63 protein-coding genes and 1 riboswitch (2 of these 64 running past the window's edge) are annotated in these 54,392 nt (G+C 70.7%); of the genes, 23 read left to right on the forward strand and 40 right to left on the reverse strand.

The genetic code is table 11. The features are described from left to right. The 5 genes from ABT340_RS04390 to cobF all read right to left on the reverse strand — a co-directional run. On the reverse strand, nucleotides 1–201 hold the 5' portion of the coding sequence (locus ABT340_RS04390; protein WP_352009211.1) for a hypothetical protein. 30 nt of this gene lie to the left of the window's left edge; the window shows 201 of its 231 coding nt (coding positions 1–201); it begins with the start codon at nucleotides 199–201; the stop codon falls past the left edge of the window. Nucleotides 202–426: 225 nt separating this feature from the next. Next, complete coding sequence (crcB, locus tag ABT340_RS04395) at nucleotides 427–801, reverse strand: fluoride efflux transporter CrcB (protein WP_352009212.1); 375 nt, start codon at nucleotides 799–801, stop codon at nucleotides 427–429. A 73-nt stretch (nucleotides 802–874) separates the two neighbouring features. Further along, nucleotides 875–1,219: a DUF190 domain-containing protein gene (locus ABT340_RS04400; protein WP_352009213.1), complete on the reverse strand. Its 345-nt coding sequence runs from the start codon at nucleotides 1,217–1,219 to the stop codon at nucleotides 875–877. After that, nucleotides 1,216–1,725 (reverse strand): fluoride efflux transporter CrcB, encoded by a 510-nt coding sequence (gene crcB, locus ABT340_RS04405; protein WP_352009214.1) that lies wholly within the window; start codon nucleotides 1,723–1,725, stop codon nucleotides 1,216–1,218. Before crcB (ABT340_RS04405) ends, ABT340_RS04400 begins: the two co-directional genes overlap by 4 nt. A 638-nt stretch (nucleotides 1,726–2,363) precedes the next feature. After that, nucleotides 2,364–3,128, reverse strand: coding sequence for a precorrin-6A synthase (deacetylating) (cobF, locus tag ABT340_RS04410; RefSeq protein ID WP_352009215.1), 765 nt, complete (start codon nucleotides 3,126–3,128; stop codon nucleotides 2,364–2,366). A gap of 127 nt (nucleotides 3,129–3,255) precedes the next feature. Beyond that, a riboswitch (cobalamin riboswitch) is annotated at nucleotides 3,256–3,353 on the forward strand. A 64-nt stretch (nucleotides 3,354–3,417) separates the two neighbouring features. Here cobF and ABT340_RS04415 point away from each other — a divergent pair. Then, on the forward strand, nucleotides 3,418–4,203 hold the full coding sequence (locus tag ABT340_RS04415; protein ID WP_352009216.1) for a (2Fe-2S)-binding protein: 786 nt from the start codon (nucleotides 3,418–3,420) through the stop codon (nucleotides 4,201–4,203). A gap of 7 nt (nucleotides 4,204–4,210) precedes the next feature. Here ABT340_RS04415 and ABT340_RS04420 read toward each other — a convergent pair whose 3' ends face one another. After that, nucleotides 4,211–5,269 carry an enoyl-CoA hydratase/isomerase family protein gene (locus tag ABT340_RS04420; RefSeq protein WP_352009217.1) on the reverse strand — a complete coding sequence of 353 codons (1,059 nt, stop codon included), beginning with the start codon at nucleotides 5,267–5,269 and terminating at the stop codon, nucleotides 4,211–4,213. A gap of 163 nt (nucleotides 5,270–5,432) precedes the next feature. Between ABT340_RS04420 and tsaD the strand changes: the two genes are divergently transcribed. Next, nucleotides 5,433–6,452, forward strand: coding sequence for a tRNA (adenosine(37)-N6)-threonylcarbamoyltransferase complex transferase subunit TsaD (tsaD, locus tag ABT340_RS04425; RefSeq protein WP_352009218.1), 1,020 nt, complete (start codon nucleotides 5,433–5,435; stop codon nucleotides 6,450–6,452). A 68-nt stretch (nucleotides 6,453–6,520) separates the two neighbouring features. On the opposite strand, the gene ABT340_RS04430 is transcribed toward tsaD, so the two are convergent. Then, nucleotides 6,521–6,970 carry an NUDIX hydrolase gene (locus ABT340_RS04430; protein WP_352009219.1) on the reverse strand — a complete coding sequence of 150 codons (450 nt, stop codon included), beginning with the start codon at nucleotides 6,968–6,970 and terminating at the stop codon, nucleotides 6,521–6,523. A gap of 31 nt (nucleotides 6,971–7,001) precedes the next feature. Further along, entirely contained in the window at nucleotides 7,002–7,424 is a 423-nt protein-coding gene (arfB, locus tag ABT340_RS42435) for an alternative ribosome rescue aminoacyl-tRNA hydrolase ArfB (protein WP_502992412.1), read from the reverse strand. A gap of 204 nt (nucleotides 7,425–7,628) precedes the next feature. On the opposite strand from arfB, the gene ABT340_RS04440 reads away from it, so the two are divergent. From ABT340_RS04440 to ABT340_RS04455, 4 genes are all read left to right on the forward strand, one after another. Then, nucleotides 7,629–8,465 (forward strand): hypothetical protein, encoded by an 837-nt coding sequence (locus ABT340_RS04440; protein WP_352009221.1) that lies wholly within the window; start codon nucleotides 7,629–7,631, stop codon nucleotides 8,463–8,465. A gap of 142 nt (nucleotides 8,466–8,607) precedes the next feature. Next, the gene (locus ABT340_RS04445) at nucleotides 8,608–10,176 is read left to right on the forward strand and encodes an alkaline phosphatase D family protein (protein ID WP_352009222.1); all 1,569 of its coding nucleotides are present in this window, start codon (nucleotides 8,608–8,610) and stop codon (nucleotides 10,174–10,176) included. Between the two features lie 41 nt (nucleotides 10,177–10,217). After that, the gene (locus ABT340_RS04450) at nucleotides 10,218–10,727 is read left to right on the forward strand and encodes a hypothetical protein (protein WP_352009223.1); all 510 of its coding nucleotides are present in this window, start codon (nucleotides 10,218–10,220) and stop codon (nucleotides 10,725–10,727) included. A gap of 93 nt (nucleotides 10,728–10,820) precedes the next feature. Then, a complete protein-coding gene (locus tag ABT340_RS04455; RefSeq protein ID WP_352009224.1) occupies nucleotides 10,821–12,050 on the forward strand; it encodes a cytochrome P450 in 1,230 nt (409 codons plus the stop codon). 19 nt (nucleotides 12,051–12,069) lie between these two features. Here the strand turns inward: ABT340_RS04455 and ABT340_RS04460 are convergent, their stop codons facing one another. After that, a complete protein-coding gene (locus tag ABT340_RS04460) occupies nucleotides 12,070–13,500 on the reverse strand; it encodes an MFS transporter (RefSeq protein WP_352009225.1) in 1,431 nt (476 codons plus the stop codon). Nucleotides 13,501–13,616: 116 nt separating this feature from the next. Between ABT340_RS04460 and ABT340_RS04465 the strand changes: the two genes are divergently transcribed. From ABT340_RS04465 to ABT340_RS04490, 6 genes are all read left to right on the forward strand, one after another. Then, entirely contained in the window at nucleotides 13,617–14,573 is a 957-nt protein-coding gene (locus tag ABT340_RS04465) for an STM4015 family protein (RefSeq protein ID WP_352009226.1), read from the forward strand. Nucleotides 14,574–14,656: 83 nt separating this feature from the next. After that, nucleotides 14,657–15,604 (forward strand): STM4015 family protein, encoded by a 948-nt coding sequence (locus tag ABT340_RS04470; RefSeq protein ID WP_352009227.1) that lies wholly within the window; start codon nucleotides 14,657–14,659, stop codon nucleotides 15,602–15,604. Continuing rightward, nucleotides 15,601–16,704 carry an STM4014 family protein gene (locus tag ABT340_RS04475; RefSeq protein WP_352009228.1) on the forward strand — a complete coding sequence of 368 codons (1,104 nt, stop codon included), beginning with the start codon at nucleotides 15,601–15,603 and terminating at the stop codon, nucleotides 16,702–16,704. Before ABT340_RS04470 ends, ABT340_RS04475 begins: the two co-directional genes overlap by 4 nt. 1 nt (nucleotide 16,705) lies before the next feature. Continuing rightward, on the forward strand, nucleotides 16,706–17,509 hold the full coding sequence (locus tag ABT340_RS04480) for an STM4013/SEN3800 family hydrolase (RefSeq protein WP_352009229.1): 804 nt from the start codon (nucleotides 16,706–16,708) through the stop codon (nucleotides 17,507–17,509). Then, entirely contained in the window at nucleotides 17,506–18,825 is a 1,320-nt protein-coding gene (locus ABT340_RS04485) for an STM4012 family radical SAM protein (protein ID WP_352009230.1), read from the forward strand. The genes ABT340_RS04480 and ABT340_RS04485 overlap by 4 nt, the downstream gene beginning before the upstream one ends. 140 nt (nucleotides 18,826–18,965) lie before the next feature. Continuing rightward, nucleotides 18,966–19,862, forward strand: a complete 897-nt coding sequence (locus ABT340_RS04490; RefSeq protein ID WP_352009231.1) for an STM4011 family radical SAM protein — start codon at nucleotides 18,966–18,968, stop codon at nucleotides 19,860–19,862. Here ABT340_RS04490 and ABT340_RS04495 read toward each other — a convergent pair. Both ABT340_RS04495 and ABT340_RS04500 read right to left on the reverse strand, forming a co-directional pair. Next, nucleotides 19,838–20,938: a DUF6745 domain-containing protein gene (locus ABT340_RS04495; RefSeq protein ID WP_352009232.1), complete on the reverse strand. Its 1,101-nt coding sequence runs from the start codon at nucleotides 20,936–20,938 to the stop codon at nucleotides 19,838–19,840. The two genes, ABT340_RS04490 and ABT340_RS04495, sit on opposite strands and share 25 nt — an antisense overlap. Nucleotides 20,939–20,971: 33 nt before the next feature. Further along, nucleotides 20,972–21,298 (reverse strand): DUF8820 family protein, encoded by a 327-nt coding sequence (locus tag ABT340_RS04500; RefSeq protein WP_352009233.1) that lies wholly within the window; start codon nucleotides 21,296–21,298, stop codon nucleotides 20,972–20,974. A gap of 167 nt (nucleotides 21,299–21,465) precedes the next feature. Here ABT340_RS04500 and ABT340_RS04505 point away from each other — a divergent pair, with 167 nt between their 5' ends. Together ABT340_RS04505 and ABT340_RS04510 are read left to right on the forward strand one after the other, a co-directional pair. Then, nucleotides 21,466–21,975 carry an RNA polymerase sigma factor gene (locus ABT340_RS04505; RefSeq protein WP_352009234.1) on the forward strand — a complete coding sequence of 170 codons (510 nt, stop codon included), beginning with the start codon at nucleotides 21,466–21,468 and terminating at the stop codon, nucleotides 21,973–21,975. Continuing rightward, nucleotides 21,972–23,009, forward strand: a complete 1,038-nt coding sequence (locus tag ABT340_RS04510; RefSeq protein ID WP_352009235.1) for a hypothetical protein — start codon at nucleotides 21,972–21,974, stop codon at nucleotides 23,007–23,009. The genes ABT340_RS04505 and ABT340_RS04510 overlap by 4 nt, the downstream gene beginning before the upstream one ends. A gap of 76 nt (nucleotides 23,010–23,085) precedes the next feature. Here the strand turns inward: ABT340_RS04510 and ABT340_RS04515 are convergent, their stop codons facing one another. From ABT340_RS04515 to ABT340_RS04540, 6 genes are all read right to left on the reverse strand, one after another. Continuing rightward, a complete protein-coding gene (locus tag ABT340_RS04515; protein ID WP_352009236.1) occupies nucleotides 23,086–23,688 on the reverse strand; it encodes a TetR/AcrR family transcriptional regulator in 603 nt (200 codons plus the stop codon). 31 nt (nucleotides 23,689–23,719) lie between these two features. Beyond that, nucleotides 23,720–24,373, reverse strand: a complete 654-nt coding sequence (locus tag ABT340_RS04520; RefSeq protein WP_352009237.1) for a biliverdin-producing heme oxygenase — start codon at nucleotides 24,371–24,373, stop codon at nucleotides 23,720–23,722. A gap of 92 nt (nucleotides 24,374–24,465) precedes the next feature. Beyond that, nucleotides 24,466–24,678 (reverse strand): hypothetical protein, encoded by a 213-nt coding sequence (locus ABT340_RS04525; RefSeq protein WP_352009238.1) that lies wholly within the window; start codon nucleotides 24,676–24,678, stop codon nucleotides 24,466–24,468. Next, on the reverse strand, nucleotides 24,675–24,824 hold the full coding sequence (locus ABT340_RS04530) for a hypothetical protein (RefSeq protein ID WP_352009239.1): 150 nt from the start codon (nucleotides 24,822–24,824) through the stop codon (nucleotides 24,675–24,677). The genes ABT340_RS04525 and ABT340_RS04530 overlap by 4 nt, the downstream gene beginning before the upstream one ends. Before the next feature lie 89 nt (nucleotides 24,825–24,913). After that, nucleotides 24,914–25,567, reverse strand: coding sequence for a response regulator (locus ABT340_RS04535; protein ID WP_352009240.1), 654 nt, complete (start codon nucleotides 25,565–25,567; stop codon nucleotides 24,914–24,916). Further along, a complete protein-coding gene (locus tag ABT340_RS04540; protein WP_352009241.1) occupies nucleotides 25,564–26,880 on the reverse strand; it encodes a sensor histidine kinase in 1,317 nt (438 codons plus the stop codon). The genes ABT340_RS04535 and ABT340_RS04540 overlap by 4 nt, the downstream gene beginning before the upstream one ends. Nucleotides 26,881–27,159: 279 nt before the next feature. Between ABT340_RS04540 and lon the strand changes: the two genes are divergently transcribed. From lon to ABT340_RS04585, 9 genes are all read left to right on the forward strand, one after another. Then, nucleotides 27,160–29,529, forward strand: coding sequence for an endopeptidase La (gene lon, locus ABT340_RS04545; protein WP_352009242.1), 2,370 nt, complete (start codon nucleotides 27,160–27,162; stop codon nucleotides 29,527–29,529). A 435-nt stretch (nucleotides 29,530–29,964) separates the two neighbouring features. Next, nucleotides 29,965–30,960, forward strand: a complete 996-nt coding sequence (locus ABT340_RS04550) for a methionine ABC transporter ATP-binding protein (RefSeq protein ID WP_352009243.1) — start codon at nucleotides 29,965–29,967, stop codon at nucleotides 30,958–30,960. Continuing rightward, nucleotides 30,957–31,613, forward strand: a complete 657-nt coding sequence (locus tag ABT340_RS04555) for a methionine ABC transporter permease (RefSeq protein WP_352009244.1) — start codon at nucleotides 30,957–30,959, stop codon at nucleotides 31,611–31,613. The genes ABT340_RS04550 and ABT340_RS04555 overlap by 4 nt, the downstream gene beginning before the upstream one ends. A 71-nt stretch (nucleotides 31,614–31,684) precedes the next feature. After that, nucleotides 31,685–32,536: a MetQ/NlpA family ABC transporter substrate-binding protein gene (locus ABT340_RS04560; protein WP_352009245.1), complete on the forward strand. Its 852-nt coding sequence runs from the start codon at nucleotides 31,685–31,687 to the stop codon at nucleotides 32,534–32,536. Between the two features lie 78 nt (nucleotides 32,537–32,614). Next, nucleotides 32,615–32,833: a hypothetical protein gene (locus ABT340_RS04565; RefSeq protein WP_352009246.1), complete on the forward strand. Its 219-nt coding sequence runs from the start codon at nucleotides 32,615–32,617 to the stop codon at nucleotides 32,831–32,833. Between the two features lie 158 nt (nucleotides 32,834–32,991). Beyond that, nucleotides 32,992–33,159: a hypothetical protein gene (locus ABT340_RS04570; RefSeq protein ID WP_352009247.1), complete on the forward strand. Its 168-nt coding sequence runs from the start codon at nucleotides 32,992–32,994 to the stop codon at nucleotides 33,157–33,159. 93 nt (nucleotides 33,160–33,252) lie between these two features. After that, nucleotides 33,253–34,029, forward strand: a complete 777-nt coding sequence (locus ABT340_RS04575) for a DUF732 domain-containing protein (RefSeq protein WP_352009248.1) — start codon at nucleotides 33,253–33,255, stop codon at nucleotides 34,027–34,029. Nucleotides 34,030–34,374: 345 nt separating this feature from the next. Beyond that, entirely contained in the window at nucleotides 34,375–34,707 is a 333-nt protein-coding gene (locus ABT340_RS04580; protein ID WP_352009249.1) for a hypothetical protein, read from the forward strand. 515 nt (nucleotides 34,708–35,222) lie between these two features. After that, nucleotides 35,223–35,990 (forward strand): DUF6585 family protein, encoded by a 768-nt coding sequence (locus tag ABT340_RS04585; protein WP_352009250.1) that lies wholly within the window; start codon nucleotides 35,223–35,225, stop codon nucleotides 35,988–35,990. A 1,063-nt stretch (nucleotides 35,991–37,053) separates the two neighbouring features. On the opposite strand, the gene ABT340_RS04590 is transcribed toward ABT340_RS04585, so the two are convergent. From ABT340_RS04590 to ABT340_RS04700, 23 genes are all read right to left on the reverse strand, one after another. Further along, on the reverse strand, nucleotides 37,054–37,893 hold the full coding sequence (locus tag ABT340_RS04590) for a helix-turn-helix domain-containing protein (RefSeq protein WP_352009251.1): 840 nt from the start codon (nucleotides 37,891–37,893) through the stop codon (nucleotides 37,054–37,056). Nucleotides 37,894–37,898: 5 nt separating this feature from the next. Further along, nucleotides 37,899–38,441 (reverse strand): DUF6879 family protein, encoded by a 543-nt coding sequence (locus tag ABT340_RS04595; protein ID WP_352009252.1) that lies wholly within the window; start codon nucleotides 38,439–38,441, stop codon nucleotides 37,899–37,901. Then, a complete protein-coding gene (locus tag ABT340_RS04600; RefSeq protein ID WP_352009253.1) occupies nucleotides 38,425–38,793 on the reverse strand; it encodes a hypothetical protein in 369 nt (122 codons plus the stop codon). The genes ABT340_RS04595 and ABT340_RS04600 overlap by 17 nt, the downstream gene beginning before the upstream one ends. Nucleotides 38,794–39,167: 374 nt before the next feature. Next, nucleotides 39,168–39,449, reverse strand: coding sequence for a hypothetical protein (locus ABT340_RS04605; protein ID WP_352009254.1), 282 nt, complete (start codon nucleotides 39,447–39,449; stop codon nucleotides 39,168–39,170). Nucleotides 39,450–39,499: 50 nt separating this feature from the next. Beyond that, nucleotides 39,500–40,243, reverse strand: a complete 744-nt coding sequence (locus tag ABT340_RS04610) for a peptidoglycan recognition protein family protein (protein WP_352009255.1) — start codon at nucleotides 40,241–40,243, stop codon at nucleotides 39,500–39,502. A gap of 2 nt (nucleotides 40,244–40,245) precedes the next feature. Next, the gene (locus ABT340_RS04615; RefSeq protein WP_352009256.1) at nucleotides 40,246–40,566 is read right to left on the reverse strand and encodes a hypothetical protein; all 321 of its coding nucleotides are present in this window, start codon (nucleotides 40,564–40,566) and stop codon (nucleotides 40,246–40,248) included. A 321-nt stretch (nucleotides 40,567–40,887) separates the two neighbouring features. Continuing rightward, a complete protein-coding gene (locus tag ABT340_RS04620) occupies nucleotides 40,888–41,313 on the reverse strand; it encodes a hypothetical protein (protein ID WP_352009257.1) in 426 nt (141 codons plus the stop codon). Beyond that, complete coding sequence (locus ABT340_RS04625) at nucleotides 41,310–43,130, reverse strand: hypothetical protein (protein ID WP_352009258.1); 1,821 nt, start codon at nucleotides 43,128–43,130, stop codon at nucleotides 41,310–41,312. The genes ABT340_RS04620 and ABT340_RS04625 overlap by 4 nt, the downstream gene beginning before the upstream one ends. 15 nt (nucleotides 43,131–43,145) lie before the next feature. After that, nucleotides 43,146–44,930: a hypothetical protein gene (locus ABT340_RS04630; protein WP_352009259.1), complete on the reverse strand. Its 1,785-nt coding sequence runs from the start codon at nucleotides 44,928–44,930 to the stop codon at nucleotides 43,146–43,148. Between the two features lie 12 nt (nucleotides 44,931–44,942). After that, nucleotides 44,943–45,461, reverse strand: coding sequence for a hypothetical protein (locus ABT340_RS04635; protein ID WP_352009260.1), 519 nt, complete (start codon nucleotides 45,459–45,461; stop codon nucleotides 44,943–44,945). Between the two features lie 9 nt (nucleotides 45,462–45,470). Continuing rightward, the gene (locus ABT340_RS04640; protein WP_352009261.1) at nucleotides 45,471–45,914 is read right to left on the reverse strand and encodes a hypothetical protein; all 444 of its coding nucleotides are present in this window, start codon (nucleotides 45,912–45,914) and stop codon (nucleotides 45,471–45,473) included. Continuing rightward, nucleotides 45,914–46,330, reverse strand: a complete 417-nt coding sequence (locus ABT340_RS04645) for a hypothetical protein (protein ID WP_352009262.1) — start codon at nucleotides 46,328–46,330, stop codon at nucleotides 45,914–45,916. Before ABT340_RS04645 ends, ABT340_RS04640 begins: the two co-directional genes overlap by 1 nt. Then, nucleotides 46,327–46,584 carry a hypothetical protein gene (locus ABT340_RS04650; RefSeq protein ID WP_352009263.1) on the reverse strand — a complete coding sequence of 86 codons (258 nt, stop codon included), beginning with the start codon at nucleotides 46,582–46,584 and terminating at the stop codon, nucleotides 46,327–46,329. Before ABT340_RS04650 ends, ABT340_RS04645 begins: the two co-directional genes overlap by 4 nt. 30 nt (nucleotides 46,585–46,614) lie before the next feature. Beyond that, nucleotides 46,615–50,025, reverse strand: a complete 3,411-nt coding sequence (locus ABT340_RS04655; protein WP_352009264.1) for a phage tail tape measure protein — start codon at nucleotides 50,023–50,025, stop codon at nucleotides 46,615–46,617. Between the two features lie 20 nt (nucleotides 50,026–50,045). Then, nucleotides 50,046–50,216, reverse strand: a complete 171-nt coding sequence (locus tag ABT340_RS04660) for a hypothetical protein (RefSeq protein WP_352009265.1) — start codon at nucleotides 50,214–50,216, stop codon at nucleotides 50,046–50,048. Between the two features lie 29 nt (nucleotides 50,217–50,245). Beyond that, nucleotides 50,246–50,761, reverse strand: coding sequence for a DUF7426 family protein (locus ABT340_RS04665; protein WP_352009266.1), 516 nt, complete (start codon nucleotides 50,759–50,761; stop codon nucleotides 50,246–50,248). Nucleotides 50,762–50,777: 16 nt separating this feature from the next. Continuing rightward, nucleotides 50,778–51,248 (reverse strand): phage tail tube protein, encoded by a 471-nt coding sequence (locus tag ABT340_RS04670; RefSeq protein WP_352009267.1) that lies wholly within the window; start codon nucleotides 51,246–51,248, stop codon nucleotides 50,778–50,780. Between the two features lie 14 nt (nucleotides 51,249–51,262). Next, nucleotides 51,263–51,700, reverse strand: a complete 438-nt coding sequence (locus tag ABT340_RS04675; RefSeq protein WP_352009268.1) for a minor capsid protein — start codon at nucleotides 51,698–51,700, stop codon at nucleotides 51,263–51,265. After that, entirely contained in the window at nucleotides 51,697–52,050 is a 354-nt protein-coding gene (locus tag ABT340_RS04680; protein ID WP_352009269.1) for a hypothetical protein, read from the reverse strand. The genes ABT340_RS04675 and ABT340_RS04680 overlap by 4 nt, the downstream gene beginning before the upstream one ends. Before the next feature lie 11 nt (nucleotides 52,051–52,061). Further along, nucleotides 52,062–52,376: a hypothetical protein gene (locus tag ABT340_RS04685; protein WP_352009270.1), complete on the reverse strand. Its 315-nt coding sequence runs from the start codon at nucleotides 52,374–52,376 to the stop codon at nucleotides 52,062–52,064. Beyond that, nucleotides 52,376–52,762, reverse strand: coding sequence for a hypothetical protein (locus ABT340_RS04690; RefSeq protein WP_352009271.1), 387 nt, complete (start codon nucleotides 52,760–52,762; stop codon nucleotides 52,376–52,378). The genes ABT340_RS04685 and ABT340_RS04690 overlap by 1 nt, the downstream gene beginning before the upstream one ends. Further along, nucleotides 52,759–54,249 carry a hypothetical protein gene (locus ABT340_RS04695; RefSeq protein WP_352009272.1) on the reverse strand — a complete coding sequence of 497 codons (1,491 nt, stop codon included), beginning with the start codon at nucleotides 54,247–54,249 and terminating at the stop codon, nucleotides 52,759–52,761. Before ABT340_RS04695 ends, ABT340_RS04690 begins: the two co-directional genes overlap by 4 nt. Nucleotides 54,250–54,269: 20 nt before the next feature. Next, on the reverse strand, nucleotides 54,270–54,392 hold the 3' portion of the coding sequence (locus tag ABT340_RS04700; protein WP_352009273.1) for a hypothetical protein. The gene runs 147 nt beyond the window's last position; 123 of the gene's 270 nt are visible here — the last part of the coding sequence; its start codon lies off the right edge, out of view; it ends in the stop codon at nucleotides 54,270–54,272.

The following is a 54,392-nucleotide window of genomic DNA, read 5'->3' on the forward strand; positions in this document are numbered from 1 at the left end:
CCTTGAGCGCCGGTGGCCGCGTTGCAGGAGGGAGGCGAGACCGAGTGGGGAGAGGACACGGTTCACATGCCGGTGAGGTCCTGTGGAGACGGGCCGCTGCGGACGCCTGGCCCGGCTGCCCCTGGTCGCCGACAGGACGACCACGACCAGCAGGACCGAGATGAAGGCTCCCGCGAGTACCGCGACGAGCACCGCGAACATATGAACTACCCCAAAAGTCGGAACCTTGCGTATACGCCGCGTCATATCCGCAGCTCACAGAGGTAACGGTGAGAAAAAGGGTCGTTCTTCCTCAATCAAGGAAGAAGGCCTCTTTCTTTACCCGCGGCCGGACCGCGCGGGGCGGACGCGTGGCACGGCAGAGGCGTCTCCGCCGGGGGATCCGTCCGTGGAGGCCGGTTTGAGGGGCGATGAGAGGCCCCGGCGTCAGGCGAAGAGGACCCGGGCTAGGGTCATGCCGACGAAAACGGCGCCGAGACCCGCGACCACCGAGGCGACGACGTTGACCACCGCGTAGAAACGCGCGCCGTTCTCGGCCAGCTGCAACGTCTCGTAGGAGAACGTCGAGTAGGTGGTCAGCGCCCCGCAGAACCCGGTCCCCACCAGCAACTGGATCTCCGTGCCCACCGCGCCGGACAGCGCGGCCCCGGCCAGCAGGCCGAGGACGAGGGAGCCGGACACGTTGACGGTGAAGGTCCCCCACGGGAAGACCGTGTCGTGCCGGGCCTGGACCGTCCGGTCGGTCAGATAACGCAGCGGCGCGCCGACGGCGGCGCCGGCCAGCACCAGCAGCCAGTTCACCGTGCCCCCCTCCGCACCGTGTCTCCCACCGTGTCTCCCACCGTGTCTCCCACCGTGTCTCCCACCGTGCCTCTCACCGTTCTGCTCGCCCGCCGCGATGGTGGACGATCTCGACCTGGTCGAGCACGGCCACGCCCTCGATGAGCAGGTCGTCGAGCTGGGGCAGGAAGGCGCGGACGGCCTCCTCGGTGTCGATGATCACCACGGCGACCGGCAGGTCGTCGGCCATCGACAGCAGCCGGGTGGTGTGCACGACCTGTGTGGCGCCGAAGCCCTCAAGGCCGTGGAAGACCGACGCCCCGGCCAGCCCGGCGGCGTGGGCGCGGTGCACGATCTCGGTGTACATCGGACGGTGGTGCCAGGTGTCGGTGTCGTCGAGGAAGACGGTCAGTCTCAGCCCTCGCCCAGACATGATCATCGTGTTCTCCCTGCCTTCCGTCTCACCGCCGCCAGGATCAGGCGGGTGATCCACGCTCCGGCCGTGACCGAGGCCATGGCGGCCACGACCGTGACGGCCATGTAGGTCAGCGCCGGGCCGGGCCGTCCGGCTGCGACCAGGCGTTCGATGTCCACGCAGTAGGTGGAGAAGGTGGTGAACCCGCCGAGCACGCCGGTCGCGAAGAACGGCCGCACCCAGACGGGGGCGGTCCAGGCCTCGGTCAGCGTCACGAGGAAGACGCCGATCACCAGGCAGCCGAGGGCGTTGACGCCCAGCGTGGTCCACGGGAAGGCCGCAGGCGGGGTCGGCCACAGCAGAGACGCCCCGTAACGGGCCGCCGCGCCGATCGAGCCTCCGGCGGCGACCGCGGCGAGCACGCGCAGCTGCGAGCGGCGTGCCTGGCGGCGGCGCCGTACGTCGGCGAGATCGACGTCTGGGTCGACGGGCTCGGTCACCGTTGCGGGCCCCACCTCATCCGGGCGCATGATCCTCCCCACACGTGGCGTGCGCCCCGGGTTCCAGGGCGCGAGCTGTCACGAGCAGGGACCGTTGGCGGCGCGCGTGCCGCGGTTCGGGTACGGCGGGCCCCACCGCCGCGAGACGCCCCGGGCGGGCTCGGCGAGCCTGCGCGAGGGTTCCCCCACAGCCTAGCCCGCCCCGGATCTCCCCTTGGCCGCCCCCCGCCCCGAACCGGGGTGTCTCCGGTCGGCGGCGGTCGGCCCGCCGTACCCGGGCCCGGTCCTGCCTCTCGTCCGGGCGGCGAACGCTCCTCGGGGCCGGTATGCCAGGGCCCCGGCCGCATCGTGGTCTCCCGTAGCGTCGAGACCACGATGCGGCGGACGCCGCGCCCGGGGCCCACGTCCGGGCGGCGGCGAGCTTCAGGTAACTTAGGTAAGCCTAAGCTCAGTTTTTGGATTTCGGCGCGCCCTGTCAAGGTGGCGGCCTGTGACCTGGTTCATACCACTGGCCCGTTTGCCTGGCCGCCCAGGGCCTGCTCGCCCCGACCCGGCTGCCCGTGGGTGTGCTGACCGGCGTCATGGGCGGCTGCTCCCTCATCTGGCTGCCGGCCCACGAGTGGCGCGCGGGCCGTACGGGCACGGGGCGGGCGGCAGGGAGCTGAGCCTCACGCCGGGGGCAGGCGCCTGAGCAGGTAGGTGTCCATGATCCAGCCCTTGCGATCCCGGGCCTGCGCGCGCAGGTCGCGGATGCGCCCCGCCACCTCGGTCACCGGCCCGGAGACCAGGATCTCGTCCGGGGTGCCCAGGTAGGCGCCCCAGTAGATGTGGAACTCCTCCGCCCGGTCCCCCAGGTCGGCGAAGGCGCAGTGCGCGTCGAGCATGACGAGGACGTCGTCGGCCGTCGGCCCCTCCTGTGCCAGGCGGCGGCCGGTGGTGATGTGCACCGGGCGGCCGACCCGGTTCAGGTTGGTACGGTGCCGGGCGGTCAGCGCGGAGACGCTGGTGATGCCCGGGACGACCTTGTGGTCGAAGACGACCGTCCCCCGCCCGGCGACCTCCTCGATCCCGGCGAGCGTGCTGTCGTAGAGGCCGGGGTCGCCCCAGACGAGGATCGCCCCGGTCTCGTCCTCGCCGAGTTCGTCGCGGACGAACGCCTCGTACAGGTCGGCGCGCCGCGAACGCCACGTCTCGACGGCCGAGGCGTAGGCGGGGGTGGTCCTGTCCCGCTCCGGGTCCTGGGCCTGCACCACCCGGTACGGCCGCCGCCCGTGCGCCTCGATCATGTCCCGGCGCAGATCGGCCAGGTCGTGTTTGACCTCTCCCTTGTCCACCAGCAGGAAGGCGTCGGCCCGGCCGATGGCCTTGACCGCCTGGAGGGTGAGATGGTCGGGGTCGCCCGCGCCGATGCCGATGATGAGGATTCGCTTCACGGGGAAGAGTCTGCCCTCCCCGCCGTGGGCGGGTCCCGCCGGGCCGGTCCGCCGGAGGTCGGCACCCGGAGCACAGAGAAGTCTCCGTCCCCTGTGAGATGATGCCGCCGCGGGCGACGGCGGTCAGAGGAAGCCGGTGCGAGTCCGGCGCGGTCCCGCCACCGTGACCGGCGAGCCGGTCGTGGGCGGATGGCTCACGACGAGTCTCGCCGGGAGCCGGAGACTCACGCGGTCGCCTCCTCAGGCCAGGCCGGGGCGGACCTCCCCGGGAGAGGATCGGTGATTCGTCATGTCCCCCGTCCGGCGCGCCCCCGTGATCGCGCCCGCCGCCCCGGAGGCCGTCTCTGCGGCGATGGCCGAGGTGTCCTCGGTCGGCGGCTACTTCGAGCTCGACGAGGGCGAGGCGGAGCCGGGCTGGCGGCCGCTCACCGACCTGCTCACCGACCGAGCCCTGCTGGAACGGCGCGTCGCCGAGGTCGCCGTGCGCCTGGGCACCGACCAGCCGCGGGTGGCGGCCTCCATCCAGTTCCAGGGGCTCGCGGCCCGCCTGTGGTCGCCGGTCGTCGGGGCCGTGGCCGCCCACGACCTCCTCCTCGACCTGGCCCCCGCCCGGCTGCACTGGTACCCGGCCCCCGCCGGGCCGCTGCCGCTGCGCGCCGTACGGCCCGCGGGGCGGCGTGTGCCCGGCCCCGTCGAGGCGGCCGGGCCGATGTACCGCGGCGTGGTGACCGGGCTGCTCGAACCGCTGGCGCTGGCCGTACGGGAGGTCGTCGGGATCGCGCCGGGCCTGCTGTGGGGCAACGCCGCCTCGGCCCTGGCGGGAGCCGTGTGCGTCCTCGCGGGCCGGCGCCCCGACCTGGCCACGAGGGCCGTCGCGCTCGGCCGGGAGCTGCTGGGGACGGGGCTGCTGCGCGACACCGGTGAGCTGGATGAACCCGTCCCCGGGCGGCCGGTCTTCACCCGGCGCAGCTGCTGCCTGTACTACCGGCTGCCCGGCGGCGGCAAGTGCGGCGACTGTGTCCTGCTCGCCGGTCGCGCGAGAAGCCGTACGGGAGGCCGGGAGGGACGCGCCTGAACGGCCGTCACCCCGGCCCCGCGGACAGCCCGAGCTCGTGTTCGCCCAGGGGTGCGAAGAAGCGGTCCACGTCCCGCTCGCTCACCTCTTCGAGACGGGCGGGGGACCAGCGGGGGGAGCGGTCCTTGTCGATCACCTGGGCGCGGATGCCCTCGACCAGGTCGGGCGCGGACGGCATCGCGCAGGCGACGCGGTACTCCTGGTCGAGCGCCTCCTCAAGGGACCCGAGCCCCCGGGCCAGGCGCAGGGCGCGCAGGGTGACCTTCAGCGCGGTCGGCGACCTGGCCGAGACCAGTTCCGCCGCCCGCTTCGCCTCCTCGGCGCCGTCGCCGAGCAGCCGCTCCACGATCTCCTCGACCGTTTCGGCGGAGTAGCAGGCGTCGATCCATCCGCGTTCGCCGGTCAGCTTTCCGGGCGGCACCGGGCGGGCGAAGGCGGCGACGACCCCCGCCACGTCCCCCGAGGCCAGTTCGGCGGTGAGGGCGCCGAGATCCGCCGAGGGGACGAAGTGGTCGGCGAGCCCGCAGGCGACGGCGTCGCCCGCCCCGATCGCCGCCGAGGTCAGCGCCATGTGGGTGCCGAGCTCGCCGGGCGCCCGCGACAGCAGGTAGGTGCCTCCCACGTCGGTCAGGAAGCCGATCGTGGTCTCCGGCATGGCCAGGGTGGTGCGTTCGGTGACGATCCGCACACCGCCGTGCGCGGAGACGCCCACCCCGCCGCCCATGACGATGCCGTCCATCAGGGCCACGTACGGCTTGCCGTACCGGGCGATGAGGGCGTTGAGGCGGTACTCGTCCCGCCAGAACGCCGGTGAGGCCCCGCCCCCGGTCCTGACGTCCTCGTGGATGGCGCGGATGTCGCCCCCGGCGCACAGGCCGCGCTCGCCCGTCCCCCTGATGAGCACGGCGGAGACGGAGTCGTCGCAGGCCCAGGCCCGCAGGGCGGTGTCGATCCGGCGGATCATGCCGTGGTTCAGGGCGTTCAGGGCGCGGGGCCGGTTGAGGATGATCTGCCCGAGGCGTCCGGTGACCAGGGTCACGACCTCGGCGTCCGGCTGGAGGTTCATCAGGCGGCCCCCACGAGCCCGCGGGTGACGACGACGCGCATGATCTCGTTCGCTCCTCAATGTAGTCGGACGTCCTACTAAATCCAGAGCGTACGGCGTTCGCCCGAAAGAGTCTTGATGCATATCATTCGTAGTTGCGAATTACTTGCAACAAGGGGGTGGCATGGCGGTCGTCCTGGGGATCGAGACCTCGTGCGACGAGACCGGCGTCGGCATCGTCTCCGGCGGTCGGCTTCTCGGCGCCGCGCTGTCCTCCTCGATGGAGGAACACGCGCGCTTCGGCGGGGTGGTGCCGGAGATCGCCGCCCGCGCCCACCTGGAGTCGCTCGTCCCCTGCGTGCGGGCCGCCTTCGAGCGGGCCGGGGTCGGCCCGTCCGAGATCGACGCGGTCGCGGTCACCTCGGGACCCGGCCTGGCCACCGCGCTGCAGACCGGGATCGCCGCCGCCAAGGCCTACGCGCTGGCCTGGGACCTCCCCCTGTACGGCGTGCACCATCTGGCCGGGCACGTGGCCGCCGACACCCTGGAGCACGGCCCGCTGCCGCCGCGCTCGGTCGCGCTGATCGTCTCCGGAGGGCACACCTCGCTGCTCCTGCTCGGGGACCTGGCCCGTGACCCGGTCGTCCACCTCGGCGACACCCGTGACGACGCCGCGGGCGAGGCGTTCGACAAGGTCGCCAGGCTCCTCGGGCTCGCCTACCCCGGCGGTCCCGCCGTCGCCGAGGCCGCCCGCGACGGCGACCCCGGGGCGGTCGCCTTCCCCCGGGCGATGCTCGGCGACGGCCACGACTTCTCCTTCTCCGGGCTCAAGAGCGCCGTCGCCAGGCATGTGGCGCGGGCGGGCGACTCCCTCGCCGTGCCCGACGTCGCGGCCTCCTTCCAGGAGGCGGTGGCCGACGTGCTGACCCGCAAGGCCGTCGAGGCCTGCCTGGGCGCCGGAGTGGACACCCTCGTGATCGTCGGCGGGGTCGCCGCGAACCGGAGACTGCGCGAACTCGCCGCCGAGCGCTGCCGCGCGGCGGGCCTCACGCTGCGGATCCCGCCCCCGGGGCTGTGCACCGACAACGGCGCGATGATCGCCGCAGTCGGGGACCTGCTGGTCGCCGCGGGAGCACCGCCCTCCTCACGGCACCTGGCGGCCGATCCCTCGGCCCCGCTGAGCCGGGCCCGCACACGAGACTGACGTGTCGGAGGCCGCTCCGGCGCGGGAGGAGCGGGCGGGAGAAGGCCGGCGGAGCGATCGCCGCGCCCTCAGCGGGCTTTGATCTGAGTGGAGAGGCAGGCGATCTCGGCGGCGAGGTAGGCGCCGAGCTCCGGCGGGACGATGTTGACGGCCGTGATCTCCGCGGGGTCGAGCGGCAGCCGTACGACCTCGTAGACGCCCCTGGCGGGGTCGGAGAACTCGGGGCCGCAGCGCAGGGCGGGGTCCATCGAGACCAGGCGGCAGCCGTACACGTGCTGGATCTTGACGCCGTCGTCGCGCACGCACTCAAGGGTGGTCAGCGGGGTGACGTCGGAGACGACCGCGCCCAGCTCCTCAAGCACCTCGCGGTGGAGGGTGTGCTCAAGGGAGGCGTCCTGCGGCTCGACGTGGCCGCCGGGGATCGACCAGTAGAGGTCCTGTCCGGGGACCGTGCGCCGGAACAGCACGAGCCGGTCGTCGTCGAGGATCACCGCGCGGACGCTGGGGACGAGGGGCATCGGCCCATTCTGCCATCGGCCGTTCAGGCGCTCAGAAGTCGCCCCGGCGTAGCCGCTTGAGGTCGGAGCGGTGCTTCTTGGCGGTGATCCGCCGCTCGACGGAGCGCCTGCTCGGCTTGGTCGGACGGCGCCGCTTCGGTGGCGGGGCCACGGCCTCCCGCAGCAGCCGGGCCAGCCGGTCGCGCGCCGCCTCGCGGTTGCGCAGCTGGGAACGGAACTCCGAGGCGACGACGGTGATGACGCCGCCGACCAGCCGGGGACCGAGACGTTCGAGCGCGCGTTCCCTGAGCGGCGGCGGCAGAGCCTCGGTCGCGGCCAGGTCGAAGCTCAGCTCGACCCGGCTGTCGGTGGTGTTGACCCCCTGCCCGCCCGGCCCCGAGGAGCGGGAGAATCGCCAGCGGAGCTCGGCCTCGGGGACGCAGAGCGAGCCGCTGATCTCAAGCGGATCGGACATGGGAGGACTGCTCCTTCGGAATCTCATGGGCTGTGATCCCAGGATATCCACGGCACGAACTCCCTGATCAAGCGATTTATCCCCCTGTCTGGACGGGAAGGGCCGGGTGATCCGGTCTTGTGGGGTGGTGCGCCTTCCGCCACAGTGACTCCGGGGAAACCCAGGGGGCCGCACCGTGAAGATCCGTACGAGAGGCGGGGGCGCGTGGACAAGATCGTCGGCGTGCATGGGATAGGCAAGTACCACTACTACCGCGACGCGGGTAACTCGGCCGAGGGCGCGGCCGGGGCCGTACGTGAGAAATGGAACCGCTACCTGCACAAGGGGCTGACCGGCGGTGTGCCGTACGCCCAGGAGCGCTACGTCACCGACATCGCCTACTACGCGCACCTGCTGGGCGAGCGGCCCCAGGAACCGTCCGCGCGCGCGGTCCGCGCCATGGACACCCCCTCCCAGGAGGTCTTCGTCGCCTGGGCGAAGCAGTTCGCCACGGTGGGGGAGGGGCTGACCGGCGCGCTGCACGCGATGACCGGCTGGCTGCTGGACCGCCTGCAGGCCAACGCGGCCGACGTCGCGGGACTCTTCTGCCCCGAGGTCGCCGCCTACATGACGGCCGGAGGCCAGGCCAGGGAGAAGGCGCGCGCGGCGGTGGCGCAGACGATCAGGCGCAACCAGCCGAAGGTGGTCATCGCCCACTCGCTCGGCAGCGTGGTGGCCTACGAGACGCTGTGGTCCAACCCCGACCTGAAGGTCGACCTGCTGCTCACCCTCGGCAGCCCGCTCGGCATGCAGAACGTCATCTTCGAACGCCTGCTGCCCGCCCCGATCAACGGCCAGGGCAGGAAGCCGCCGTCGGTCAGGCGCTGGGTCAACGTCGCCGACAAGGACGACATCGTGGCGATCCCCGCCGAACTGCGCAGAAACTTCACCGGCGTCGACCAGGAGACGCTGGTGAACCTCGACTGGATCGACTTCCACAGCGTGCGCAACTACCTGGGGTGCGGAGCGCTCAACGAACACCTCAAGCCTTACCTCCAGTGACCCGTCCCTTCACCGGACCGTCGCCCGGGGGTAGACGGGTGTTCAATGACGGTGGGTAAGGCCCTTGCCTGTGCAACGGTTGTTCATCCCGCCGTGGACCGCAGGCCACGGCGGGGAAAGACGGGCGGGTTGCACTGGTCGCGTGGAGCAGACACCGTCACGCAGGGTGTTCCTTTCCGTCGCCGCCACGGGTGTGGGCGGCCTGTTGCTCACCGGGGCGGGGCTGACGCCGACCGGGAACCGGACGACCTCGCGAACCCTCCGCCGCGACCCGTTCACCCTGGGGATCGCCTCGGGTGACCCGTCGCCGGACGGGGTCGTGCTGTGGACCAGGCTCGCCCCCGACCCGCTCGGCCCGCAGGGGCTGGGCGGGATGCCCGCCAGGGACGTCGAGGTCGAGTGGCAGGTGGCCGCCGACGAGAACTTCACCAGGGTGCTGCGCAGCGGCGTGGAGACCGCCCGGCGGGAACGGGCGCACAGCGTCCACGTCGAGCTGGACGGGCTCGAACCCGGCCGGGAGTACTTCTACCGCTTCCGCGCGGAGGGACACCTCTCGCCCGCGGGCCGTACCCGGACCGCCCCGGCGGCCGAGGCGGCGCCGTCCCCGCTGACACTGGCCGTGGCCGCCTGCGCCCACTACGAGCACGGCTACTACACGGCCTACCGCAGGTTGGCCGAGCAGGAGCCCGACCTGGTCGTCCACCTGGGCGACTACATGTACGAGTACGCCCCCCAGGGATACACCGCGATGGGCGGCGCCGTACGTGAGCACACCGCGGGCAAGTGCGCCACGCTGGCCGACTACCGGATGCGGCACGCGCAGTACAAGAGCGACGCCGACCTGAGGGCCGCGCACGCGGTCGCGCCGTGGCTGGTCGCCTTCGACGACCACGAGGTCGAGAACAACTGGGCCGGGAAGGTCTCCAGCACCGGGGACCCGGAGTTCGCCCGCCGCAGGGCCAACGCGTTCCAGGCCTACTACGAGAACATGCCGCTGCGCGGGACGAGTGTGCCCGACGGCGGTTCGATCCGGATCCACCGGCGGGTCGACTGGGGGCCGCTGGCCCGCTTCCACCTGCTCGACACCCGGCAGTTCCGCGACGACCAGGCGTGCCAGGACGGGCTCAGGGCCGGATGCGACGACCGGCTCGCGACCCGGCGCACCCTGCTCGGGGAGGACCAGCGGCGCTGGCTGCTGGACGGGCTCGCCTCCTCCCGGGCGCGCTGGAACCTGGTCGCCCAGCAGATCCTGATGGCCCAGCGCGACTACCGGGCCGGGCCGGGCATCGAGGTCAACATGGACTCCTGGGACGGCTACGCCGCCGAGCGCACCCGCCTGCTGACCGGCTTCCGCGACTCGGGCGCCGCCAACCCGGTCGTGCTGACCGGTGACATGCACATGCACCACGCGGCCGACCTCATGCTCGACTTCGACGATCCCGACTCGCCCAAGGTCGGGGTCGAACTGGTCACCTCCTCGATCGCCAGCGACGGGGACGGCTACCGGGACAAGGCCAGGGTGGCCGAGACGATCGCGGAGAACCCGCACATCTCCTATCTCGACCAGCGGCGCGGCTACATCGTCTGCCGGATCACCCAGGAGGAGCTGCAGGCGGACTTCCGCACGCTGGACTACATCAGCCGCCGCGGTGCCCCGGCCAAGACGGGTGCCCGGTTCACCGTCCCCGCCGGACATTCCACCCTGCTGTAAAAACGTGGGGAATTCCTGAAAGTTGTTAGATGATGCGGCATATGAGTGATCTTCTCCCCAGGAGGCTCGCCGCCGCGGCCCTCGCCGCCGCGCTCGGCGGTGCCCTTCTCGTCCAGCCCTCGACCGCGGCGGCGGCCGAGGCCCGGCCTACCGCGGCCTCGGCCCCCTTCCGGTACGAGGTCTTCTTCCCCAAGTACACCTACCGGGGCGGAAACCTCACCTACACCGTCAAGGTGCGCAACAAGCGGGTCAAGGGCCAGCACTACGTGGCGCTCGTCGGTGACTTCTCCACGCACTTCCGCACGGTCAGGGTGATCTCGAAACCGCGCAGTGTGAAGTGCTCCGTCAAGCGGCGGTCCGTACTGTGCCTGGTCTCCTCCCTCGACAAGGGCGACGCGACGACCATCAAGCTCAGGGGATGGGTCGGCTCACGCAGGGGCACCGCCGTGGCGCGGTTCGGCGCGGCCGTGACCGACAACCCGAACGTCTCCGCCAAGCGGCTCGCCAAGGAGATCCGCAGCCACCTCAGCGCGAAGTCGAAGGTCCTGTGACCCCCTGACAGCCGACCGGAGGTCCGTCACCGGCGGATCTCCGGCGCCCGGCGCGCCGGGCGAGGCGGGTCACGGGCGTGCCAGGATTGGGTCATGGACATCGATCTGGCCGATCTGGGGTTCTGGCGCCGCCCGATCAAGGAGCGCAACGAGGCGTTCGCACGGCTGCGAGAGCTGGACCGGCCGGTGTTCTTCCCGGAACGGCGGGTGCCGCTGCTGCGCTCGGGCAAGGGCTTCTACGCCCTGGTACGGCACGCGGACGTGGTCGAGGCCAGCCGCAACGCCAAGGTCTTCTCCAGCGAGCCTGCGGTGACCAACCCCGAGCCGCCCGGCTGGGTCAAGCACGTGTTCGGCGAGTCCATGGTGAACATGGACGACCCCCGGCACGCCCGTCTGCGCCGCATCGTCTCGCGGGCGTTCAGCCCCAAGATGCTCGCCGGGCTGCAGGACGGCATCGACAGGGCGTGCGCCGGGATCGTCGACGACGTGATCTCCGAGGGCCCCGGCGACTTCGTCCGCCAGGTCGCCGCCCGGCTGCCCATCCATGTCATCTGCGACATGATGGGCATCCCCGACGAGATGCGGGAGCGGGTCCACCGGCACGTCGACGTCTCGACCGCCTACACCGGGGTACGGCCCAGCCTGCCCCAGACGCTCAGGATGGCCGGGCAGAACATGCTGGCGCTGCTCGCCCTGCAGCGCATGGTGATCCAGCTGGGCAGGCGGCGCGCCACGACGCCCGAGGGCGACCTGGTCTCCGCCCTGGTCACCGCCAACGTGGACGGGGAACGGCTCACCGACCGCGAGCTGGGCTCGTTCTTCGCGCTGCTGCTGGTCGCGGGCAACGAGACGGCCCGCAACACCATGGCGCACGGCGTCAAGCTGCTCACCGACAACCCCGAGCAGCGCCGCCTGCTGACCGAGGACTTCGACGCCCACATCGGCGGGGCGATCGAGGAGATGGTCCGTTACGTCTCGCCCATCATGCAGTTCCGCCGCACCGTCACCCAGGACCACGACCTGCGCGGCCTGCACCTGAAGGCCGGGGACAAGGTCGTGCTGTTCTACGGCTCGGCCAACCGCGACGAGGAGGTCTTCCCCGACCCCGACCGCTTCGACATCACCCGCGAGACCAAGGGCCACGTCGGCTTCGGCGGCCCGGGGCCGCACTTCTGCCTGGGCGCCAACCTGGCCCGTCAGGAGATCAGGACCATGTTCCGCGAGCTGTTCACCCGCCTGCCGGACGTCCGCTCCGTCGGCGAGCCCGAACTCCTCCCCTCCAACTTCGACAACAGCGTCCGCAGCCAGGCCTTCACCTTCTGAGGGCACCTTCTGGGGACTCTCACCTGTCGCCGAGCTGGGGGGCCTCGACCGGGCAGCTGGGGTGGGGGGTCGAGGCGGCCAGGACGTTGCGCCTGATGGTGAGGAAGGTGGTCACGGCCGCGGCGGCCATCATCGCCGCGGCGACCAGCATCGTGGTGCGGAATCCGGCGGTGAAGACCGCGGGGGAGTGGAAGGCCTCACCGGTCAGCCCGGCCAGCGGCGGGATCGCGGCCACCGCCAGCAGCCCTCCGGTCCTGGCCACGGCGTTGTTGACGCCGCTGGCCACGCCCGCGTAGCGCTCGTCCGCGGTGGCCAGCACCGTGGCGGTGAGCGGCGCGACCGCCGCGGACAGGCCCAGGCCGAACAGGGAGACGGGCAGCAGCACTCCCGTCGCGTACGGCGTGCCCTCGCCGATCCGGGACATCAGCACCAGGGCGACGGCACAGACCAGGATGCCCGCAGACATCGGGATCCTCGGGCCGATCCGTTTGGCCAGCTCACCCGCCCCGGCCGACAGCAGCAGCATCAGCAGAGTGATCGGGATCATCGCCGACCCGGCGAGCACGGGGGAGAAGCCCGAGGAGACCTGCAACTGGACGACCAGGAGGAAGAACACCACACCCATCGCGGCGTACATGATCAGCGTGACCACGTTCACCGCGGTGAACTCCTTCGAGGAGAAGAGGCCGACCGGGACGAGCGCGGCGGGCGAGCGCCTGATCTCCAGCCAGACGAACACCACGCCGAGCACCGCGCCCGCGACCAGCGGGACCACCTGAAGGCCGATCAGCCCGTAGGTGATCCCGGCCAGGGAGAACGCGGCCAGCGCGGCGCCCGCGACGTCGAAGCGGCCGGTCGCCTCGGTGTCCCTGCTCTCCGGCACGTGCCGTACGGCGACCGCGATCACCAGCGCGGCCAGCGGCAGGTTGAGCAGGAACACCCAGCGCCACCCGGCCGTCTCGACCAGCCAGCCGCCCAGCAGCGGCCCGACGGCCGCGGCGACCCCGCCGAGCCCCGACCAGGCCCCGATGGCCCTGGGCCGGTCCTCACGGTCGAAGGAGGCCTGGATGATGGCCAGCGAGCCCGGGGTGAGCAACGCTCCGCCTGCCCCCTGCAGGGCGCGGGCGGCGATCAGCGTCTCGATGTTCGGCGCGAGACCGCACAGGGCGGAGGCGGCGGCGAACCAGACGACGCCGACCAGGAAGATCCTGCGCCTGCCGTACCGGTCACCGAGTGAGCCGCCCAGCAGGATCAGCCCCGCGAGGGTCAGCGTGTAGGCGTTGACCGTCCACTGCAGCCCCGCCATGTCGGCCTTGAGAGCGGAGCCGAGCGCGGGCAGCGCCACGTTGACGACCGTGCCGTCCAGCATGGCCATTCCCGAGCCGAGCACGGTGGTGAGCAGAACCCAGCGGCCCGTGGCCGAACCGAACCGGATATGGCCGTTGTCCATACCCTCCATGATGACCCACCGCCTGTTTTGTCAGGATTTATCTGACGGGGCATGAAATGTCGGCAAGCTCTGGTAGGAAATGGTCTGCCATATTTCGCCGGACGGGAGCCCCTGGAATGGACCACGCCGAGTTCAACGACGCCGTCACCGCGCTCCGGGAGGGCGTTTACGCCGGTCTGCCCATCGTGCAGGCGCCCGGGAGCGACGACGGGGACGTGCAGGGACTGCCCGCCCCGCAGGCGGCGGCCTGGCGGATAGGCCTTGACTGGGACGAGGGCGACCTCGAACTCGACTTCCGGCACTTCGTCGACGTCGTCGACACGACCAGGGTCTCCGCGCTCATCGTCGGCAGCTGGGGGGAGTCCTACGAGGACGACTCCTCAAAGATCGTCGGTCTGCTGACGGAGCACGCGGACCGCTTCCCCGCCCTCCGTTCCCTGTTCCTCGGGGCCATGTCGTACGAGGAGTGCGAGATCTCCTGGATCCAGCAGAGTGACGTCACCCCGCTGCTGGCGGCCTTCCCGCTACTGGAGCGCCTGGAGGTGCGCGGCGGCGAGGGGCTGCTGTTCCCGCCGGTCAGGCACGAGAACCTCAGGGTGCTCAGGTTCGAGAGCGGAGGGCTTCCCGCGTCCGTGGTCCGCGGGGTCGGGGACAGTGACCTGCCCGCGCTCGAATACCTGGAGCTCTGGCTCGGCGTGAGCAACTACGGCGGCGACGCGACCGTGGCGGACCTCGGGGCGATCCTGGGCGGCGAGCGGCTGCCCGCCCTGCGCCACCTGGGCCTGCAGGACAGCGAGATCCAGGACGAGATCGCGGCGGCGGTGGCCTCCGCGCCGATCGTGGCCCGCCTGGAGACGCTGTCCCTGTCGATGGGCTCCCTCGGCGACGACGGGGCGGAGGCGCTGCTGTCCGGCCAGCCGCTGACCCACCTGAGGCGCCTGGACCTGCACCACCATCACCTCACCGACCCCATGGTCGCCAAGGTCGGGGCCGCCCTGGCGGGCGTCGAGGTCGACCTCTCGGGTCAGCTGATGCCGGACGAGACATGGCGCTACGTGGCGGTCACCGAGTGACCCCGCTGTCCAGATGGACATGAAGTGTCGGCGATCTCTGGTAGGAAGTGGTCTGCCGTATTTCGCCTGACAGGAGCTCTGCAATGGACTACGCCGACGACTCGCTCGGGAACGGCGCCTACGCCGGTCTGCCCATCGTGCACGTGCCCGAGGGCGAGGAGCCACGGGAGCTGCCCGCCCCGGAGGCGGCGGCCTGGCGGATCGGGGTGGACCGGAACGGAGGCGGCAAGAGTTTCGAGGAACTCTTCCTGAGCTTCGTCGGCACGGTCGACACGACGAAGGTCACCACGCTCATCATCGGCGACTGGGGGAACGCCTACGAGAGAGACTCCAGTGAGGTGGTGCGGCTGCTGACCGAGCACGCCGAGCGCCTGCCCGCCCTGCGCACGCTGTACCTCGGCGAGATCTCCCGGGAGGAGGCCGAGATCTCCTGGATCCAGCAGAGCGACGTCACCCCGCTGCTGACGGCCTTCCCGCTGCTGGAGCGGCTGGAGGTGCGCGGCGGCTCCGGGCTGGAGCTGAGCCCGGTCAGGCACGAGCACCTCAGGGACCTCACCGTCGAGTCGGGCGGCCTGCCCGCGAGAGTGGTCCGCGGGGTCGCCGAGAGCACCTTCCCCGCCCTGGAGCACCTGGAGCTCTGGCTCGGCGTGGACGAGTACGGCGGGGACGCGACCCTGGCCGACATGGCGGGCATCCTGAGCGGCGAACGCCTGCCCGCCCTGCGCCACCTGGGCCTGCAGAACAGTGAGATCCAGGACGAGATCGCGGCGGCGGTGGCCTCCGCGCCGGTCGTGGCCCGCCTTGAGTCGCTGGCACTGTCGATGGGCTCCCTCGGGGACGAGGGCGCCGAGGCGTTGCTGTCCGGCCAGCCGCTGACCCACCTGAAGCACCTCGACCTGTGCCACCACTACCTCACCGACCCCATGGTCGCCAGGGTCGAGGAGGCCTTCGCGGGCTCCGGCGTCGAGGTCGACCTGTCGGAGCAGGAGGAGCCCGAGGACGAGTGGCGCTACGTGGCGGTCTCCGAGTGACCTCGCTGACGGTCGTCGGCACTCCGGGGGAGCGCCGGGTCACCCTGTTCGCGCGCGCCTGCGCCGCCCACGGCCTGCCCGAGCCCCGGATCATGCCGTGGACCCAGGTGCTCGGGAGCGACCACGCGATCCGGTTCGAACCGGGCACGCTCGTGCGGATCGAGTCCCCCGGCGAGGACGCCGCCGCCGACGCGCTGCTGCGCGGCCCCGGGGAGCCGTCCAGGGTGGGCGGCGGGGCCGCCTGGTACGCCGCCCTCACCGCCGGGATCGAACGTGTCCGCCAGGCCGTGGCGGACGCCCCGGGCGCCGGGTTGCTCGCCGACCCCGGTGAGATCGCGGTGATGTTCGACAAGCGGCTCTGCCACGCGAGGCTGTCGGCGGCCGGGGTTCCCGTACCGCCCGCGCTGGCGGGACCCGTCGGCGGCTACGCCGAACTGCGCGAACGGATGACCGAGGCCGGATGGAACCGGGTGTTCGTCAAACCCGCCCACGGCTCCTCGGCCTCCGGCGTCGTCGCCCTGCAGACCGCCCCGGGGCGGATCAGGGCGGTCACGTCGGCCGAACTGGCCGGTGGCTCGCTGTACAACTCGCTGCGGGTGCGCTCCTACGACGACGAGCGTGACGTGGCGGCGATCCTCGGCCTGCTGGCCCCGGACGGCCTGCACGTCGAGAGGTGGTTCCCCAAGGCAACGCTCGGCGGAAGGGCGATCGACCTGCGGGTGGTCACGGTCGACGGCACGCCGACCCACGCGGTGGTGCGCGCCAGCCGTACGCCCATGACGAACCTGCACCTCGGCGGGGAGCGCGGTGATCTCGGCGCGGTGCGGGCCGGGCTGGGGCCCGAGGGCTGGTCGCGGCTCGTCGACGTCTGCGCGCGGGCGGCGGCGTGCTTCCCCGGCAGCCTGTCCACCGGGGTGGACGTCATGGTCGGCACCGGCTGGAGCGACGTCGCGGTGGCCGAGGTCAACGCCTTCGGCGACCTGCTGCCCGGGCTCACCGGCCTGCCCGGCACCGGAGCAGAGGGGCTGGACACCTACCGGGCCCAGGTCGCGGCCATCCTGCGCCGTCACGTCCCCGCGGGGGTCGGCGCCGGTGCGTGACATGAACGAGATCGTGGGCGGCCACGACCTGCTGCTGGTGACGCTCGACACGCTCAGATACGACGTGGCGCGGCAGGCTCTGGCAGCGGGACGGCTGCCGAACCTGGCGCGGGCCCTGCCCGGCGGCAGGTGGGAACGGCGTCACAGTCCGGGAAGCTTCACCTACGCCGCGCACGCCGCGATCCTCGCCGGGTTCCTGCCGACCCCGGCGGCTCCCGGACCGCATCCCCGGCTGTTCGCCGCGACGTTCCCCGGCAGTGAGACGACGGCGACGGGCACCTGGACGTTCGACGCCCCCGACCTGCCCACCGGGCTGGCCGCGGCGGGTTACCACACGATCTGTGTCGGAGGAGTCGGCTTCTTCAACAAGCTGACCCCGCTCGGCTCCACGCTGCCCGGCCTGTTCGCCGAGAGCCACTGGGAGCCGGAGTTCGGGGTGACCTCGCCGACCTCGTTCGAGGCGCAGATCGCGTGCGCGGAGCGGGCGGTCGCCCGGGTGGACGGGCCGGTGTTCCTGTTCGTCAACGTCTCCGCGCTGCACCAGCCGAACTGGTACCACCTGCCCGGAGCCACCCGCGAGCACGGCGACGACCCACGCAGTCACGCCGCCGCGCTTGAGTACGTCGACCGGCACATCGGCGGGCTCTTCGCGCTGATGAGCGCCAGGCGCCCGGCCTTCGCGATCGTCTGCTCCGACCACGGCACCGCCTACGGGGAGGACGGTCACATCGGGCACAGGATCGGCCACGAGGTCGTCTGGACCGTGCCCTACGGGGAGTTCGTCCTGGAGAGGGGACAGTGGTGACGGCCGGACAGCCGGGCCTTGAGGCGGGCCCCTACCAGGGATACGTCTACGCCTATCCGCACAAGACGGCCTACCGGCCGCTGGACCCCCGGCCCACGCTGCGCCAGGTGTGGGCGCGGGAACCGACGGGGAGCCTCTTCCTCTACCTGCACATCCCGTTCTGTGAGATGCGCTGCGGGTTCTGCAACCTGTTCACCAGGACCGGCGCCCCCGAGGAACTCGTCACCGCCTACCTCGACGCGCTGGAACGCCAGGCACGGGCCGTACGGGACGCCCTGGACGGGCCGGAGTTCGTGCTCGCGGCCGTCGGGGGCGGCACGCCGACCTACCTGAGCGCGGCCGAGCTGACCCGGCTGTTCGACCTCACCGAGCGGATCACGGGCGCCGACCTGCGAGCCGTGCCGCTTTCCGTGGAGACCTCGCCCGCGACGGCCACGGCCGACCGGCTCGCCGTCCTGGCCGAGCGGGGCACCACCCGGATCTCCATCGGGGTGCAGAGCTTCCTCGACGCCGAGGCCCGCGCGGCGGTCAGGCCGCAGCGGCGGGCGGAGGTCGAGGCGGCGCTCGGCCGGATCAGGGACACCGGCTTCAAGGCGCTCAACATCGACCTGATCTACGGGATCGACGGGCAGACCGAGGAGACCTGGCGCCACTCGCTGGACGCGGCGCTGGCCTGGCGGCCCGAGGAGATCTACCTGTATCCGCTGTACGTCCGCCCGCTGACCGGCCTCGGCCGCCGCGCGCGCGACTGGGACGACCACCGGCTCGGCCTCTACCGTCAGGGCCGCGACCACCTGCTCGCCGCCGGGTACGAACAGGTGTCGATGCGGATGTTCCAGCTGCCCGGCTCCGGCGGCCTGACCGAGTACAGCTGCCAGAGCGACGGCATGGTCGGCCTCGGCTGCGGGGCCCGTTCCTACACCGAGGGCCTGCACTACTCCCACGAGTACGCGGTGGCCGCCCGGCAGGTACGCGGGATCATCGACGACTACGTACGGCTGCCCGCGGAGGAGTTCGCCTTCGCCAACGTCGGCTTCCACCTGGACGAGGCGGAACGGCGCCGCCGTCACCTCCTGCAGTCGCTGCCGCGGACGGAGGGGCTGGACCTGGACGGCTACCGGGGGCGCTTCGGCACCGAGGCGACGGCGGACTTCTCCGGCGAGCTGGAGGTCCTGGCGGGCAGGGGCTGGCTCGGCGATCCCGAAGGGCGCCGGCTGCGGCTGACCCCGGAGGGACTGGCACACTCCGACGCGATCGGCCCGTGGCTGTTCTCCGCGCCGGTGCGTGCGCTGATGTCCGAATACGAGCAGCGATGACGATTTTTCATGAAAAATCCGCTTATGGCGGGGTCGTCCAGGCCGGGGACCCCGAACAGGACCCTGGACGGGAAAGAGACGAGCCCGTGGGCACAGGAGGCGCCGGACGCGTCCTTCCCGGCGGGAAGGGAGACGACCCCGTGGACACGAGCGTGAACCCCCCGGGCGGTGAGCACGAGCCGGGCCACCTGACGATCCTGTACCGGGGGCCGCTGTCCAGCTGCGACTACGACTGCCCCTACTGCCCCTTCGCCAAGCGCCGCGACAGCCCGGAACGGCTACGGCAGGACCGGGCGGCGCTCGAACGGTTCACGGCCTGGACGGCGGAGTGCGGCCACCCCGTCTCGGTGCTGTTCACCCCCTGGGGGGAGGGGCTGGTCCGCTCGTGGTACCGCCGGGCGATGGTCGAGCTGAGCCGGCTCCCGCACGTCCGCAGGGTCGCCATCCAGACCAACCTCAGCTCCCGCACCGGCTGGCTCGCCGAGGCCGACCTGGACACGCTCGCCCTGTGGGCGACCTACCACCCCGACCAGGTCACCCACGAGCGCTTCCTCGGCAGGTGCCGCGAACTGCACGGACTCGGTGTCCGTTTCAGCGTCGGCGTCGTCGGCCTGCCCGAGCACCTGGAGGCGGCCCGGCGCCTGCGCGCCGACCTGCCCCCCGAGGCGTATCTGTGGGTGAACGCCGCCGAGGGACACCTCTACACCGACGAGGAGGCGGCCGGGTGGGCGGCGCTCGACCCGCTGTTCCACCACAGCAGGACCCCGCACCGCAGCGCCGGGCTGCCGTGCCGTACCGGGGAGAGCGTGATCTCCGTGGCGGGCGACGGCACCGTACGGCGCTGCCACTTCGTGCCCGAGGTCCTGGGCAACCTCTACGACGGCTCCTTCCGCGCGGCCCTGCGCCCCCGGGGCTGCCCGCTGGCGATGTGCGACTGCCACATCGGCTACGTCCACCTGGAGCCGACGGGACTCTACGACGTGTTCGCCGGGGGAGTCCTCGAACGCATCCCTCATGTCTCCTTGAGCGGCCGGTAGTCCCCCTCCGTCTGGCCGAACGTCCACGCGACCCCCTCGCGGGCGGTGCGGGTCCACGGCGGGACCCGCAGCCAGTAGGTGCGGAACGTGCCGTCGGGCTCGGCGGTCGAGTTGACCACCTCGACCATCGCCACCGCCTCGTCGTCGGGCAGGTCGATGCGCCACAGGACGCCGGTCTCGTCGCGGTGCGTCGGCGTCGCCCCCGACTCGGCGAGGTAGCGGTCGTAGCCGAAGTGCTCCAGCATCACCCGGCGCAACTCGGCGTTCTCCTCGGCGCGGATGCGCGCGGGGGTCAGGCCCGTCATGGAGGCGCCGAAGTCGGCGGGCACCGGCATGCCGTGCCAGGCGTGCAGGGCGAAGCCGTCGGGGAAGGAGAGCGCGGGCCCCTCCGCGCGGTGCGGACGGCCCGCGTCGTCGCGGTGCAGCTCGGCGGGGCGCTCACAGAGCAGCGCCACCCGCTCGAAGGGCCACCACCAGCCCGCGGACTCGGCGACCCGGACCAGGCCCTCGACCTCCGGCGCGCCCAGCGCGTCGAACAGCGACAGCCAGGGCGCGTCGTGCTGGCCGAGCACGGCGTCCAGCGTCGAGGCGCGCAGCAGCGCCCCGGCCTCCTCCGAGCCCGCGGACGCGGCGATGCCGCCGCGGATGCGGGTGACCAGGCGGTTCACCTCGTCCCACAACGCGCCCCCGGTCAGCGACCAGGCCAGCGGCCAGCCCTCGGCGCCGAGCCGGGCCAGGGCGTCGGCCCTGGCCCGCTCCCACGGCCGGGTACGGACCTGGTCGCGGACGCACCGGCCCGCGTCGAACTCCGCGGCCCTCTCTCCGGGATCGCCGCCGGGGCCGTCCTGCTCGCCGCCGCCCCTGTTGGCGGCGAGCTTCGCGGCGATCACGGCGCCCTCGGCGGGCGAGGCCGCCCAGATGATCCGCTCGGGCTCGGCCAGGCCGCCGAGCCGGTAGGCGAGCCGTACCCCCTCCTCGGCGCGGGCGCGGTCGGCGGGGCCCGTCCTGAGGGCCACCTCCTCCCAGCGGAGCGCGGCCACGCTCAACGTGTCGGAGAGTTCACTGGTCACGGTCATGTTCGGGTGCTCCTGGGACGTGCGGGGAATCGTTCAGTCGGCGACGACGCGGAAGGCGCCGGGGACGTACTCGCGCTGGCGCAGCACGCGGTACCACCCCTTGGGCAGGGAGATCGCGGCATGCTCCTCGTGAACCACCCGCCCGCCGGAGGGGAGGTTGAGGAAGGAGGGGTCGGCCGGACGCGCCCCGCGGACCAGGGTGCCCTGGCCGACCACGGCGTGGGCGTGCCCGGTGGCCTCGCCGAGGGCCAGCACCAGGCGGCCCCGCGCGTCACGCGGCACGGACGGCGAGGTGACGACGGAGGCGGGAACGGCCTCCTCCTCGACGGGCACGATCAGGATGTCTCCCTGGCGGTACATCTCACAACTCCTCGGATCGGGATGATCGAAAGTTAGCGGCCGCCACCGACAATCCCGGGCGGGATCATCGCCGCAGCCGGTGAGGGCACGCAGAACCGGCCGCCAAGGCGGATCGTGATTCGTCCCTCTAGCGTGTAATCCACGCCCTCCTCCTGGGACTACTGACCGTGGACCATCCCCAACAACGCTTCACCGAGCTCTACGACCGGCACTACCGGAACGTCCTCGGCTACGCGCTGCTGCGCGCCGACAGGCAGGCAGCGGAGGACGTGGTGAGCGAGACCTTTCTGATCACGTGGCGACGGCTGCGCGAGGTCCCCGACCCGGCGCTGCCGTGGCTGCTCGGCGTGGCCCGCAACCTCCTGCGCAAGCAGCAGGACTCCGGGCTGCGCGGGCGGGCCCTCGCCGCGCGGCTGGCGGATCTCGCCCCCGCGCCCGAGGACGACGTCGCCGAACGTGTCGCCCGGCGGGAGGCCGCCCTCGCGGCCCTCGCCGAACTCGGCGAAAACGACGTCGAGGCCCTGGTTCTGGCGAGTTGGTACGGGCTGACCCCCGCCGAGGCCGCCCGCGTCGCGGGCTGCACCGCCAGGACCTTCAACGTCCGCCTGCACCGCGCTCGCCGCCGCCTGGCGGAGGCGCTCGACCATGACGCACTCACCCTGGAGGAACGACGATGACCCCCGACGACTTCATGCTCGGCCTGCGGCCCGACGCCGTGACCGAGGAGAGCCACCGGCTCAGGCGCGAGCGCGACCTGTCGGCCGCCTTCGCCTCCTCCGGGCGGCCACGCTCGTTGCCGCCCGCGCGGCTGCTCAAGATCGCGCTCGGGCTCGCGGCGGCGGCCGCGGTCGGCGTGCCGTACGTGATCGGCAGCGCCCCCGCCGCGGCGCCCCCGACGGCGGCGAGGAACGTCGTCCCGACCGGGCACGGCACGGTCGCCGCCCCCGTCGAGACGGTGGACGCGCGCTCGTTCCTGCTCGCCGGCGCCGAGACCGTGGCCCGAACCCCGGAGCGCAAGGCCCGCTACTGGTTCTCCAGCACCCGCACCTTCGACCCGGTCAAGGGGGGAGGCGTCCTCGCGGTCACCGCCGAGGCCTGGAGCGCCCCGACCGGCGGCCGTCTCGTGACCGGCAAGGACGCCGCCTACGTCCCGGCCCGCCCCGGCGCGCCGCTCCCCGAGGAGAAGTCCGTCGACCACGGGCCCATGGTCCTCAAGACCGCGATCGGCGGCACGCTCGTCTCCGACGAGGACGTGGCCGATCTGCCCGGCGAGGAGAAGGCGCTCGACGCGTGGCTGCGCGAGGCCTACCGCGGCGCGGGCAAGGGCCTGCCCGCCGAGGCGGCGAAGGAGGAGCGGGCGCGGTCCTATCCCGCCTTCGTGCTCGGCGCGGCCCGCTACCTGCTCGACTCCCCGGCGACCCCCGCGACCCGCGCCGCGGTCCTGCGGGTTCTCGCGGCCCAGCCGGGCCTGGCCATGAAGGAGGGCGTCACCGACCCGGCCGGGCGGACCGGCGTGGAGATCGGGCTGACGGGCGGCGACACCCGGCTCGTCATCGACCGGACCGGGGCCAGGCTGCTGTCCTTCGCCTACACCGGGCCGGACAGGGCGGAGAGGCGTGTGGGCGCCTCGGTGCGCTCGGCCGAGGTGAGCGGACGCGAGGTCGCGGTCCTCTCCTCCGGCTGGGTGGACTCCCTGGGCGCCCGTCCCTAGTCCGATCGGAGGCCCCGTCTCCCGGCGCGGGGGCCGTCGCCGGTCGTGGTCCTGACGGCCGGGCTCGGTCGCCGCGTCAGGGCGTGAGGGCGTCCAGCGCGCGCAGGACGAAGTCGCAGACGACGGCCTCGGCGTCCTCGGCCGTGGTCTCCCCGCTGAGCAGCGGCACCCGCTCCGAGCCGATGACGGCGAGGATGAAGCGGGCGGCGGAGGCCACGTCCGAGGTGCGGAAGGCCCCCGAGGCGACCCCGCCCTCGATGATGCCGGTCAGGATGCGCTGCATCGGCTCGACGTGGTCGGCCAGGCGCTGGTAGGCGTCGGGGCCGAGCGCGGCCGACAGGTCGGCGGGGCCGGGGTGGGGGTGGGCGAGCAGCCCGGCCAGCTGCAGGCGGACGAACACCCGCAGGCGTTCCGCGGGGGAGGCGTCCGGCGGCAGCTCCCGCTCGTAGCCGTCGATGAAGTAGCCCGTCACCCGCTCGGTGAAGGCCAGCAGCAGGGTCGCCTTGTCGGGGAAGTAGTTGTACAGGACGGTGCGGGTGATTCCCGCCTCACCCGCCACTTCCGTCATCGAGATGGCGTCGATGCCCTGGTTCCTGGACAGACGGGAGACCGCCTGCAGAATCCGGTCCCGCGTCTGGGCGCGGTGCTCGCCGATCGTCGCGGCCGAAATGCGAGGCATGCCCCCATCGTCGCACAGGCCGGGGCGGTTCTCAGGCGGGTTGCCCGGCCGGGACCAGCCTGCCGAGGTCGGCCAGCACCTCGGTGTTGAGCCGGTAGGCGAGCCTGGTCTCCTCGATGATCAGCGCCTTCTCCGCCTCGTCGGCCGGAAGCGCGTCGAGCCGGGCGCGGTAGTCGTTCTTGAACCGGGGCAGGCTGCCGATCCCGTCGAAGCGGTAGAAGTCGACGCCGCCGTCCGTCTGGTAGCCGTAGATCTTCTGCAGCTCCATCCGGATGAACTGGCCGCCGGACAGGTCGCCCATGTAGCGGGTGTAGTGGTGGGCGACGTAGCCGCCCGGCCAGGAGGCGGTCCGCTCGATCCTGGCCACCAGCTCCTCGGTCGGCTCCGAGGGCTCGATCCTGGACCTCCAGCCGGAGCCGTAGATCGTCTCCAGGTCACGGACCAGCGCCTCCTCCCGGTAGAGCTCGGGAAAGACGAAGGGACCCGCGACCGGGTCGCCGGCGAGTGAGCGGGAGACGCCGTCGAGGGCGACGTAGGCGAAGTAGTGCTGGGCGACCATCTCGCCGTAGGCCTCCGCGCTGAGCCGTCCCGCCATGAGGGCCTTGAGGTAGCCCTCGCCCTCCGCGGACTCGTGGTCGCTCCAGGTGGCGTTCCTGAGCGCTTCGGAGAAAGACGGCTCACTCATGATCACTCCGCAATGAAGGGGTCTTATATGACACAGTGTCACAAAGCCCGCCGTTCCCCGTCAACCCGATGATGACACCATGTCATAAAAAATCACCTCTTATTGGGTCGGGCGGCCAGTGCCAGGCAGAGGGCGGCGAACACCGGGAGCCAGGCCGGGCGGAACAGCACCCAGGAGGGCCCGCCCACCGGACCGAGCAGCCCGGGAACCTCCCCAGGGCCGAGCCGCAGCGTGGCCAGGACCGCCACGGTCGGCACGGCCTGGTGCCACAGGAAGACCGCCATGGCGCCCAGGTTGACCGTCACGACCACCGCCCGGAGCCGGGGCCGCCGCCCGCCCACACCCGCACGCCGCCCAGTTCGGCGGCCGAGGACCGGTCGCCGTGCGGGGCCGGGACGAGCAGGTGGCCGAGGGCTGCGGCGACGGCGAGAACGGACGTGCGGTGTGGCATGCGGGCCTCCTGACCGGTTGGGAACCGGCAAGAGGCTAAAAATCATGGTTTGTCGCTTACATCGCCCTGGAGAGGTCCCCTCACGGGGTTCACTCGCCCGGCCTGACCAGACCCGTCTCGTAGGCGTACACGATCGCCTGGGCCCGGTCGCGCAGGTCCAGCTTGGCCAGGATGCGTCCCAGGTGCGTCTTGACCGTCTGCTCGGACAGCACGAGCTCGGCGGCGATCTCCTGGTTGGAACGGCCCTGGGCGACGAGGACGAGCACCTCGGTCTCGCGTTCGGTGATGCCGTCCGGCCTGATCCGGGGACGGCGCGGGCCGACCCGGGCGAACTCCGCGATCAGCCGTCTGGTCACCGAGGGGGCCAGCAGCGCCTCACCGGAGGCGACCACCCTGACCGCCTCGGCCAGCTGCCGCGCGGAGGCGTCCTTGAGCAGGAACCCGCTGGCCCCGGCGCGCAGCGCCTCGTAGACGTAGTCGTCGAGGTCGAAGGTGGTCAGGATCAGCACCTTCGGCGGGTCCGCCGCGGCCATGATCTCCCTGGTCGCGGCCAGGCCGTCCATGACCGGCATCCGTACGTCCATCAGCACCACGTCGGGACGCAGCCGCGTGGCCTCCGTCACGGCCTCACGGCCGTCGGCAGCCTCGCCGACGACCTCGATGTCCGGCTGTGAGCCGAGGAACACGGTGAAACCGGTCCTGACCATGCCCTGGTCGTCGGCGATGAGCACCCGGATCGTCATGTCTCCTCCACGACCGGCAGTATGGCGGTGATCGCGAATCCTGTCCCGACCGGTCCGGCCCACAGCCTCCCGCCGAGCATGGCGGCCCGCTCCCGCATCCCGACCAGGCCGTGCCCGGGACCCTCCGCGCGCTGCGCCGTACCGGGGGAGGGGCGTCCTGCGTCGTTGGTCACGTTGATGTTCAGCGCGCCGCCGGAACGGGAGATCCGCACCGAGACGTCCGAGCCGGGCGCGTGCCGCATGGCGTTGCTCAGCGCCTCCTGGGTGATCCGGTAGGCCGACAGGCTCACCGCCTCGGGCAGCCCGGTCAGGTCGCCGCTGAGGGAGAGCGCCACGGTGAGACCGGCCGAGCGCGCGTTGCCGACCAGCTCGTCGAGGCGGCCGAGTCCTGGCTGAGGGGCGGTGTCCACCCGTCCCTCGGCGTCCCTGAGCACCCCGATCACCCGGCGCATCTCGGTCATGGCGGACAGCGAGAGCACACGGATCTCCTGCAGCCCCTCCTCAAGGCGCCCGACGTCCCCGGCCGCCTGGAGGGGTACGGCCTCGGCCTGGATGGCGATCACCGACATGTGGTGGGCGACGACGTCGTGCAGCTCCCTGGCGATCCTGGCCCGTTCCTCCAGCGCGGCCTGCGCGGCCAGGGCTCGCTCGCTGCGCTGCTCCTCCTCGGCCAGGCGCCTGGAGGCCAGCCGTCTGGTCCGGACGTTGTAGCCGAGGAGCGCGGTGACGGCCAGCAGGACCGCGGCGGGCAGCGCATCGTTGACGCCGGGGCCGTGGACGACCAGGACGAGCACCGAGACGGCCCACACGCCCAGGGTGGTCCTGCGCTCGCAGCGGACCGCGACGGAGTAGACGACGAGCAGGTGGAGCATCGCCTCGGGGGCCTGCACGGGTCGGCCGCCGTCCTCGAAGGAGGGCATGACGATCACGCTCGCCAGGGCGATCCGCCAGGCGGCCAGCGGCCAGCGCTCGCGCAGCAGCACCGGGACGCAGGAGGTGATGGCGGCCAGGTAGAGCCACCACTCGGGGTAGAGGGGGCGCAGGAGGGCCCGGTCTTCCGGGGAGCCCACCGTGCCCATGGTCATGTCGTTGGAGTGGACGAGCCGGGACAGGACGCCGCTGTAGACGATCCAGAAGGCCACCACGTTGGCCACCGTCACCAGGTCGACGGCGCGGAACGGCAGCAGCCGCAGGGCCTCGGGCAGCCGGAACCGCAGCCGGGGGGAGCGGGGAAAGGGCGGATCGGCCTGTCCCCTGACCAGCGCCAGGGCCGGCGGCCGCAGGAGCCGTTCCAGACCGGCGGGCAGATTCACCCGGCCAGCCTAGACAACGGGGGCGCGCACGGCGTCACCCTCGGGAGTGATCCACACCGTCACCTCCCAGGGGTACGGCGGTACCGGTGAGCCGTCGTCCCCGGGCCGGCGGGACCGGCGGGCAGGGCGCGCGGGGCACAGCAGGGGGAGCAGCGGGGGGAGGAGGTACGGCCCGGCGAATTACACGATTACGATCGCTCACAGCGAACACGCTCAACTCCGGGAACAATCACGGGCTCCCATTAATTGAGTCGGTATAACTCAACCTTTGGAGCGCAGATGAGTGAGAGCCTGATCCTCCCGGTCCTGCCCCTCGACGACGAGGTCGTGCTGCCGGGCATGGTCGTCCCGCTTGACCTTTCGGAGGGCGAGGTCCGGGCGGCGATCGACGCCGCTCGGGCACTCGCTGACAACAAGCCCGAGGTGCTGCTCGTTCCCCGGATCGACGGCAAGTACGGTGCCGTGGGCGTCAGGGCCGTCGTCGAGCAGGTCGGCAGACTGCCCGGCGGTGAGCCCGCCGCCGTGGTCCGCGGTGTCGGCCGGGTCCGCGTCGGCTCCGGCACCACGGGCCCTGGCGCGGCCCTGTGGGTGCAGGCGAGCGTGATGGACGTCCCCGAGGCGGGGGAGCGCGCCGAGGAGCTGGCCAGGGAGTACAAGGCGCTGACCACGACCATCCTGCAGAAGCGGGGCGCCTGGCAGGTCGTCGACGCGGTCAACAAGATGGACGATCCGTCGCTGCTGGCCGACAACTCCGGCTACGCCCCCTGGCTGACCACCCAGCGCAAGGTCGAGATCCTGCAGACCGCCGACCCCGCCGACCGGCTCGAACGGCTGGTCGAGTGGGCCCGTGAGCACCTCGCCGAGCTCGACGTGGCCGAGACGATCCGCAAGGACGTCCAGGAGGGCATGGAGAAGCAGCAGCGCGAGTTCCTGCTCCGCCAGCAACTGGCCGCGGTCCGCAAGGAGCTGGCCGAGCTCAACGGCTCCTCCCCGGAGACCGAGGAGGAGGACTACCGGGCCCGCGTCGAGGCGGCCGACCTGCCGGAGAAGGTGCGCGAGGCCGCGCTCAAGGAGGTCGACAAGCTGGAGCGGACCTCCGACCAGTCTCCCGAGGTCGGCTGGATCCGCACCTGGCTGGACACCGTCCTCGACATCCCGTGGAACGAGCGGACCGAGGACTCCTACGACATCGCCGCGGCCCGCGCCGTCCTCGACGCCGACCACACCGGCCTCGACGACGTCAAGGACCGCATCATCGAGTACCTCGCGGTGCGCGGCCGCAGGGCCGAGAAGGGCCTGGGCGTGGTCGGCGGGCGCCGCAGCGGCGCGGTGCTCGCGCTGGCCGGGCCTCCCGGAGTCGGCAAGACCTCCCTGGGCGAGTCCGTGGCCAGGGCGATGGGCCGCAAGTTCGTCCGTGTCGCCCTCGGCGGCGTCCGCGACGAGGCCGAGATCCGCGGCCACCGGCGCACCTACGTCGGCGCCCAGTCGGGCCGGATCGTGCGCGCGATCCGCGAGGCGGGCTCGATGAACCCGGTCGTGCTGCTCGACGAGGTGGACAAGGTCGGCTCCGACTACCGGGGCGACCCGACCGCGGCCCTGCTCGAGGTGCTCGACCCGGCGCAGAACCACACCTTCCGCGACCACTACCTGGAGGTCGAGCTCGACCTGAGCGACGTGCTCTTCCTGGCCACGGCCAACGTCCTCGAAGCCGTCCCCGGGCCGCTGCTCGACCGGATGGAGGTCGTGACGCTCGACGGCTACACCGAGGACGAGAAGGTCGCGATCGCCCGTGACCACCTGCTGCCGCGCCAGCTCGACAAGGCGGGCCTCACCGCCGAGGACGTCACCCTCGGCGAGGACGCCCTGCGCGCCCTCGCGGGCGAGTACACCCGCGAGGCGGGCGTGCGCTCCCTGGAGCGCTCGATCGCCAGGGTCCTGCGCAAGGTGACCGCGAACGTCGCCCTCGGCGAGGCCGAGCTGCCGGTGACGGTGGAGGACCTGGTCCCCTACCTCGGCCGCCCGCGCCACGTGCCGGAGTCGTCGCTTCCCGAGTCCAGCCGGCGTACGGCGGTGCCCGGCGTGGCCACCGGCCTGGCGGTCACCGGGGCGGGCGGGGACGTGCTGTACGTCGAGGCGTCACTGGCCGACCCGGAGACCGGTGACACCGGGCTGACCCTGACCGGCCAGCTCGGCGACGTCATGAAGGAGTCGGCCAGGATCGCGCTGTCCTACCTGCGCTCGCGGGGCGCGGAGCTCGAACTGCCGGTGACGGCGCTGAAGGACCGTTCGGTGCACATCCACTTCCCCGCAGGGGCGGTGCCCAAGGACGGCCCCTCCGCCGGCGTCACCCTGACCACCGCGCTGGCCTCGCTGCTGTCCGGCCGTACGGTCAGGAACGACGTGGCCATGACCGGTGAGATCTCCCTGACCGGCAGGGTGCTCCCGATCGGCGGGGTCAAGCAGAAGCTGCTGGCCGCCCACCGGGCGGGCATCACCACGGTGCTGATCCCGGCCCGCAACGAGCCCGACCTGGACGACGTCCCCCAGGCGGTCCGCGACGAGCTCACCGTCCACACGGTCAGCGACGTGCGGGAGGTGCTGGAGATCGCGCTCACCCCGGCCAAGGTCGCGGAGAAGGCCGTGGCCTGACCTGGGCGATCCCTCGCACGGCCCGTCCCTCCTCACCGGAGGGGCGGGCCGTTCGCCGTGTCCGGACGGCGAATTCCCCTATGGGGGTGATAGGGATCACATGAAATACCGGGAATCCGGGTAGGCCGACCCCGTGTTGAGGCAGACGTGAACGTGGCGAACCAGGCAGACGCGACCCCGCAGGGCCGGGCCGTCTCCCTCGGCGAGCACATGTGCGGGATGCCCCACATGTGTGTTCCGAGCTGTATGCGCTTCAAGCACTAGCTTCGCCCGCCCGTCCTCACGAAGGCCCGAGACCATGACCTGCCCCGCGGACCATCTCGTCCTGCGCCGCCTGTGCCACCTGCCCTTCGACCCCGGCACGCGCTAGCTCCCTCCCCGCCGTGGAACCCGTCGTAGAACCTTTCGAGGACCCGTTCATGTTGGGGAACAGCTGTGATTGATGTGTCAGGCCTGCGCAAGGTCTACCGCGACCGGGGCCGTGAGGTGACCGCCGTGGAGCGCGTCGACCTCCACGTCCGCGAGGGCGAGATCTTCGGCGTGCTCGGCCAGAGCGGTGCGGGCAAGAGCACCCTGCTGCGCTGCGTCAACCTCCTCGAACGCCCGACCGAGGGCACCGTGACCGTGGCGGGGCAGGAGCTGACCGCGCTCGGGGAGGCCCGGCTGCGCCGGGCCAGGCAGCGGATCGGCATGGTCCACCAGCACTTCGCCCTGCTGTCCTCCCGCACGGTCGCGGGCAACGTGGCCTTCCCGCTTGAGGTCATGGGCACCGGCAGGGCCGAACGAGCCAGGCGGGTGACCGAACTGCTCGAACTGGTCGGGCTCGCGGACAAGGCGAAGGCCCATCCCGCCCAGCTCTCCGGCGGCCAGAAACAGCGCGTCGGGATCGCCAGGGCACTGGCGGGCAACCCCGCCGTGCTGCTGTCCGACGAGGCGACCTCCGCGCTCGACCCGGGCACGACCCAGTCGATCCTGGCCCTGCTCAAGAGCCTCAACCGGGAACTCGGCCTGACGATCCTGCTGATCACCCACGAGATGAACGTCGTCAAGACGATCTGCGACTCGGCCGCCATCATGCGCCACGGCAGGATCGAGGAGTCGGGGACCATCCCCGAACTGCTGGCCACGCCGGGGTCCCGGCTCGCCGCCGAACTGTTCCCCCTGCCCCCCGCGGAGCCGGGCGACGTCACGATCACCTTCACCGGGCAGGCCGACGAGCCCGTGGTCTCCCAGGTGGCGCGCACGTTCGACGTGGACGTCAACATCCTCGGCGGAGCGCTGGAGCAGGTCGCCGGGCTGTCCACGGGGCGCCTGCGCCTGCGCCTGGGCGGCGCCCAGCGCGCCGAGGCCCTGGCCTACCTGACCGGTCGCGGCCTGCTGGTCGAGGAGAGCCCGGTGAACGCGCCCGTAACGCTGGAGGAGAAGGCATGACCTGGGACGAGATGGCCCCCCTGCTGTGGGAGAACACCTGGCAGACCGTCCAGATGGTCCTGTGGTCGACCCTGTTCACCGCGCTGCTCGGCCTGCCGCTCGGTGTCGCCCTCGTCGTCACCGACCGAGGCGGGCTGTTGCCCTCCTGGCCGCTGAACCGCGTGCTCGCGCTGGTCGTCAACGTCGGGCGCTCACTACCGTTCATCATCCTGATGATCGCGGTGATCCCGCTGACCCGGATGATCGTGGGCACGACCATCGGCACCGCCGCGACCGTCGTCCCCCTCACCCTGGGCGCGGCGCCGTTCTTCGCCAGGCTGGTGGAGACCTCGCTGCGTGAGGTGGGCTCCGACAAGGTGCAGGCGGCCCACGCGATGGGCGCCAGCCGTACGACGATCATCGGCAAGGTCCTGCTTCCCGAGGCGATGCCGGGCCTGGTCGCGGGGCTCACGGTGACCGTGGTCGCATTGATCTCCTACTCGGCGATGGCCGGGGCGATCGGCGGCGGCGGGCTCGGCGACCTGGCGATCCGCTACGGCTACCAGCGTTTCGAGACCACCCTCATGGTGATCACCGTCGTGGTGCTGGTCGTCATCGTCCAGCTCGTGCAGACCCTGGGCGACACCGTCGCCCGCCGCCTGCAACGCGGCTGATCCCTCCCACTCCCCCCGGGACCCCGTCACAAGCGGGAGCCCTGGTTTTCCACACCCAAAAGGAGCGCACAATGCGTAAATTCCTAGGAATCGCCTCCGCCGTCACGGCCCTGGTCGTCTCGCTGGCGGCCTGCGGCTCCTCCGGGCCCGCCGCGGACGCCGGAGCCGCCGGGGCCAAGGATCCGTCCAGTCCCGCGGCCGAGGTGCTCAAGGTCGGCGCCAGCCCCGTCCCGCACGCGCAGATCCTGAAGTTCGTCAAGGACAAGCTCGCCGCCAAGGAGGGCCTGAACCTGGAGATCGTCGAGTTCACCGACTACGTCCAGCCGAACGTGCAGCTCAGCGAGGGGCGGCTCGGCGCCAACTTCTTCCAGCACAAGCCCTACCTGGACGACTTCAACGCCTCCAAGGGCACCAAGCTGGTCTTCCTGCAGCCGGTCCACCTGGAGCCGCTCGGCCTCTACTCCAAGAAGATCACCAAGCTCGGCGACCTGCCGCAGAACGGGACCGTGGCCGTGCCCAACGACGCGACCAACCTCGGCCGGGCGCTGAAGCTGCTCGCCGACAACGGCGTGATCACCCTCAAGGAGGGGGCGGGCACCGCCGCGACGGAGCGCGACGTCACCGGCAACCCCAAGAGCCTGAAGTTCCAGCCGCTTGAGGCCGCGCAGCTGCCCCGCTCCCTTGAGGACGTGGACGCCGCCGTCATCAACGGCAACTACGCCCTTGAGGCGGGCCTCAACCCCGCGCAGAACGCGCTGGTGCTGGAGAAGGCCCAGGACAACCCCTACGTCAACGGCCTGGTGGTCGCCGAGGGACACGAGCACGACCCGCAGGTGGTCAAGCTCGCCAAGCTGCTGGCCGGTCCCGAGGTGAAGCAGTTCATCGAGCAGACCTACAAGGGGGCGGTCATCCCCGCGAACTGACCCGGGTGACGGCGGGAGCCCACGGGCTCCCGCCTGGGTATGGACCCCGGTAGGGACGAGACTGCAGCGGGGGACGCCATGACCACATACACCCTGTCGATCGTCGAGGGGGACGCCGGGGAGAAGGGGGAGGACATCTTCTCGCCGGACTCCCCGGTCACCTTCGACGACCTGGGGATCGGCATCCTGATGTGGCTGACCGAGCACGGGTACGAGGAGCCGGGAAGGAAGGTCGTGGTGACCCCGGCCGGTGAGGTGCCGCTCGGCGCGCTCGCCTCCCGGGACGTCGACCTCTGAAGCCCTCGAAGTCCCGGTGACCTCTGCGGCCCTGTGAGCTCACGGTCGCGACGCCGTACGGCACGGCGCGGGCGATCGGCGGGACACGGTTCCGGATCGCTCTGCCGGGGCAGGTGACGGGTCCGAGGTGCCGGACGTCTACCCGGAGGGATCTCGACATGACGCAATCCCAGCCTCCTGCCTGCAGGACATGCGGCGCGCTGGTGGAACACCCGGGCCGCCACCGTGAGTGGCACGAGGTCCTCGAACGTCTCGTGCCCGGCCTGGGCGCCGAGCTGGACAGGGCGCACGGACCGGGAAGGACCGGCGAGGGCTTCACCTTCTGACCGCCCCCGGCGGCTGTCTCTTTTGTGCATCTATCGCCGGTATTCCGGGGCATTCTCCGGCGAAATGTCAGAGGTACGCCGTATGGTGCGCACGTGCATCCTCCGCAGCAGCCGTATCCACAGGACGGGCCCCAGCCGTATCCGCAGGGTGGGCCCCAGCAGTGGCCGCCGGCGCCGCCCCAACCGCCGTACCAGCCGCAGCAGGGTCCCTACCAGCAGGGGCCGCAGCAGGGCTCACCGTACGGCCAGCAGCCGACGACGCCGTACCCCCAGCAGGGGCCGCCCCAGGGCTGGCAGCAACCTCCTCCCATGGGGCCTCCTCCCGGCTGGCAGCCGGGCCCGCCCCCGCCGCCCTCGGGGGGCGGCGGCAAGGGGGTCGTGATCGCCGTGGTCGCCGTGGTGGCGGTCCTGATCGTCGCGGCCGGTGGCGCGGTCTACCTCTTCAACCGCAACAGCGGCTCCTCGGTCGCGCTGGTCACGAACGCCCCCGAGACCCCCCGGCCGACCGAGTCGTCCCTGTCCACGGACGAGCCGTCCCCCGACTCCACGGACGAGTCCTCCTCCGACGACCCCGACGAGGACGAGCCGACCCCGACCGCCTCCTCCTCCTTCTCCTTCTCCCAGGACGAGAAGGAGGACCTGTTCCTGAAGACCGTGCGGCAGCGCAAGGAGCTGAGCGGCGTCGCCTCCAGCAGGCTGGTGCAGCTCGGCAAGGACGTCTGCGGCGCGCTCGACACCGGCAAGAACCTCATCCAGGTCACCCTGAGCAGCCCGGTCACCGACGAGTTCGGCGCCGAGACGTCCGGCTACATCGCGGGCGCGGCCGTCGTCCTGCTGTGCCCCGAGCACCGGGCCAAACTCCCGAAGTAACACGACGACCGTCCGCCAGCGCCTCGGCCGTCCGGAGACCGGTACGGCGAACGGCGAGGCGGTGCGGACATGACGCCGGGCACCGATCGCGGTGCCCGGCGTCGCGTTTGCGGCCCGTCCGGGCCATTTCGTGACCAGGGCCTCTCCGGGCGGCCTTTTCGCAGGGGAAAGGCGTGACCGGATCGCGCATCGACACCCATTGCATAGGAAAGTTTCCTATTCAATACTGTGATCAACGCAGCGTGTCCCCGTCGCGCGGAACCTCCCTCGTCCGGCGATGTGTTCCCCCATGCTTCGCCGGCTCCTCCCCGTTCCGCCCGGCTTTCCCGGACTCTGGAGGTCCTCATGCCCCGCCGTTTCGTCGCGCTCGCCACCGCCGCGCTCGCCTGCTTCGGTGCGCTCGCCGTCTCCGCCACCCCCGCCCAGGCGGCGGTCCTCGAAGTCGTCTACAGCCCGCTCTCGCTCGGGGAGTACTGCGCGGCCCAGGTCAACCCCTACTCCACCATCGGCTTCTACAACGGCGGTCTTGGCTGCCACCGCTGGAACAACACCGGCGGCACGACCTACACGGGGAGCGGGAGCGCCTCCGCCGCGTGCGCCCACTTCCACCCCACCTACGTCTCCGCCGGTTACGCCCAGGGCGGCAGCCAGGCGCTGATCTGCAGGTACACGGTCTGACCCGCCCTCCCTCCGGCGTCCCCGCCCGGCCGTGCCACGGCGACGCCGGAGGGATCCGTTCCTCCCGCCCACGGCGCTACCTGTTTGGGAACCGTCGTTCCGGCTGATGGCCGGGGCGGTCGGAGTGGCGCGTTGGTGAGTCCCGGCAAGGCCGGCGGGCCTTCGGGAGATCTCCGCTGGAGCCGCCGCCAATTCTCCACGTCGTTGAGCGTCTCCCGGGCCATCGACAGGAGGGCGCGGGAAAGGGCCGGCCGTTTCCGCCGGTCTTCGTCAATGCGATTGGGCGTCCGTAAAGGGCTCCGGGCCCGCGGCGTTCACGGATTCGTCATTCCTGGGACTTCTCCTGTTCGGTCGCCTGGATTTTCGTTCTCGTCCGAGCGGGCCACGAGCGGCACCTGGGCGCCCAGGCCACAGGGACGGCGTCGTTTTCTTTCTCCCAAATACGCGAACCCGGTGAATTCATGGCCAAATAGAAGGGGAAGTGTCGATGGCATGATTTCGGGAGGCGAATTCTGGTGCCGGATTACCCGCCGAAAATCATCGAGATCGTCGATGAGACCGGCCTGGGTGAGATCGTTGACTGTTTCCGTCAGTCGGTCCTGGCGGAAGCGGGAATTGTCGTCGTTCTCACGCTCCTCGGAGCACCGGGGATTCTGATCGGTGACGATGTCGGCAGGGCGATGGGTGCCGTGGCCCTCGGGCTGGCCCTGCTCTGCGTCCCGCCCCTCTGGCTGAAGGCCCGCAGGCGGTTGTACCTGTGCTCCAACGGGCTGCTGCTCACGACGGGGGACGCCGTCCTGAAGCGTCTGATCGCCTGGGAGGACGTGGCCTACGTACGAAAGTGGACGACCCGGGTCTACCAACGCGGCGGTTCCCAGGACGTCGAGCGGTGCATCCTGATGCTGAAGAACGGCGGGAAGCTGAACCTGGCCAGACCCCCCTACGCCCGGGACGAGGAGCTCACGGCGGCCATCGAGCACTACATGTCGGAGATCAGCTATCCGCGCAGAGCGATGGAAATCGCCGAAACAGGCAGCTCCACCTTCGGTCCGATCACTGTCACCGCCGAGGGCGTGCGTGACGGCGACCGGCTCGTACGCTGGTCGGAGATCACCGGCCTCGAACGTGCACGAGTGCGATTACGTATTTGGACCGGCTTCGGCAGACCGGCCATTTCCCGTCAGGTCAGGACGATCCCCGATGTGGCGGTGCTGGTGGCTCTCGTGGCGGAGGGTGTGGAACGGCATCGACTCCACCGGCAGGAGCCTTCGGCGGACGTCTAGGACGGCGGACGCCTCGCGCGGGCACCGGCTTCCTGGGCGCGTTCGCAGGAGCCCGCCGGCGGTTTCCGGCCCGCCCCGGAGCCCTCACCCGGGGCGGGCCGATGCGATTCGTCCGGGGCGCGGCAGGGCCGGGCTCGATCACGTTCCGGCCGCCGGGAGCCTTCCTGGCGGCCGGAAGGACAACAAAAGGGGTCAAGCCTGGGGCGGCCTGTCATTCGGCCGGTCCCCTGTACGGGCCCGGTCCGGATGTTTTTTTCCATGATCCTTCCTCCGGCCGACCGCCTCTGAGCACGGCGGATAAAGGGGGCGTGAGAGAAGGGAAGGGGCTCCGATCATCCTCTTAAGCTGCGCTTACGTCCCACCCACCTATGCGCCGGGCATCGTATCACCTGGTCGTCCTCCACCAGTGCGCGGAAAAGTTAAGCGGTCTTTCCGTGCGAATTTGGTGCCAAAAAGGTGCGGCCCCCACATGCAGGTGATGCTGCACGTGAGGGCCGCATGAGGCGCCCGCAGGGTCTCCCCTCCAGAAGAGCCTCGGGCGCCCGGCCCGGTTCCTGGCAAGCGACGACAGGAGCCGGGGGCCTGAGTCAGTCGGGCGCGGGCTCGTGTCCCCCGTCCGGCGACGTCGAACATGAGGCCACGGCGCGGGCGCTCACCCACAGCCGCCCCAGCGCCGAAGACGAGGACACGATCCGCCTTCCGCAGTGCTTACATTTCCGGACGCCTGGGACCTGCGAGAGGTCGTCGGGGACACGAACTTTGTACGCGCGCCACGGGTCGTACGGCCCCAGGAGAAGCCGCAACCTTTCCTGGTCGTCGGCCCGGCTCACCGGGGCTCACCCGACGGCGCAGACTCCTGACGGGGAACGGGCAGGGCCCAGATGGTCACGATCCCGGACCACGACGCGTGGATGGCCGGCCACCTCAGGTCGGTCGGAGCCGGGGGCTCGGGGAGGTCGCGGGTACGGCGTCGACGGCCGTGGAATTTCTGGGGGTGCTGGAGGTCATCGCCCATGACCTGGGACGCTACGGCCGGGAGGCGTCTGGTCTGAAGGACGTTGACTTAAATTGACAGCCTCGCCCGCGCAACCTCCACCAGGGCCCGGGCCTCCGCCCCGTACACCGCTGCCGCCTGCATCGCCGCGAACGCGTGCGCGTATACGGCGACCTCCGCAGGCTGCGTGACCGTCAACTGAGCGCTCGTCGTCTCCACCCGCACCAGCTCGTTGTCGAAGACCACGAACCCTTCGCCCGGCCCGATCAGCCGCGGCCCGGCCGCAGGGATGATGCCGAGACTGACCCGCTGCATGCCCATGACGTCCAGCAGACGGTCCAACTGGCCGGCCATCACCTTGTCGTCGCCGAACCGTGTGAGGAGCACCTGCTCCTCCAGGACCACGAGAAACCGGCGCCCCCCGAAGTACAGCACCCGTTGCCGGTCCATCCGTGCCGTGACCGCCGCCATGACGTCGTCAGGCAGGTCCCGGAACCGTTGCCGGGACCGGAGAACCGCCTCCGCGTACTCGGCCGTCTGCAGCAGCGCGGGCGGTACGCCCGGTTGGTAGATCCGCAGCAGGGCCGCCCGCTCATACAGCGACGCGCTCGCCTCCTGACGGCGCCGGAGGCCCGTGCGAAGCTGCCGCCGCCACTCGACGTAGGCGGAGTCGATGCCGCGCACCGTGGCGATCAGGTCAGCCAGCTGATCCTCAGCACCACAGTGCAGGGCCCAGGCACGCAGGTCCTTCTCGGACGGCCCGCGCTTGCCGAGCTCCAGCTGCGTAATTTTGGACGGGTGCCACCCGGCCAATGCAGCAAGCGCCCGCCCCGAGAGTTGCGCGTCCTTGCGGATCTCCCGGAGGCGGGCGCCGAGTGCTTGCCGGGCCTGCTCAGCCTGCTTGGACATCAGGGTCAGGCGGTGACCGGCTTGTAGTCGGCGTGCGGGATCCCCAGAGGCCACAACAGGTCCCGCACCCGCACGCAGTCAGCGACGACGGTCGGGTCCTCGACGAGCTCCATCCCAGCCGCGCGGCCTTCAGCGTCGACCAGGTTGACCACGACGGAGGTCTCGTCGAGGAGCCACCAGTCGCGCCCCTCCACGGGCAGAGCGAGGTCAGTCGGGAACTGGGGGCGGGGAAGCCACCGGATGTCCTCGCCGAACTCCACGTTGAAGGCGGTTCCCTCGTGCTCCCACCGGATGTAGTCGGTGTGCGGCTCGGTGACCACCCTCACGCGCCGGACGGTGCGGCCCGTGCTGGTGATGCCCTGCACGAGAGCCCCCCACCCGCTCCGGCGGGCCGTGATCTCCTCGTCCGTCTCCGGGATCCCGGCCAACCACCGAGTGAAGGGGCCCGACTCAGCGGGGACGCCGTAGACGTCGCGCAGCTCCAGGTGGAACGCGCCGTGCTTCACGTTGGCGAACCGGGCCCGCCACTCGTCACGCTCCAGCTGCACCGGCGTACTCCTCCCGAACCGCGTCGCGCAGCCCCAGGGCCACTTCGATGACGGTCTCGAACTCCGCGACTGGCTGCAGGGAGAGACGCGCTTCGGGGTCCGTCACCTGGCGTCCACGGATCAGGTAGGTGTCCTGGCTGGTGCGGACGATCTCGACGGGCTGGCCGTCGCTGGGGGAGTCGAGCTGGCCGCTGTTGGCCATGCGGGTCATCAGGCGGCACGGCACTTCCACGACAGCCGGGTTCGAGGTCTGCCACCCCTGCACGAGGTAGGTGCCGGCGTCGGTGTCGTACAGGCTTGGACATTCATCGTCCTGGCTCTCGGGGTCCTTGCCGAGGAACGTGATCTTCATGTGACGCCTCCCGAACGTAGAGGAACCTGATCGGGAGCATCCCACGCGACGCTGTTCAACGGCGGCCAACACGACGAAAAGCCCCCGCCCGCTCTCACGAGGAGAACGGGCGGGGGCTTTAACCCCGCATGCGCGGGGACCACTCCCGCGCGGCGGCAATGATCGCCACCAACGAGGGGCCATCCCCGCATGCGCGGGGACCACCACACGGTGAGAGGCGCGGTCAGGTGCGTACCGGGGCCATCCCCGCATGCGCGGGGACCACACTTGCTCACCTGCGGCTTTGCAGGCCACAACCCTCGAAATCATTCAGTTGTGCAGAACTCAGTGGGGCCCGGCGAGCTGGCCGCACAGCCGGACCCCGACGGCCAAGGCTACAGGGTGTGCAGAGGCCGATCCGAGTGCGTGCCCTTCGCCGTCGCCTGGTAGGTCGGCACCCGGGTGGATCCGAGCAGGACGCCGATGATCGGCCAACGCCGCTGCAACGTGCTGACGACCACCTGGTAGAGGGTGACGCACACACCCCCAACAGCCAGGATCAGGCCGGTCGCCTCCGCCGGTTCCAGGGTGAGGCCCTTGGTGGCCAGCCACGCGATCAGGGACCCTACAGCGGCCGGGACCGCGGTACGAATCCAGGACAGGATGAGGTCGTTCACGGTTCTCCTCCAGGAGAGCCAGGGCCGCCACGACGACGGCCGGGGGTGAGTTACCGGACGCCGGCCCGCCACGTCGCAGGCCCGACAACGCCGTCGTCGACCAGCCGGTGGGCCCGCTGGAACGCACGCGTCGCCGCGCGGCTCTTCGCGCCGTAGTAGCCGTCGATCCGCACCGGGAAGTTCGCCCGGGTGAGCGCGGCCTGCCAGGTGCGGACATCCTGACCGGACATGAGCGGCGCCCCGGTGACGTACTTGAGGAGGCGGCCCGGCCACGGCGGCGGCCCGTCCTCCTGCCCGGCGAGGAGCCGCTTCGCGCGGGCGATGATCTCCCGTTTCTGCGCGACGATTCGCGCGCCGGGACAGGCCAAGTGGCCGCCCCACGCCGCACCGCCCATCCCGTGGTGGCCAAGGCCTCGACCGTTCGGGTCGTTGGTGGCCTGGAGTGGTACGCCGTGCTCCTGGTGGGCCCAAGCGAGGATGCGGGCGCACGCGTCGAGCTGCTCGTCGGTGAGGACGTCGCCGCCCCGGCCCTCGTTCTCGATCGAGATCCAGGACCGGTTGCCGGTGCCCTGCGCCCACGCCCGATCCTTCGTGTCGACCCACTGGCGAAGCTCGCCCGCCCGGCTGGTGCCGAAGTGGCTCGACGCGGACGCGGCAGGGTTCCGGAACCACGCGTCGGTCCCGGTCAGCGTGCCCGCCATGATGTGCAGCACCACGCCACGCACCTCGACCTGGCCGTACCGGGTGTAGTTCACAGAGATGGGGCGCCACTGCGCGCCGGGCATCCTGGCCATGGTCATACCTCCGGAGGGAAGTCGGGGGTGGTGAGGGCGTGCTCGACGCGGCGGACGCTCGCCTCCACACGGTTGACGACATCGCGCGTCGACTGACCGCCGTTCGGTTTCAGCTGCGCCTCAATCACCTCGGTGCGCGCCTCGATCTGCTCCAGGCGCGCCATCACGCCCGGCCTGGCCGGGACCCCTGGCCTGGCGGGCTCTCCCTGCCAGTCGTCCAGCCAGTCGTGGACGCGCTTGACCAGGCCGAAGAACTTGACGACGACGGCAGCGCCCCCGGCAAGTGTGGCCAGCGCCACGCAGACGGCCAGGATCTCGGTCACATGGGCTCCCGTTCGGAGGGGGTGACGGATCCGTGCGATCCGTCACAACGGTGGTAGGTGGGTTGACGTGCGGAGACGCGTGGATGCTGAGGGCGCCGTGACAGGTGACAGATTCCGTCGCGTTCTCCCCTTACGCGTACGCGTGCGCGCGCACGTGGGGCGATAACAGGGAGGGATCTGTCATCTGTCACCCGGCGTGGCCTCTGAAGGGCATTTCGCCAGGTCAGATGGCATAAAGGGTCGATGACAGATCCGTCACCGAGGGCGGAAGGGGGGCGTCCGCGCATCCCTCAGCGCATCCTTCACGCGGACGCCCCCAGCTCAGGTCGCCAGGATCGGCGGGGATGTCGCACGCATCTTGGTCATCAGCGTGGTGACCGTGGTGTGCAGGTCCTGCAGCGCCGCCCGCATGTCCCCGCCCCACCCCGAGTTGTAGGAGCTCGGCGCGGACCCCACGATGAACGCGGCCGGGTTCGACGTCGCCGGGATCTGCGGAGGCGTCAACGGCCGGGTCGTCCCGGTTCCCGACCGCCACCAGGCCGCCCCGGACGACGAGTAGAGGACGATGCCGCCAGTGGGGACGTCAGGGGTGGACGGGCTGTCCGGGATGAAGAACTCCGAGGACGCCTGGGTGACGGGGGTGCCCGTCGTCCGGCGGAGCAGCGCCTCCAGCTGCTCCACCCGCCGTTCGAGGTCCTTGATGATGCGGGTCTGGTCCAGCGGGTACGGGTCGAGTAGCTGGCTCACTCCGGCGCCTCCTGTTCGGTGACGAGGTCCACACGGTCTTTGCCGACGCCGCGGGTGGACGGGGTGATGCTCCAGGCCAGCAGCCGCTGCCTGAGGTTGAAGGAGGCGCCGCCCTCGGCGGTGAGCGGGTACCTCGGGTTGTGGAGGATGAACCGGGCCATGTCGCCCAAGCTGTTGGGGCCGAGGGTGGAGCCGGTGCCGAGAATCACGCTGGCGGAGAACACCGGCGGAGCCCCCGGAGCCCTGCTTGCCCAGTAGGCCGCGTAGTCGTCCAACGTCGGCAGGTCCGTCGACGCGGTCGGGTGGGGGATCCGCTTGTCGACGATCGGCCACCCCGCCGCGACGTGCGGCGTGACGACCAGGCCGGACCGTACCGCGGAAGAGTTGCGGGTGACGTCGGTCGCGGGCGGGGTGCCGCCGACGACCCCGTACCGGGTGCCGCCCAGCAGCGCGGACCGCTGCTCCCGCCACGTGACGATGTCCCCGCCGTCGACAGCCTCGACAAACACGTGCTCACCGTCCGGGTTCACGATTTTCGGGGAGCCGAACTCCATGCTGCGGATGATCGCCCCGTCGACCACCCGAGGGTTGACGACGGACTCGAAGCCGTTCGTGGCGCGCGCGTAGTTCTCCAGGACCCGCCCGTAGAAGTCATCGACCCTCGCCTCCAGGTCCCGTTCCACCCCGGACAGACCCGGCTGCAAGGACAACCCGATGTCGCTGCCCGGGGTCGCCTGCATGTGGAGTACGAGCGCGCGGGCGACGTCGAGCTGGTCGCCTTCGAGGGCAAGGTCGGCGGTCAGGGCGACGGAGTGCAGGTACCCGTCCAACGTGGTGCCCTGCAGCTGCATGGTGACCGTGCCGCGCTCGGAGCGCTCCGTCACCGCGGTGTGGATCCAGTAGATCCCCCACAGGACACCTTGCCGCCAGCAGTGCACCACGATCCGGCCCGGCCCGGACCGTAGATCCGTCACGTCGCGAGGGATGATCTCGTCGATCCGCCGGCCTTCGGTCGCGTTCGGGATCGGCACCGTGCCGGTCCAGTTGCCGGGTGCGGCGATGCGCCGGTCGAACGTGCACTGGGACGGGGTGATGTCGCCCCGGTACCCGCCGGTCAGGAAGTCGTGGACGGTGAACCGCCAGAATGCGACACCCTTGCCGGGGGTGAACGCTGGGAACGTCGGTGTTCCCGGCTGTTCCACCACGACCGACGGCACGAAGATCGTGAACGCGTGGCTGGCGGTGAGCGCCGGGATGGGCGCCATATCCACCGGGTCGAGCGGGGCGGAGGACACGGCTTGTCGTACGGCGAGGCTGCCGGTCATCCAGACGGTGGACTGCAAGTCGAGGCCGTCGTACCCGGGCAACTGCGCCCAGAACACGCTGCCGCCGACCTGCGGGACGCCTGCGCCGTACCGGATTTCCAGCCCGGATCCTGCTGACGGGGCCAGCGCGGGCGCCGTCGTGCCGGGCAGCTGCGCCACCATGATCCCGGTCGAGGTCGCGGCGCGGACGGCCAGGATGAACACCACCACGTCCGGGCCGGTGCCGCCTTGGGTGACGGTGTACGTGTCCGGCTCGTCCGCGGTCGCCGTCTTGTAGTAGATCTTCGTCCCGGACCAGCCGGACCCTGCCGCTGAGGTGAGGGTCTGCCACACGCCGCCGCCCGCGATCGACAGGCTGCTGACGGGCGCGCCAGCGTCTGACGAGTGGAACGCGATCAGCAGGTCACCGACGCGGACTTCGCCGCGGGAGGCGGTGCTGGAGGCGCCTTGGATGGGGGTGGCGGCGACGGAGCGGACGGAAGCAATCGCCATCGTTCACCCCCTCGGTTAGATGTGGGCGTGGCGCCACAGCACGGTGGCTGGTGGGGCGCCGCCGGGGACGGTCTGGTAGGAGACGTCGGTGAACCCACGCGACAGGGTGAAGTCGGGGACGGACAACGACGCGCCGGTGAGGAACTTCATCTTGGAGTCGTCGCCGATCGCCGCGGTGCCGCGCTTCACGTCGATGATGAGCGTCTCCCCGGCCTCGACTTGCAGGTCGAACTCCAGCACCCGGGTCTCTGCGATCTGGCCGAGGTTGTCGAGCCGGTCCGCGGTCAGGAGCGGCCGGTCCGACGGGCCCGGGATGCGGATCAGCGGGCGTGTGGGGGCGTTCCCCGCGTTCGCCAGGGACTGGACGGTTCCGTCGGCGATGACGGCACTGACGAGCTGCCGGGAGTACAGGCGGGGGTCGGACAGCTCCCACTGGAGGATGACCGGGGCGAACCCCAGCCGGTAGGTCTTGTTGATGTCGACGTGCCGGCGGAGGACCGCCCCGTCCCCGACGTAGATCGTGCCGAGGACCTGGATGGCGAGCGGCCACTCCTCGTCCCCCTCCAGGATCGGGGTGGCGTCGCGAAGCCCTTCGGCGACTTCCTGCACCATGTCCCGGGGCGCCTTGAGCTTGCCGGTGAAGGTGATGATGCGGGCCTGCGACAGTTTCCGGCCGGGCAGGGATCCGTGTGCGTTCGGGTTCGGGACGTTGCCGTTGTCCACCCCGGGCAGGGCGATGTCGGCGCCGTCGAGAGTGTCGAGGCCGATGTAGGTGCCGCCGCCGATCCGGTAACCGTTGAAGCTGAGTTGTCCGGGCCCGGTGAGGTCGTCGCCCGGGTTGACCGGCACCGACACCAACGGTGTGGGGACCGTGGCCGCAGCCATGACCGGCGCCGGGGTGAGGTTCACGTTTTTGAACGCCTGCACCGTCGGAGCAGGGACCGTGGCTGTGGCCACGACGGGGTTCGGTTCCACCAGCGTCGGGAGGTCCCCGATGGTGAACACCTCGGGGGCGGGGAGCAACCACGGCGCCGATACGACGCTTGGGGCGACCGTGCGGCCCGCCGAGATGGCCGGGGCAGGCAGCGTCCACGGCGCCGACAACACCCCTGGGGTCACGTTGGCGGGGATCGTGCGCTTCGGGATCGTGTCGATGACCTGCGCGCCGTACCCGATCGGCGCGGACGAGGCGGCCACGCTGGACCCGGTCAGCGTCGTCTGGTTCGATCCTCGCCCGGTCCAGTCTGCCACCGTCTGCCCGGTGGTGGATTGGTCCAGCACCCACATGCTCGCCGGGGCAGCCGCCACCCACGCGGTCAGCGAATGCGCGAGGTTCTCAATCTCGCTATCGCTGAGGACGCGGCGGATGATCGCGGCGGCAGCAAGATCACCCGACATGTCGAGGCCGAGGTTGACGACTGCTGACCCCCCGGCCGCAGCCCCATCTAGCACGGTGCTGTCACCGTCGCTATGGCTCCAGACACCCGTGCTGTACACGTACTTGTGGTAGCGGGGAATGGCTGACCCTGAAGCTTTGGTAGCGGCGTACAGGATCCAACCGTCCCCCGCCGACACGTTGAACGACGGGACCGAAAGGCCGCCAGAAGTCGTGACCAGCAGTAGGGCGTTTTCGGAGAGCAGGAATCCGGGGATGGTGTCGCCGGACACCCAGAGTGGGGAGCCGTCGGTGGTGGCGGTGAACCGGACCACGACCACCCATGTCGTGTTGGCGAGGGTCAGCGTGGACAGGTCGCCGACCGAGCAAACGAGGCCGCTGCCGCTGGTGAAGGTCCGCGCCACAGAGACCTCCCGTCAGATGGTGGTGTAGTCGACGGCGACGGCGACGACTTCCATGTCGCCGGTCGCGGTGTCGGAGACGGCGTCGCGGGCGAGGTAGACGATCACGAAGTCCCCAGCGGCCAGCGAGTCGGCGTTGGTGAGGGTGAGGGTGATCTCGTCGAGGTACCCGGCGGTGGCCGGGACCGTGATCGCGGAGGAGCTGTTCGCGGAGCCGAAGGCTTTCGCGTCGACGTCGGTCGCGTCGCCGTCGGACACGGCGGCGATCCTGCCTTCGACGATGACGTTGCCGGTGGTCGCGCTGGCCATCTTGTACTGGACTTTCAGGACGGGCCCGGACGCGTAATCCACAGGCATCCGGAACGACCACATGATCTGTTCTTTGGTGGTGGCGTCGAACGCGGCCTGCAGGAAGTACGGCGACGGTGCGGCCGCCGAGGACTTCACCCGTTGGAGGGCCGGGGCCGCGTTGCTGCTGCTGCCGTCAGGCAGGGTCGCGGCGCTGAGGGGCAGGGTGATGGTGCCGGTGGCCACGCTGACCTCCTATGGGGTGCAGTCGAGCACGGCGATCCCGTTCGCGTGCCAGGTGATGAGGAACGTCCCGTCCTGGGTTTCCTTCACCCCGCCGAACCACACGGCCAAGAAGGCCCTGTTGGTCTTGTTGGGCCAGTAGTGCAGGACGCCCTCGGACGTGATGGTGCTGTTGTCGAGCTGGATGTTGTCGGCGTCGAACCGCATCGACCCGGAGACGACGGCCAGCGTGGTGCCGGTCAGCGTCGGCCCGCCGGCCGTGTACCCGGCGCCGGAGGACTGCCCAGAGTTCCACGGGGCCGTGTTGTAGGCCGTGTCGGTGTCGAAGTTCGGGGTGACGCTTGACCCCCAGAACGCCACCTTGCTGTCCTCGGCCGTCAAGTCGATGGCCAGGTTCGTGGGGTCCCACTGGTCAACCTGCGTCGCCACGAACAACCCGCTCGCGGACCATGCCATCAGGCACCTCCAGGGCGCATCGCCTGGCCGCGACCCCGCACCGGGCGGGCGGCCACCGTCACATCGCCGCCCCCGGACGGCGTTGGAGACGGGGGCGTCCAGTCCGGGGCCTGCCCGACTGCCCGGCACAGCACCGCGGCCTCAGCCTCCGCGGCCTGCCGCTTGGGGGAGTCCGCGGGGTGTTTGGCGGCCTCGCTCCGCAGCGTCTGGATCCGCGCGATGGTGCGGAAGAACGCCCGGAACTCGTACATCCGCCCCATCGCGTCGCGGCGCGCGGCCAGCGTCTCCGGGCAGGGATTCTCCTCGTACGCCGCCTTCGCGGCGGCCAGGAGCTCGGACTGCTCGGCGCACGCGGCCAGCATTTCCGCCTCCGCCGCCGCCCGCGCAGCCCGCTCCTGAATCGTCAGGTCCGTCACGCTTTCACCTCCTGAGGTCGGGCGGCGCCGGTGACGAGGGGCGCCTGCACATGGACGTCCTGGTGGTCGCCCCGGGTCGAGGACCGGTTGGTGACGGTGGTGACGGCGCCGGAGTCGGTGCGCTCCGTCACCCGCCGGACCGTGCGGCCCGCCTCGTCGCGTCCCTCCCGACGAACGGGTCGGGATCGGCCGGTCGCGAACTGCAACGTTCGGATCTTCTTGGCGAACGACAGCTCGCCGTCACTTCCGGGCATGGACCCGCCTTTCGTGCATGGGGGAGCAGGTCAGACGCCTGCGTGCTTGAGGTACTCGAACCCGAACTGCGCACCCAGCTTCGGAATGTCGGCGTCGCTGCTGATGGTCGCGTTCGGCATGTTGACCGTCACGGCCGGAGCGCCGCTGCCGAAGGTGCCGGTCGCAGCCCCGGCCTCCTTGCCGACCGCGTAGTCGCCGGAGTTGAACCCGGCCACCGAGTTGATGGGGATCTTCGTGGTCGACGCCGAGGCCGCCTTCGCCACGGAGTCCCCGCCCAGCGTGGAGGCCTTGGTGGCGCCCGCGACGGCCTTGGTGATCAGCGCCGTCAGCGTGGCCGTAGCAGCGCCTTCACGGGCCTGGATGCCTTGGATGAGGCCGTCGACCGTGTAGCCGCCGATCTCCGCCATCACCTGCGACGGTGACTTGATTTTCAGCTCTTTCTTGATGGCGGCGACGAGCGCCTTAGCAATTTTCGCCATCTCGGCGTCGAGCTTCTTCAGGGAGTCCTGCAAGCCCTTGAGATATCCCTCGCCCGACTTTTTGCCGACGTCATACAGGGCGTCCGCGCTGGACTTCCCGAGTTTCTTGCTGGCCTTATCCACGGCCGCCTGCGCTTTATTCAGCGCCTTAATCTCGGAGCCGTCCGACCCGACCAGCATTTCCGCGAAGCTGGCGCCCTTTTCGACGCCCGCGTCAATGATGTCCTGAATGATTTTCTTGTTCAAGCCTCGTTTCGCCAACTTCTGAATGTCGTTGGCGAAACTGTTGATCGCGGACGCCTTGCTTTGCAGCTGGGACGCCATGTCCCCGGCCCCGGTGAGATCCTCAGCTTTCAGGCCGGTGATGGACGCCCATTCCTCGGCGCTCCCTGCGACCTGCTTCGCGTACTCCTTCGCCGCCGCCAGCTTCTCGACCAGCTCCTGCCGCTGCTTCGCCAAGGCGGCCAGACTGTCGTTTCCGCCCTTCACGAAGTCGAGCAGGCCATCCACCACGTCCGGGTGGCCCTTGAACTTCGCCTTGATCTGCTCGACCATCTTCTCGACGGCCGAGACGGCATTTTCGCCTTCCTTCGTCAGGCCGACGACAAGACCCTGGACCGTCCACTTGCCGATATCCTCGAAAACCTTGGACGGCGAGTGAATGCCGAGCGCATTCTTCGCGGCGGTGACTGCTGAATTCACAACGTTTCTCGCGGAGTCCGCAAGCTCCCCGGCTTTCGCCCGGACACCGTTGATCATGCCCTGGATCAGGTCACGTCCAGCCTGGAGAAGCCAATTCCCGACGTTCGCGAAAACTGTGTTTATCTTCTTGGGGAGGCCCTGCACGTACTTGATGGCGTCCTGCACGCCGTCATTAATGGCTTTCGTCATGCGATTCCACACGGCGACCGTGTCGGAGCGCAGGTCCTCCCAGCCCTTCGAGGCGGACGACTTGATAGCGGCTATGCTGCGCCTTACCTGATCCTCCGCCATCTGCCATAGGGAGTCCCAGATTTTGCGTAGGCCCTCTTTCACCTCCTCCATGTCCCCAGTGAGGAGGCCTTTAGCAATTTTGATCGCGCCGCTTACCGTGCCCCAGAAACCATTCCAAATCGAAAGGAAAGTGTCTACCAGCCAGGTGACAGTGGCAATTACGTCGTCGCCGTACTCGTCCCAAAGCTCCTTCGCAATGGCGAGGGCGTCGCTGATGGTTTCGCCGACCGACGACATTCCCTCCTGAAGCTTCGCTCCCCATTCGTCGATCGTGGCCTTATTCTGGGAGACCCATTCTTGGACGTCCGCAACGACGCTGTCCCAGAGCTCCCCCAGTTGAGAGGCGAACTCCTGCACCTTCTGCAGGGCGCCAGAAAACTCGAAGCCGGTACCGACCTTATCGGCGAAGTCCTCAATAGCGGGGAGGACTTCGCCGCCGAGGAAATTGGTCAGGTTCTGGGAAATGCCTCGCTTGAATTCCTCGATGCGATTCGACGCTGTGTCGTGCAGGGCGTCTCCGGCCCGCTTGGCGGCACCTCCGACATCATCCAAGGCGTTCGACGCCGGGCGGAGTGCCGCGAGAGCGTCGATATTTCCGAGGTCCTCGAATTGCGTGCCAAAAAGCGCGACAGCGACTTGCTCGCGCTTCACTGGGTCGTGAATTGAGAGGATGCCGTCAAGGATCTGCTGGAAGGCCTTCTTCGCACTGGGGCCACCGGCGAGGATCTTCTTCGACATGTCCTCCGCGTTGAGGCCGAGGGTCTTATAGGCCGCGACACTGGAGGCCGACATGTCGACCGACCGGATACGGAATTCCTTGAGAGCGTCACCAGCTTTGTCGAGCTGAATCGTGCCGCCCTCGGCCGCCTTCGCGAGAATGCCGAAAGCCTCCTCGCCGGAAATTCCGAGGCCCTTGAAGAACACCGAGTATTCGTCGGCGGCGTCGAGGAGGTCCTCGCGGACCGCAGCCGGGACCCGCTGCAGGGAGGCGGTGATGAGGTCGAAGGCCTCGGAGGCGTTCTTCGCCATCCCGGTCTTGATCAGGATCCCGACCGACGCGACCGATCGGTTGACGTCGATGTCGAAGATCTTCGCCAGGTCGAGCGCCTTGGCGGTGGTGGCCTGCAGGCTGGCCTGGCTGACCTTGCCGACGTCCACCAGCGTGGACCCGACCGCGCCTAGGGCCTCGGCGACCTCGTCCATGCTGTCGCCGTACGCCTGCGCGTACAAGGCGCCGGCCGCCTTGCCGAGCTTCTCCGACTCCTTACCCGTCGCCCCCAACTGAGCGATCAGCTTGGCCTTGGCGTCCTCCGCGTCGAGCGCCGACTCGAAGCCGGACATCAGCAGTTCACCGATCGCGGCGCCCGCGGCCGCCCACCCGAGACCCTTCAGGGTGGACATGAAGCCGTCCCCAGCGGCGGCGACGCGTGGCCGGCCGGAGCCCTCGGCGCCGTCGCCGAACTCCTCACCCGACTGCTCGCCGCGACGGCGGGCAACCCGGCGGGCCTCGTCCAGCCCGTCGTCGAGGCCGTCGACGAGCTGCTCCCCGGCTTCCCGGCCGACGCGGTCGGCGTCCTGAACCCCGGCCTGCAGATTCTTGACGAGCTGGTCGCCTGCGCGCTTCCCGGCCTGCTGGGCGACGTCGTCGACCTCGAAGGCGTCCGACATGATCTCGTTGAAGATCTCGTCGAAGTCGTCGAGCTCGTCGGACATCGCGTCGAGTTCGGCGTTGAGGGCGGCGTGGAGCTTGTCGAGGTCGCGGACGGCCTCGTCCGGGTCGAACCCGTCCTTCATGGCCTGTTCGATCTCGTCGAGGCTCTTGACGACGCTTCGCTCCATGGACGCCATGGAGCTGGTGGTCGAGGACTGGAGCTTGGACAGGTCCTGGCCGATAGCCCTGGTGCCGCTGGTGAAATCCGACTTGTCGAGCTGGGCATAAGCCACCAGTTCGCCAACGGTCAGAGCCACGAGGGATCACCCCCTCGCGGTCAGTCGTCGTCGAACTCCGCCTGGTCGGCGGGTGTGGAAGCGTCAGGTTCGCGCTCGGCGCGCAAGATGCGGAAGATCCTGGTGTTCGGGTCGGCGAGCAGCCCCAGGACACGGACGCGGAGCCACCGACCGGTCCGGGCCTTCAGCAGGCCAGGCTCCTCCAGATCCACCCCGTACGTCTGGTGGAGGTCAGCCTCGATCAGGGACCAGCGGGCGAAGAGGTCGTCCCAGCCGATGCCTGACCCTTGCGGTTCGGGGTCGTACCACTCTCGGAGGCCGGTGACGGGGTCGACGGGCCCTCCGCCGGGGTCCCCGTCTCGTCGCTCGTCTCCGAGGTCGACCTCGGTTTTGGGAGGCCTCCCTCCCGCCACGTCTGCTCAGCGGCCTCTGGGCCGTGCATGTGCCACGACAGCGCCGTCAGTCCAGCGGCCCGGATCTGCCGCCACGCCGCGCCGTCGGCGACCAGCTCGTCGAAGACGGTGCCGAGAGTCAGCCGGTACAAGGCCAGTTCGGATCGGTCATCGGCGACTTCCTCGTCGTCGCTCTGGGCAGCGGCCAGGCGGTCGCGTAGACCGGTGAAGCGGGCGGCCAGCTTGGCCCAGGTCTTGGCATCGACCGGCTGCACGATGCAGATCTTCATCTGGCCGGAGGGGAGGCGGAGGGGCAGGTCGAGCGTCTCGCCGAGGGAGGCGTCGAGCTCGGGGAACTTCGGCATGGAGGGGGGCTCCTATCTACGCTGCGGGGTTGGTGATGGCGGTGCGCTTGCCCTTGCCGCCGAACGTGACGTTGAACGGCTCCAGCGCGGTCACACCACCGCCGCCACCGCCGTACTGGACGTTCACGCGGCCCTGCCACGCGTCCGGCGCACCGTCCCTGCGGTAGTAGCGGATCTCGATGTCGCTCCCGACACCGACGAGGTTTCCGGCCTCAAGGACGAACTGCTGGCCGGGATCCGGAATGAAGGCCGCGTCGTTAGACGCGTCGCGCTTCCTCTTGCCCTCGGTCTCCAGCTGCCACTTGCGCTGGGTCGTCTCGTCCGACCCCCAGCCCTCGCTGTCGAAGTCGCTGTCGTCTTCGAGGGTCGTGTTGATCGTCTCCTTGAAGGACGTCATGCCCTTCAGGGGCGTCCACACAGGGACCGCGGCGCTCCCGGTGTTGACGTCGAGCGCCCACGCGGACGCGAGCAGGGATCTGGTGGTCATGCTGGTGTTCTCCCTTATCCGGGGCGGTGCGTGGTCGGGTGATGCGTGAGGAGGCGGTAGGAGTCGGCCCGCTCCCACCTGCCGTTCCCGTCGGTGCCCATCGGGGCCTGGATACGGCGGGTCATGAGGAGGATTCCGGCGGCCGGGGCCGTCCAGCCCTGGAGGGTGTCGAAGCACGCGTCGGCGATGTCGTCGACGACCCGGGGGTCCTTGGTGCCACGGATGCGCAGCTGCACGCCGATCGTGCCGTCGGTGTTGACCGGGTCGTCGGCGTCCTGGTCCACGCCGTAGCAGGCGAGGGCGATGGCCCGATCGGGCTCGGTGGGGAGGCGGCCGAACACGATCGCCGTTTCACCCTCGGTGTACGTTGGCCCGTTCAGCCGCCAGACGCCGGCGCCCGCGGCGTGCAGTTGCTCGGCGATCGCGGTAAGAAGCGCGGTGGTCCAGCTCATTGGAGGGCCCGCCGAACCTGCGCAGCCACGATCTCCAGACCGACCTTCGCCTCGGAGTCCCACGGATCTTCCAGGTACTTCGCCTTCCGGCCACCGTCGTGCTGGAAGTCGAGGCGCTCGTGCTGGATCGTGGCGTACGGGGTGTCGTAGGAGACCGCGCCGGTCAGGCTGGCCCGATCCACGGACGCGACCCCCGACCGCTCCAGAGTCCCCTCCTCGTGGGGCACCTGATCGCGGCTCACCTGAAGGTTGTGCTCCATCCACAGTTCCAGGCCGTCGGCCGCGGCCTCGTGCACGGCCTGGTCGACCTTGCCGAGACCGTCCAGCTTGAGCTGAGAGCGTTGCGGCATCACGGGCCTCCCTACTGGAGTACGACCTCAAGGTGGTCCGGGGTCGGCAGGCCTCCGCCGTCGCGCCGCGCGGCCATGATGACGGTGCTGGCGCGGTCGCCGATGACGACCCGGGACCCGGCCGGGCAGGTCGTGTCGAGCGGCATGTAGATGGTCGTCTCCGACACGACTTCGGCGCCTTCGGCGTCCCGCACCAACCTGCGCTTGGCGTCGACGAAGCAGCGGATGGGGGTCTGCGAGCCGTACTCGGGGCCGAACGGCCCCTCCCCCGTGAGGGGCTCGATCAGCACGGTGTGGCGGAGGAGCCAGTCGGGGATGGCGCCCATCAGCAGCTCCAGGTCTGGGGTGCGTGGCCGGTGAGCCCGGCGGCCTGGAGGACGGCGTAAGCCTGCGGGGCGAGGCCGGACGAGGCGGCGCTTCCGCTGTTCGTGCCGCCGCCCGAGGATCGGCCGCCGAGCGTGACCGACCCGATCGTGACGGTGCTGTAGATCGGGGTGACGCCGGACCCGTCTTCACCGGCCGTGGCCCACGCGGCGACCTGCTCGCACGTGGCGTCCCGGAGCGCGGTCTGCACCGCGGCGTCGTCCGGGTCGTAGACGGCGCACAGCAGCGCCTGGTCGACCACGCGGGACGCTCGGGTCAGGAGCAGGTGGGCGTTGGTGGGGGGCGTGGAGAGGTAGGCGGCGAGGTCGTCCACGGTCGCGTACGTCATGTCACCCCCACCAGGCTGAGATACGTGGTCTCCGTGCCGTAGCTGGCCGGGTTGAAGGAACTGGGCAAGCCGCCGCCGCCCGCACCCGTGTAGAAAGCCCGGCGCGGGCCCGAAGCGGACGGGCCTCGGCAGAACCAGCTCGATTGCGCATCGTTCGCGCTCGCCGGGTACGGCATGACCAGGTCAGACATGCCGCCGAAGATCAGCAGGATGTACACCATGCGCGGCGTGCTCTGGGCGGCGATAGGGCCGCCGACGAGGGCCCCTCCGCGCCATCCGGCGGCCGTCCACAGCGTGGAATCGTCCGCGGTCGCGGCGACCAGGACCCCTTCGTCGGTGTAGAGACCGAGTCTGTTCGGGACCGCGCTGGCCGCGTAGGTGCCGCCCGCCCGCACGGCCGCCCAGAGGCGGGTGATGGTGACCCCGGCGGGGATCTCCATGCGGCTGCCCAGGATCGTGTTGGCCGAGGCACCGGACCCCAGCATGAAGGTCTCGGGATCGCCGGACGCCGCGAGCAGGCCGTACGCGGACAAGGGGTAGACGGGGCCGCCACCCGACCCGCCACCGCCGCTCGGGGGATCGGCCCACTTCAGGCCGGACGTCTGCGCAGCGTCGGCGGTGAGCACCTGGCCGTCGCTGCCGACGCCGAGACGGGCGACCGTTGCGTTTCCGGTCGCCGCGAGGAGGTCGCCCTTCGTGGTCACCGTGCTCTTCGGCACGGCTCCGACGATCCGCGAGTCGTCCCCCGCAGCGACGGTCCCAGAGGTCGTCCCGACCGGGAGCCGAGCCACCGTGAGAACTCCGCTGGTGATGTCCCCACCTGCGTGGGAATGAGCCGTCGGGGCGTACGCAGCGGCCCCCTCCGCACTCGTGAGGTACTGCGGGTGAGGGTCAGCAGCGCCGGTGTGCGAGGTCATCAGCGACGAGGCGGTGCCCGCCGGATCGTAGGCGCCGGTATGCGTGTGAGCTGCGGTGGAAGCGCCCACGTCGCCCGCTCCGAGCACGACGACGCCGGTCTTCCCGTTGACCGAGGAGACCGCGTCGCCTCCGCTCCCGGCGGGCAGCTGGCTCGTAGGGACGAGCCCGTCCGCGCCGAGGGCGGCGTATCCGTTGGGCTGTCCGCGTCGCGCCGCCAGCTCGTACCGGGCATCTCCAGATGTGACTGTGAGACCCACGTCGGCCCGGACGCCAGGGATCGAAACGAGCACGTCAGCGACATTGTGTTCCCCTGTGGCGGGGACAGTGATGGTGTGCCGTCGCTCGCCCTCGGACACCACGTAGTAGGCGCCGTCAGGGTAGGCGAGCGACTCTGTGGGGGTGAGGGTCAGCGACCACGTTCCATCGGCCGCCGAGGCCGTCGAGACTTCCTTGACGATCTCCCCGCCCCCGGCGAGGAAGCCCGACGCGGCGACGAGGTGCGCGGTCACCTGCACACCGGAGACCGGGGCGCCGGACGCGTCCTTGACCGTGTTGGTGATGGTGGTCACCGCACACCCCCTCGATGGTGTTACTGGGCGCGGATCCAGGTCAGCGCGTTGGCCACGATGGTGTCGATCGCGGCCTGCGTGGTGATGGCGCTGTTGATGGTCGCGGGCGGCGCCATCACCGGCGCTTCACTGCTGTTCCGGCC

The sequence above is a fragment of the Streptosporangium sp. NPDC000239 genome (assembly GCF_040300765.1).
In the GTDB taxonomy this organism is placed as follows: Bacteria; Actinomycetota; Actinomycetes; order Streptosporangiales; family Streptosporangiaceae; genus Streptosporangium.

What these genes read in the sequence shown, in the direction of transcription:
- ABT340_RS04610 (WP_352009255.1), bottom strand. Translation starts at nt 40,243, where the DNA reads ATGGCCAGGATGCCCGGCGCGCAGTGGCGCCCCATCTCTGTGAACTAC.
- ABT340_RS04510 (WP_352009235.1), top strand. Translation starts at nt 21,972, where the DNA reads ATGACCCCCGACGACTTCATGCTCGGCCTGCGGCCCGACGCCGTGACC.
- ABT340_RS04500 (WP_352009233.1), bottom strand. Translation starts at nt 21,298, where the DNA reads ATGTACCGCCAGGGAGACATCCTGATCGTGCCCGTCGAGGAGGAGGCC.
- lon (WP_352009242.1), top strand. Translation starts at nt 27,160, where the DNA reads ATGAGTGAGAGCCTGATCCTCCCGGTCCTGCCCCTCGACGACGAGGTC.
- arfB (WP_502992412.1), bottom strand. Translation starts at nt 7,424, where the DNA reads ATGTCCGATCCGCTTGAGATCAGCGGCTCGCTCTGCGTCCCCGAGGCC.
- ABT340_RS04570 (WP_352009247.1), top strand. Translation starts at nt 32,992, where the DNA reads ATGACGCAATCCCAGCCTCCTGCCTGCAGGACATGCGGCGCGCTGGTG.
- ABT340_RS04495 (WP_352009232.1), bottom strand. Translation starts at nt 20,938, where the DNA reads ATGACCGTGACCAGTGAACTCTCCGACACGTTGAGCGTGGCCGCGCTC.
- ABT340_RS04465 (WP_352009226.1), top strand. Translation starts at nt 13,617, where the DNA reads ATGGACCACGCCGAGTTCAACGACGCCGTCACCGCGCTCCGGGAGGGC.
- ABT340_RS04670 (WP_352009267.1), bottom strand. Translation starts at nt 51,248, where the DNA reads ATGACCACCAGATCCCTGCTCGCGTCCGCGTGGGCGCTCGACGTCAAC.
- ABT340_RS04675 (WP_352009268.1), bottom strand. Translation starts at nt 51,700, where the DNA reads ATGAGCTGGACCACCGCGCTTCTTACCGCGATCGCCGAGCAACTGCAC.
- ABT340_RS04400 (WP_352009213.1), bottom strand. Translation starts at nt 1,219, where the DNA reads ATGATCATGTCTGGGCGAGGGCTGAGACTGACCGTCTTCCTCGACGAC.
- ABT340_RS04535 (WP_352009240.1), bottom strand. Translation starts at nt 25,567, where the DNA reads ATGACGATCCGGGTGCTCATCGCCGACGACCAGGGCATGGTCAGGACC.
- ABT340_RS04640 (WP_352009261.1), bottom strand. Translation starts at nt 45,914, where the DNA reads ATGGCATGGTCCGCGAGCGGGTTGTTCGTGGCGACGCAGGTTGACCAG.
- ABT340_RS04415 (WP_352009216.1), top strand. Translation starts at nt 3,418, where the DNA reads ATGTCCCCCGTCCGGCGCGCCCCCGTGATCGCGCCCGCCGCCCCGGAG.
- ABT340_RS04590 (WP_352009251.1), bottom strand. Translation starts at nt 37,893, where the DNA reads ATGTCCAAGCAGGCTGAGCAGGCCCGGCAAGCACTCGGCGCCCGCCTC.
- ABT340_RS04520 (WP_352009237.1), bottom strand. Translation starts at nt 24,373, where the DNA reads ATGAGTGAGCCGTCTTTCTCCGAAGCGCTCAGGAACGCCACCTGGAGC.
- ABT340_RS04665 (WP_352009266.1), bottom strand. Translation starts at nt 50,761, where the DNA reads ATGCCGAAGTTCCCCGAGCTCGACGCCTCCCTCGGCGAGACGCTCGAC.
- ABT340_RS04650 (WP_352009263.1), bottom strand. Translation starts at nt 46,584, where the DNA reads ATGCCCGGAAGTGACGGCGAGCTGTCGTTCGCCAAGAAGATCCGAACG.
- ABT340_RS04565 (WP_352009246.1), top strand. Translation starts at nt 32,615, where the DNA reads ATGACCACATACACCCTGTCGATCGTCGAGGGGGACGCCGGGGAGAAG.
- tsaD (WP_352009218.1), top strand. Translation starts at nt 5,433, where the DNA reads ATGGCGGTCGTCCTGGGGATCGAGACCTCGTGCGACGAGACCGGCGTC.
- ABT340_RS04625 (WP_352009258.1), bottom strand. Translation starts at nt 43,130, where the DNA reads ATGGCGATTGCTTCCGTCCGCTCCGTCGCCGCCACCCCCATCCAAGGC.
- ABT340_RS04600 (WP_352009253.1), bottom strand. Translation starts at nt 38,793, where the DNA reads ATGAAGATCACGTTCCTCGGCAAGGACCCCGAGAGCCAGGACGATGAA.
- ABT340_RS04555 (WP_352009244.1), top strand. Translation starts at nt 30,957, where the DNA reads ATGACCTGGGACGAGATGGCCCCCCTGCTGTGGGAGAACACCTGGCAG.
- ABT340_RS04480 (WP_352009229.1), top strand. Translation starts at nt 16,706, where the DNA reads ATGAACGAGATCGTGGGCGGCCACGACCTGCTGCTGGTGACGCTCGAC.
- ABT340_RS04455 (WP_352009224.1), top strand. Translation starts at nt 10,821, where the DNA reads ATGGACATCGATCTGGCCGATCTGGGGTTCTGGCGCCGCCCGATCAAG.
- ABT340_RS04430 (WP_352009219.1), bottom strand. Translation starts at nt 6,970, where the DNA reads ATGCCCCTCGTCCCCAGCGTCCGCGCGGTGATCCTCGACGACGACCGG.
- ABT340_RS04530 (WP_352009239.1), bottom strand. Translation starts at nt 24,824, where the DNA reads ATGCCACACCGCACGTCCGTTCTCGCCGTCGCCGCAGCCCTCGGCCAC.
- crcB (WP_352009214.1), bottom strand. Translation starts at nt 1,725, where the DNA reads ATGCGCCCGGATGAGGTGGGGCCCGCAACGGTGACCGAGCCCGTCGAC.
- ABT340_RS04560 (WP_352009245.1), top strand. Translation starts at nt 31,685, where the DNA reads ATGCGTAAATTCCTAGGAATCGCCTCCGCCGTCACGGCCCTGGTCGTC.
- ABT340_RS04680 (WP_352009269.1), bottom strand. Translation starts at nt 52,050, where the DNA reads ATGCCGCAACGCTCTCAGCTCAAGCTGGACGGTCTCGGCAAGGTCGAC.
- ABT340_RS04690 (WP_352009271.1), bottom strand. Translation starts at nt 52,762, where the DNA reads ATGACGTACGCGACCGTGGACGACCTCGCCGCCTACCTCTCCACGCCC.
- ABT340_RS04515 (WP_352009236.1), bottom strand. Translation starts at nt 23,688, where the DNA reads ATGCCTCGCATTTCGGCCGCGACGATCGGCGAGCACCGCGCCCAGACG.
- ABT340_RS04450 (WP_352009223.1), top strand. Translation starts at nt 10,218, where the DNA reads ATGAGTGATCTTCTCCCCAGGAGGCTCGCCGCCGCGGCCCTCGCCGCC.
- ABT340_RS04685 (WP_352009270.1), bottom strand. Translation starts at nt 52,376, where the DNA reads ATGGGCGCCATCCCCGACTGGCTCCTCCGCCACACCGTGCTGATCGAG.
- ABT340_RS04470 (WP_352009227.1), top strand. Translation starts at nt 14,657, where the DNA reads ATGGACTACGCCGACGACTCGCTCGGGAACGGCGCCTACGCCGGTCTG.
- ABT340_RS04460 (WP_352009225.1), bottom strand. Translation starts at nt 13,500, where the DNA reads ATGGACAACGGCCATATCCGGTTCGGTTCGGCCACGGGCCGCTGGGTT.
- ABT340_RS04580 (WP_352009249.1), top strand. Translation starts at nt 34,375, where the DNA reads ATGCCCCGCCGTTTCGTCGCGCTCGCCACCGCCGCGCTCGCCTGCTTC.
- ABT340_RS04420 (WP_352009217.1), bottom strand. Translation starts at nt 5,269, where the DNA reads ATGAACCTCCAGCCGGACGCCGAGGTCGTGACCCTGGTCACCGGACGC.